Annotated in this window: 70 protein-coding genes and 2 other RNA genes (1 of these 72 running past the window's edge); 30 read left to right on the top strand and 42 right to left on the bottom strand. The window is 68.8% G+C overall.

Going from position 1 to position 52,385, the window contains the following annotated elements:
- Window positions 1–228: 228 nt before the first annotated feature.
- Together rpmE and C2847_RS08575 are read right to left on the bottom strand one after the other, a co-directional pair.
- Complete coding sequence (gene rpmE, locus C2847_RS08570) at window positions 229–444, bottom strand: 50S ribosomal protein L31 (protein WP_015717326.1); 216 nt, start codon at window positions 442–444, stop codon at window positions 229–231.
- Between the two features lie 80 nt (window positions 445–524).
- Window positions 525–707 carry a hypothetical protein gene (locus tag C2847_RS08575; protein ID WP_028492983.1) on the bottom strand — a complete coding sequence of 61 codons (183 nt, stop codon included), beginning with the start codon at window positions 705–707 and terminating at the stop codon, window positions 525–527.
- A 45-nt stretch (window positions 708–752) separates the two neighbouring features.
- On the opposite strand from C2847_RS08575, the gene rnpB (C2847_RS08580) reads away from it, so the two are divergent.
- Window positions 753–1,111: RNase P RNA component class A (rnpB, locus tag C2847_RS08580), an RNA gene on the top strand.
- Between the two features lie 12 nt (window positions 1,112–1,123).
- Here the strand turns inward: rnpB (C2847_RS08580) and C2847_RS08585 are convergent.
- The 40 genes from C2847_RS08585 to C2847_RS13050 form a co-directional block, all read right to left on the bottom strand.
- Window positions 1,124–2,230, bottom strand: coding sequence for a hypothetical protein (locus C2847_RS08585; RefSeq protein ID WP_105318001.1), 1,107 nt, complete (start codon window positions 2,228–2,230; stop codon window positions 1,124–1,126).
- A complete protein-coding gene (locus tag C2847_RS08590) occupies window positions 2,220–2,603 on the bottom strand; it encodes a hypothetical protein (RefSeq protein WP_071677796.1) in 384 nt (127 codons plus the stop codon). The genes C2847_RS08585 and C2847_RS08590 overlap by 11 nt, the downstream gene beginning before the upstream one ends.
- Window positions 2,604–2,606: 3 nt before the next feature.
- Window positions 2,607–3,470 (bottom strand): hypothetical protein, encoded by an 864-nt coding sequence (locus C2847_RS08595; protein ID WP_105318002.1) that lies wholly within the window; start codon window positions 3,468–3,470, stop codon window positions 2,607–2,609.
- Window positions 3,471–3,481: 11 nt separating this feature from the next.
- Window positions 3,482–3,820, bottom strand: coding sequence for a hypothetical protein (locus tag C2847_RS08600; protein ID WP_084720325.1), 339 nt, complete (start codon window positions 3,818–3,820; stop codon window positions 3,482–3,484).
- Window positions 3,821–3,982 carry a hypothetical protein gene (locus tag C2847_RS12295; protein ID WP_164835683.1) on the bottom strand — a complete coding sequence of 54 codons (162 nt, stop codon included), beginning with the start codon at window positions 3,980–3,982 and terminating at the stop codon, window positions 3,821–3,823.
- 89 nt (window positions 3,983–4,071) lie between these two features.
- Window positions 4,072–4,830: a phage tail protein gene (locus tag C2847_RS08605; protein ID WP_071677793.1), complete on the bottom strand. Its 759-nt coding sequence runs from the start codon at window positions 4,828–4,830 to the stop codon at window positions 4,072–4,074.
- On the bottom strand, window positions 4,823–5,857 hold the full coding sequence (locus C2847_RS08610; protein ID WP_071677792.1) for a baseplate J/gp47 family protein: 1,035 nt from the start codon (window positions 5,855–5,857) through the stop codon (window positions 4,823–4,825). Before C2847_RS08610 ends, C2847_RS08605 begins: the two co-directional genes overlap by 8 nt.
- Window positions 5,850–6,212 (bottom strand): hypothetical protein, encoded by a 363-nt coding sequence (locus C2847_RS12300; protein WP_071677791.1) that lies wholly within the window; start codon window positions 6,210–6,212, stop codon window positions 5,850–5,852. The genes C2847_RS08610 and C2847_RS12300 overlap by 8 nt, the downstream gene beginning before the upstream one ends.
- A 3-nt stretch (window positions 6,213–6,215) precedes the next feature.
- The gene (locus C2847_RS12305; RefSeq protein WP_071677790.1) at window positions 6,216–6,863 is read right to left on the bottom strand and encodes a hypothetical protein; all 648 of its coding nucleotides are present in this window, start codon (window positions 6,861–6,863) and stop codon (window positions 6,216–6,218) included.
- Window positions 6,853–7,590: a hypothetical protein gene (locus C2847_RS08625; RefSeq protein ID WP_071677789.1), complete on the bottom strand. Its 738-nt coding sequence runs from the start codon at window positions 7,588–7,590 to the stop codon at window positions 6,853–6,855. Before C2847_RS08625 ends, C2847_RS12305 begins: the two co-directional genes overlap by 11 nt.
- The gene (locus tag C2847_RS08630) at window positions 7,587–8,180 is read right to left on the bottom strand and encodes a hypothetical protein (RefSeq protein WP_071677788.1); all 594 of its coding nucleotides are present in this window, start codon (window positions 8,178–8,180) and stop codon (window positions 7,587–7,589) included. Before C2847_RS08630 ends, C2847_RS08625 begins: the two co-directional genes overlap by 4 nt.
- Entirely contained in the window at window positions 8,180–10,996 is a 2,817-nt protein-coding gene (locus C2847_RS08635) for a phage tail tape measure protein (protein WP_071677787.1), read from the bottom strand. Before C2847_RS08635 ends, C2847_RS08630 begins: the two co-directional genes overlap by 1 nt.
- A complete protein-coding gene (locus C2847_RS08640; protein WP_084720324.1) occupies window positions 10,993–11,625 on the bottom strand; it encodes a M23 family metallopeptidase in 633 nt (210 codons plus the stop codon). Before C2847_RS08640 ends, C2847_RS08635 begins: the two co-directional genes overlap by 4 nt.
- Before the next feature lie 99 nt (window positions 11,626–11,724).
- Window positions 11,725–13,413, bottom strand: a complete 1,689-nt coding sequence (locus C2847_RS08645) for a DNA methyltransferase (protein WP_071677785.1) — start codon at window positions 13,411–13,413, stop codon at window positions 11,725–11,727.
- Between the two features lie 20 nt (window positions 13,414–13,433).
- Window positions 13,434–13,805: RNase P RNA component class A (rnpB, locus tag C2847_RS08650), an RNA gene on the bottom strand.
- Window positions 13,806–14,098: 293 nt separating this feature from the next.
- Window positions 14,099–14,395: a hypothetical protein gene (locus tag C2847_RS08655; protein ID WP_039456918.1), complete on the bottom strand. Its 297-nt coding sequence runs from the start codon at window positions 14,393–14,395 to the stop codon at window positions 14,099–14,101.
- Complete coding sequence (locus tag C2847_RS08660; RefSeq protein WP_071677784.1) at window positions 14,353–15,543, bottom strand: phage head morphogenesis protein; 1,191 nt, start codon at window positions 15,541–15,543, stop codon at window positions 14,353–14,355. The genes C2847_RS08655 and C2847_RS08660 overlap by 43 nt, the downstream gene beginning before the upstream one ends.
- Window positions 15,527–17,038, bottom strand: a complete 1,512-nt coding sequence (locus C2847_RS08665; RefSeq protein ID WP_071677783.1) for a DUF935 domain-containing protein — start codon at window positions 17,036–17,038, stop codon at window positions 15,527–15,529. The genes C2847_RS08660 and C2847_RS08665 overlap by 17 nt, the downstream gene beginning before the upstream one ends.
- The gene (locus C2847_RS08670; RefSeq protein ID WP_105318003.1) at window positions 17,038–18,321 is read right to left on the bottom strand and encodes a terminase large subunit domain-containing protein; all 1,284 of its coding nucleotides are present in this window, start codon (window positions 18,319–18,321) and stop codon (window positions 17,038–17,040) included. The genes C2847_RS08665 and C2847_RS08670 overlap by 1 nt, the downstream gene beginning before the upstream one ends.
- Window positions 18,311–18,844, bottom strand: coding sequence for a phage protein Gp27 family protein (locus C2847_RS08675; protein ID WP_052155158.1), 534 nt, complete (start codon window positions 18,842–18,844; stop codon window positions 18,311–18,313). Before C2847_RS08675 ends, C2847_RS08670 begins: the two co-directional genes overlap by 11 nt.
- Window positions 18,841–19,023, bottom strand: a complete 183-nt coding sequence (locus tag C2847_RS08680) for a hypothetical protein (RefSeq protein ID WP_071677781.1) — start codon at window positions 19,021–19,023, stop codon at window positions 18,841–18,843. The genes C2847_RS08675 and C2847_RS08680 overlap by 4 nt, the downstream gene beginning before the upstream one ends.
- 2 nt (window positions 19,024–19,025) lie before the next feature.
- Window positions 19,026–19,355: a hypothetical protein gene (locus C2847_RS08685; protein ID WP_071677780.1), complete on the bottom strand. Its 330-nt coding sequence runs from the start codon at window positions 19,353–19,355 to the stop codon at window positions 19,026–19,028.
- A 10-nt stretch (window positions 19,356–19,365) separates the two neighbouring features.
- A complete protein-coding gene (locus C2847_RS08690; protein ID WP_071677779.1) occupies window positions 19,366–19,614 on the bottom strand; it encodes a hypothetical protein in 249 nt (82 codons plus the stop codon).
- Between the two features lie 60 nt (window positions 19,615–19,674).
- Window positions 19,675–20,121, bottom strand: coding sequence for a hypothetical protein (locus tag C2847_RS08695; RefSeq protein ID WP_039456905.1), 447 nt, complete (start codon window positions 20,119–20,121; stop codon window positions 19,675–19,677).
- The gene (locus tag C2847_RS08700; protein WP_105318004.1) at window positions 20,114–20,935 is read right to left on the bottom strand and encodes a helix-turn-helix domain-containing protein; all 822 of its coding nucleotides are present in this window, start codon (window positions 20,933–20,935) and stop codon (window positions 20,114–20,116) included. The genes C2847_RS08695 and C2847_RS08700 overlap by 8 nt, the downstream gene beginning before the upstream one ends.
- Entirely contained in the window at window positions 20,932–21,195 is a 264-nt protein-coding gene (locus C2847_RS12310) for a hypothetical protein (protein WP_164835684.1), read from the bottom strand. Before C2847_RS12310 ends, C2847_RS08700 begins: the two co-directional genes overlap by 4 nt.
- A complete protein-coding gene (locus C2847_RS08710; protein WP_164835685.1) occupies window positions 21,195–21,434 on the bottom strand; it encodes a hypothetical protein in 240 nt (79 codons plus the stop codon). The genes C2847_RS12310 and C2847_RS08710 overlap by 1 nt, the downstream gene beginning before the upstream one ends.
- Window positions 21,431–21,622: a hypothetical protein gene (locus C2847_RS12315; RefSeq protein ID WP_054391876.1), complete on the bottom strand. Its 192-nt coding sequence runs from the start codon at window positions 21,620–21,622 to the stop codon at window positions 21,431–21,433. Before C2847_RS12315 ends, C2847_RS08710 begins: the two co-directional genes overlap by 4 nt.
- Window positions 21,595–21,810 (bottom strand): hypothetical protein, encoded by a 216-nt coding sequence (locus C2847_RS08720; RefSeq protein ID WP_105318007.1) that lies wholly within the window; start codon window positions 21,808–21,810, stop codon window positions 21,595–21,597. The genes C2847_RS12315 and C2847_RS08720 overlap by 28 nt, the downstream gene beginning before the upstream one ends.
- The gene (locus C2847_RS08725; protein ID WP_039456885.1) at window positions 21,794–22,177 is read right to left on the bottom strand and encodes a hypothetical protein; all 384 of its coding nucleotides are present in this window, start codon (window positions 22,175–22,177) and stop codon (window positions 21,794–21,796) included. The genes C2847_RS08720 and C2847_RS08725 overlap by 17 nt, the downstream gene beginning before the upstream one ends.
- Window positions 22,174–22,554 (bottom strand): helix-turn-helix domain-containing protein, encoded by a 381-nt coding sequence (locus C2847_RS08730; protein WP_054391874.1) that lies wholly within the window; start codon window positions 22,552–22,554, stop codon window positions 22,174–22,176. Before C2847_RS08730 ends, C2847_RS08725 begins: the two co-directional genes overlap by 4 nt.
- Before the next feature lie 197 nt (window positions 22,555–22,751).
- On the bottom strand, window positions 22,752–22,907 hold the full coding sequence (locus C2847_RS12320; RefSeq protein WP_164835686.1) for a hypothetical protein: 156 nt from the start codon (window positions 22,905–22,907) through the stop codon (window positions 22,752–22,754).
- A 551-nt stretch (window positions 22,908–23,458) separates the two neighbouring features.
- Window positions 23,459–23,737 (bottom strand): hypothetical protein, encoded by a 279-nt coding sequence (locus C2847_RS08745; RefSeq protein WP_105318009.1) that lies wholly within the window; start codon window positions 23,735–23,737, stop codon window positions 23,459–23,461.
- Entirely contained in the window at window positions 23,734–24,015 is a 282-nt protein-coding gene (locus tag C2847_RS08750; protein WP_039456873.1) for a hypothetical protein, read from the bottom strand. The genes C2847_RS08745 and C2847_RS08750 overlap by 4 nt, the downstream gene beginning before the upstream one ends.
- Complete coding sequence (locus tag C2847_RS08755) at window positions 24,005–24,190, bottom strand: hypothetical protein (protein WP_039456870.1); 186 nt, start codon at window positions 24,188–24,190, stop codon at window positions 24,005–24,007. The genes C2847_RS08750 and C2847_RS08755 overlap by 11 nt, the downstream gene beginning before the upstream one ends.
- Window positions 24,190–24,615 carry a hypothetical protein gene (locus C2847_RS08760; protein WP_105318010.1) on the bottom strand — a complete coding sequence of 142 codons (426 nt, stop codon included), beginning with the start codon at window positions 24,613–24,615 and terminating at the stop codon, window positions 24,190–24,192. The genes C2847_RS08755 and C2847_RS08760 overlap by 1 nt, the downstream gene beginning before the upstream one ends.
- Complete coding sequence (locus C2847_RS08765) at window positions 24,602–24,946, bottom strand: hypothetical protein (protein WP_105318011.1); 345 nt, start codon at window positions 24,944–24,946, stop codon at window positions 24,602–24,604. The genes C2847_RS08760 and C2847_RS08765 overlap by 14 nt, the downstream gene beginning before the upstream one ends.
- On the bottom strand, window positions 24,943–25,737 hold the full coding sequence (locus C2847_RS08770) for an AAA family ATPase (protein WP_071677771.1): 795 nt from the start codon (window positions 25,735–25,737) through the stop codon (window positions 24,943–24,945). Before C2847_RS08770 ends, C2847_RS08765 begins: the two co-directional genes overlap by 4 nt.
- A 10-nt stretch (window positions 25,738–25,747) precedes the next feature.
- Window positions 25,748–27,679 (bottom strand): helix-turn-helix domain-containing protein, encoded by a 1,932-nt coding sequence (locus C2847_RS12850; protein ID WP_105318012.1) that lies wholly within the window; start codon window positions 27,677–27,679, stop codon window positions 25,748–25,750.
- On the bottom strand, window positions 27,657–28,091 hold the full coding sequence (locus tag C2847_RS13050; protein WP_105318013.1) for a helix-turn-helix domain-containing protein: 435 nt from the start codon (window positions 28,089–28,091) through the stop codon (window positions 27,657–27,659). The genes C2847_RS12850 and C2847_RS13050 overlap by 23 nt, the downstream gene beginning before the upstream one ends.
- Before the next feature lie 7 nt (window positions 28,092–28,098).
- On the opposite strand from C2847_RS13050, the gene C2847_RS08785 reads away from it, so the two are divergent.
- The 29 genes from C2847_RS08785 to C2847_RS08930 all read left to right on the top strand — a co-directional run.
- Window positions 28,099–28,689 carry a S24 family peptidase gene (locus C2847_RS08785; RefSeq protein ID WP_164835688.1) on the top strand — a complete coding sequence of 197 codons (591 nt, stop codon included), beginning with the start codon at window positions 28,099–28,101 and terminating at the stop codon, window positions 28,687–28,689.
- A gap of 93 nt (window positions 28,690–28,782) precedes the next feature.
- Window positions 28,783–29,052 carry a hypothetical protein gene (locus C2847_RS08790; protein ID WP_105318015.1) on the top strand — a complete coding sequence of 90 codons (270 nt, stop codon included), beginning with the start codon at window positions 28,783–28,785 and terminating at the stop codon, window positions 29,050–29,052.
- 71 nt (window positions 29,053–29,123) lie between these two features.
- Window positions 29,124–30,137 (top strand): phage protease, encoded by a 1,014-nt coding sequence (locus tag C2847_RS08795; RefSeq protein WP_105318016.1) that lies wholly within the window; start codon window positions 29,124–29,126, stop codon window positions 30,135–30,137.
- Window positions 30,137–30,520, top strand: a complete 384-nt coding sequence (locus tag C2847_RS08800; RefSeq protein ID WP_071677766.1) for a capsid cement protein — start codon at window positions 30,137–30,139, stop codon at window positions 30,518–30,520. The genes C2847_RS08795 and C2847_RS08800 overlap by 1 nt, the downstream gene beginning before the upstream one ends.
- Window positions 30,520–31,428, top strand: a complete 909-nt coding sequence (locus C2847_RS08805; RefSeq protein ID WP_105318017.1) for a Mu-like prophage major head subunit gpT family protein — start codon at window positions 30,520–30,522, stop codon at window positions 31,426–31,428. The genes C2847_RS08800 and C2847_RS08805 overlap by 1 nt, the downstream gene beginning before the upstream one ends.
- The gene (locus C2847_RS08810; protein ID WP_039456851.1) at window positions 31,425–31,862 is read left to right on the top strand and encodes a gp436 family protein; all 438 of its coding nucleotides are present in this window, start codon (window positions 31,425–31,427) and stop codon (window positions 31,860–31,862) included. Before C2847_RS08805 ends, C2847_RS08810 begins: the two co-directional genes overlap by 4 nt.
- Window positions 31,862–32,359, top strand: coding sequence for a phage virion morphogenesis protein (locus C2847_RS08815; RefSeq protein ID WP_071677764.1), 498 nt, complete (start codon window positions 31,862–31,864; stop codon window positions 32,357–32,359). The genes C2847_RS08810 and C2847_RS08815 overlap by 1 nt, the downstream gene beginning before the upstream one ends.
- A complete protein-coding gene (locus tag C2847_RS08820; protein ID WP_071677763.1) occupies window positions 32,356–32,847 on the top strand; it encodes a hypothetical protein in 492 nt (163 codons plus the stop codon). The genes C2847_RS08815 and C2847_RS08820 overlap by 4 nt, the downstream gene beginning before the upstream one ends.
- A 1-nt stretch (window position 32,848) precedes the next feature.
- On the top strand, window positions 32,849–33,046 hold the full coding sequence (locus tag C2847_RS08825) for a hypothetical protein (RefSeq protein WP_071677762.1): 198 nt from the start codon (window positions 32,849–32,851) through the stop codon (window positions 33,044–33,046).
- 14 nt (window positions 33,047–33,060) lie between these two features.
- Window positions 33,061–34,473, top strand: coding sequence for a DUF2586 family protein (locus tag C2847_RS08830; protein ID WP_105318018.1), 1,413 nt, complete (start codon window positions 33,061–33,063; stop codon window positions 34,471–34,473).
- An 11-nt stretch (window positions 34,474–34,484) separates the two neighbouring features.
- On the top strand, window positions 34,485–34,901 hold the full coding sequence (locus tag C2847_RS08835; RefSeq protein WP_039456840.1) for a hypothetical protein: 417 nt from the start codon (window positions 34,485–34,487) through the stop codon (window positions 34,899–34,901).
- Window positions 34,902–34,909: 8 nt separating this feature from the next.
- Entirely contained in the window at window positions 34,910–35,161 is a 252-nt protein-coding gene (locus C2847_RS08840) for a DUF6848 family protein (RefSeq protein WP_039456838.1), read from the top strand.
- Window positions 35,162–36,363: 1,202 nt separating this feature from the next.
- On the top strand, window positions 36,364–36,798 hold the full coding sequence (mraZ, locus tag C2847_RS08845) for a division/cell wall cluster transcriptional repressor MraZ (RefSeq protein WP_038028266.1): 435 nt from the start codon (window positions 36,364–36,366) through the stop codon (window positions 36,796–36,798).
- A 7-nt stretch (window positions 36,799–36,805) separates the two neighbouring features.
- Window positions 36,806–37,666 (top strand): 16S rRNA (cytosine(1402)-N(4))-methyltransferase RsmH, encoded by an 861-nt coding sequence (rsmH, locus tag C2847_RS08850; RefSeq protein WP_105318019.1) that lies wholly within the window; start codon window positions 36,806–36,808, stop codon window positions 37,664–37,666.
- Entirely contained in the window at window positions 37,666–37,929 is a 264-nt protein-coding gene (locus tag C2847_RS08855) for a hypothetical protein (RefSeq protein ID WP_105318020.1), read from the top strand. The genes rsmH and C2847_RS08855 overlap by 1 nt, the downstream gene beginning before the upstream one ends.
- The gene (locus tag C2847_RS08860) at window positions 37,926–39,245 is read left to right on the top strand and encodes a peptidoglycan D,D-transpeptidase FtsI family protein (RefSeq protein WP_105318036.1); all 1,320 of its coding nucleotides are present in this window, start codon (window positions 37,926–37,928) and stop codon (window positions 39,243–39,245) included. The genes C2847_RS08855 and C2847_RS08860 overlap by 4 nt, the downstream gene beginning before the upstream one ends.
- On the top strand, window positions 39,229–40,539 hold the full coding sequence (locus C2847_RS08865) for a UDP-N-acetylmuramoyl-tripeptide--D-alanyl-D-alanine ligase (protein ID WP_208619948.1): 1,311 nt from the start codon (window positions 39,229–39,231) through the stop codon (window positions 40,537–40,539). Before C2847_RS08860 ends, C2847_RS08865 begins: the two co-directional genes overlap by 17 nt.
- A complete protein-coding gene (locus tag C2847_RS08870) occupies window positions 40,527–41,234 on the top strand; it encodes a hypothetical protein (protein ID WP_105318022.1) in 708 nt (235 codons plus the stop codon). The genes C2847_RS08865 and C2847_RS08870 overlap by 13 nt, the downstream gene beginning before the upstream one ends.
- Complete coding sequence (locus C2847_RS08875; RefSeq protein WP_105318023.1) at window positions 41,225–42,082, top strand: phospho-N-acetylmuramoyl-pentapeptide-transferase; 858 nt, start codon at window positions 41,225–41,227, stop codon at window positions 42,080–42,082. The genes C2847_RS08870 and C2847_RS08875 overlap by 10 nt, the downstream gene beginning before the upstream one ends.
- Window positions 42,079–43,332, top strand: a complete 1,254-nt coding sequence (locus C2847_RS08880; protein WP_105318024.1) for a Mur ligase family protein — start codon at window positions 42,079–42,081, stop codon at window positions 43,330–43,332. Before C2847_RS08875 ends, C2847_RS08880 begins: the two co-directional genes overlap by 4 nt.
- Complete coding sequence (locus C2847_RS08885; protein ID WP_105318025.1) at window positions 43,311–44,369, top strand: FtsW/RodA/SpoVE family cell cycle protein; 1,059 nt, start codon at window positions 43,311–43,313, stop codon at window positions 44,367–44,369. Before C2847_RS08880 ends, C2847_RS08885 begins: the two co-directional genes overlap by 22 nt.
- Window positions 44,357–45,376 (top strand): UDP-N-acetylglucosamine--N-acetylmuramyl-(pentapeptide) pyrophosphoryl-undecaprenol N-acetylglucosamine transferase, encoded by a 1,020-nt coding sequence (locus C2847_RS08890; protein WP_105318026.1) that lies wholly within the window; start codon window positions 44,357–44,359, stop codon window positions 45,374–45,376. The genes C2847_RS08885 and C2847_RS08890 overlap by 13 nt, the downstream gene beginning before the upstream one ends.
- A complete protein-coding gene (murC, locus tag C2847_RS08895) occupies window positions 45,373–46,713 on the top strand; it encodes a UDP-N-acetylmuramate--L-alanine ligase (protein ID WP_105318027.1) in 1,341 nt (446 codons plus the stop codon). The genes C2847_RS08890 and murC overlap by 4 nt, the downstream gene beginning before the upstream one ends.
- On the top strand, window positions 46,703–47,500 hold the full coding sequence (locus C2847_RS08900; RefSeq protein WP_105318028.1) for a UDP-N-acetylmuramate dehydrogenase: 798 nt from the start codon (window positions 46,703–46,705) through the stop codon (window positions 47,498–47,500). The genes murC and C2847_RS08900 overlap by 11 nt, the downstream gene beginning before the upstream one ends.
- 34 nt (window positions 47,501–47,534) lie before the next feature.
- Complete coding sequence (locus C2847_RS08905; protein ID WP_105318029.1) at window positions 47,535–48,119, top strand: cell division protein FtsQ/DivIB; 585 nt, start codon at window positions 47,535–47,537, stop codon at window positions 48,117–48,119.
- On the top strand, window positions 48,116–49,360 hold the full coding sequence (gene ftsA, locus C2847_RS08910; RefSeq protein ID WP_105318030.1) for a cell division protein FtsA: 1,245 nt from the start codon (window positions 48,116–48,118) through the stop codon (window positions 49,358–49,360). Before C2847_RS08905 ends, ftsA begins: the two co-directional genes overlap by 4 nt.
- A 32-nt stretch (window positions 49,361–49,392) precedes the next feature.
- On the top strand, window positions 49,393–50,448 hold the full coding sequence (gene ftsZ / locus C2847_RS08915; protein ID WP_105318031.1) for a cell division protein FtsZ: 1,056 nt from the start codon (window positions 49,393–49,395) through the stop codon (window positions 50,446–50,448).
- Between the two features lie 12 nt (window positions 50,449–50,460).
- On the top strand, window positions 50,461–50,961 hold the full coding sequence (gene ruvC, locus C2847_RS08920) for a crossover junction endodeoxyribonuclease RuvC (protein WP_105318032.1): 501 nt from the start codon (window positions 50,461–50,463) through the stop codon (window positions 50,959–50,961).
- 767 nt (window positions 50,962–51,728) lie between these two features.
- Window positions 51,729–52,385 carry the 5' portion of a DUF4397 domain-containing protein gene (locus C2847_RS08930; RefSeq protein ID WP_105318034.1) on the top strand. Its footprint extends 9 nt past the window's final position, so 657 of the gene's 666 nt are visible here — the first part of the coding sequence; it begins with the start codon at window positions 51,729–51,731; its stop codon lies beyond the right edge, outside the window.

The following is a 52,385-nucleotide window of genomic DNA, read 5'->3' on the forward strand; positions in this document are numbered from 1 at the left end:
GGATAAGTGCAAGTTTTGAGCAACCCAAAGCGGATTCGGAGCAACCTGGAGACAGGTTCCCACCGGGCAAGGAACGCCTGCGCCTCCTGGTAGAGTGGGAAGGGCCAGGGAACCACCGAGTCCGTTCCCCTGGGACTTACCTGAGGAAGGCTAGGCCTGGAACCCTTTCCCTCGCTACCAAAGGAAGGGGGCGAAGCCCTGAATGGCCCCGCCCCTCTTGCTAAACCCCTATCGCCCCTTGCGGTAGGAATCCCCGTAACGGCGCTGGAAGCGCTCCACGCGGCCTTCCGTGTCCACAAAGCGCTGCTGCCCCGTGTAGAAGGGGTGGCAGTTGCTGCACACCTCCACGTGGATCTCCGGGCGGGTGGAGTAAGTGTGGATGACGTTGCCGCAACCGCAGATGATGCGGGCGGGAACCAGCTTGGGGTGGATGCCTTCCTTCACGTTTCGCCTCCTTTCGCACGGTCTTGGCCGTGCGCAAAACCATCTCCTACTCTACCAGGACCCCGGGGCATCCCGCAACCTTAAGGCGGGGGCAGGCGGCGCCACCTGGGGCCGAAGAGGCGGCGGCGTAGCCGCTCCCAGGCCACCCAGAACACCCCTACCCCCAAGCCCAAAACCGCCAGGAGCCAGAGAATCCCCAAAACCCCAAGCCCCACCAGGGCGAAAAAGAGGAGGAGAAGGGGCAGGTACCAGGGAAGCCTCACGCCTTCACTTTACTTCCTGGCTGGACTAAAATAAAGGATGCCCCAGGACGGGGGGACGGTCGCGCCCGGGAGCCGAACCTCCCGGGTGAGGAAAGTCCGGGCACCATAGGGCAGGGTGCCAGCTAACGGCTGGGCGGGGTAACCCGACGGAAAGTGCCACAGAGAAAAGACCGCCAGCGGCCAGGCCAAGGCCTGGTGCGGGCAAGGGTGAAACGGTGGGGTAAGAGCCCACCGCGCCTCCTGGATGTCACGCGTCACGCTTCGAGGTCAATTTCAGTCATCTTTTTAGTGCAGTTTGACTGAGTTCGGTCATTTTGAGGTTCGTAAGGTGAGCGTTTATGCGCACGGAACATGAGCGTTATCATGTAAAGTAGCAGGGCCGGGGCTCCATGCCCCGACCCTAGCTAGCCCCGCCGTCACAACGCCCAGACTACGAAGGCGTTAGAGGGACTATGAGAAAAGCCTAACCCGAAAACTACATTGCTCGACCAATCTGGCCGGGCCCGGTTTTGGGCTGGGTTCTTGCCGGCCAACCGGACATAATCGAGGAACGCCCCCTTCGTCACCTCGGGGATGGGCACGAGGCCCAACGCGTAGGCGATGGTGGGGGGGGTGAGCCCCGACTCGTAAGCGAGGCTCATGCTCGAGTTGGTCACGTAATCCTGTGTAGTCGTGTTTTCGTCCCACCCGCTGGGGAATGTGTCTGGGCTCGTGCCCAGGATGGCGGGGCCGACGTTTTGACTCACGCCGTCGTCCGTGAAGCTCTTCGTGGGGTCCTTTTTGTAATACAGGACCCCGGTCTGCCCCGACTGGGGCGTGACGGGCGCCCCGTCCGACGCCCGGATGGCCATCCAGTTGGGGGAAGCTAGGGATAGATCCAGGCTCGCATCGGGGATGATCTCTATGCGCCCGTAGTTGACGCGGAGCCCCCCAAACCAGAGAAAACGGCTGCCAAAAATGTCGGCCACGCCGAATGGCGTGCCGTCATGCCGCCATGCTAGAGGCCCAGACCCAGCAAGGGTAGCGTTGTCTCCCGTCGTCGTGCCCGGAGCCTGCCCATCCACCCGCACCCCCCACTCGTAGGGCGCTTCGTGCGAGCGCCCCCACTGCGTGTTGCCCCGGATGGGGGGGTCAGTCTTGCCCGCCTTGAGCCACTCGGGGAGGACCACGGCCATGAACTCCGCCCGGGTCATGAGGTGGAAGCCGGGGCCGTTGGCCGCGGCGTAGGCCACGGCCTGATCGTAGGTGAGCAATGACGCATTCTGGCCGGGGACGCTCACGAGCTCGCCATTGGAGAGCACGGCGCGGTACATGGAGACCCAAATCTCGCTTTTGGTCTCCCCGTTCACCACAAACGCCGGGTGGGGGCCGGAGCCGAACTGGGGCCCGAGCTGCTCCAGGTTGAAGCGGGGGATGCGCCGCATGAAGAGCGGCTGCCCCTTTTTGGTGTACATCACCGTGCACAGACCTCCTGACGCCGCCTCTACCGCTTGCCGCAGACTATCCTTCACGCTAAAGATCATGCCTCACCTCCAAAGCGTCCAAAATGGGCAGGGCGAAGAGCCGCACCCGCACCAAATCCGCCCGCAGCGGGGTGGGGCGCCACTCGTACACGGGCTCCCGGCGCTCCACCACTTCGCCGCCGTCCTCCAGCTGGTAGACCATCTCCCCCACCTCCACCTGCTCCAACGGCCGAGCCGGCAGAAGGACCTCCGCCCCCAGCCAGTCGGTGGGGTCCAGGGTGGGACCGCCCTGGGGGGTGGCGTAGACGTAGACCCGCTGGGGCTCTGGGCCGGAGAGGGCCTCGAGGTCCAGCGCCACCCCGTCCACATAGAGGACGCCCCCTTCCAGCCGCGCCTCCCAGTGCCGCCCGTCTCCAACGCGCTCCACCGTCACACCTCACCTCCAGTTTTGGTGCACCGCCATCCACCAGACCACGAGGTCATCCGCGGTGCCGCGGTTTTCTATCGTGAAGGCGTTGCGGGCCTTGTTCGCCACCGCAAGCGCCACCCTCCCCAGGTCCGAGGCGCCTTCCACGCGCAGGTAGACGTTGTAGTTGGTGTTTGGCATAGGGTAGGCCAGGGACACCGTATAGGCGGGGAGCACGGGGGGGAACCACGTGGACGGGGAGGCCACCACCCGCGCGTCCGTGATGGTGCCGGCGAAGGTGGGGCCCGTGTCCCCAGCGGGGACGCTCACCTGGGCTAACGGCATTCCCTCCTCGGGCGCCTGGGCGCCCTCCACCAAATAAGGGGCGCCGTCGTTGGTGAGGTAGAGGGTGTAGGTCTTGGCCGCGCTACCCGGGTTGGTGGGCACGGCAATGGCGTTGGGCCGCGCGGGGTAGCTGCGCCGCATCCCCCCTTGGACCGCCACCCCCGCGGCGATGGAGAGGGAGCGCCCCGTTCCCGCGCTCACCTGGAGCCCGGAAACCACATACTTGCGGGGAATGTACACCCGCCCCGTCTGGATGGCCCGGTAGCGGAGGTCCTGGAGCCCGTCCCAAGCCCCCTTGGCCAGACTGAGGGCGGCGGAGCCCAGCACCGCCGCCGCCCGCATGGCCGCCCGGTCCCGCATGGCGTACTGGGCCATAATCCGGGCGAAGGGGCCAACCTCCAGGATGTCGTTGGTGGCGCTCCGGACCAACCCCTTGGATGAAGTTTTGGGGATTGTCCCCCCGCCCGACTCGATGGTCTCCGCGGGCTGCCAGTCGTCGGCAAGCCCTTGACTAGCCAGAAACTCTAGGATGTCCTCTACTGTGGGCACGCTTCACCTCCCTACACGCTCTCCAGGCTGACCTCCAGCCGGTCGATGAGGGTCAGCCCCACCTCCAGGTCCACCGGGTCCCGGGTGCGGCGGTAGAGCATGACCCGGTTGCCGTTGGCGTCCCGGCCAAAGAGGGCGATCTCCCGCAGGGTGCGCACCCCTAGGCCCTCCCAGGCCAGGGCGTACTCGAAGATGGCCCGCCCCCCCTCCAGACGCTTGGAGATGAGGGTGGTGTAGACCGGGTTGGTGAGGGCGCTGGCGTTGGCCGCCCCCGAGGTGCCCCAGCCCGCTTCCACCACCATCTCCATGAGCCTGCGTAGCAACTGCTCTCTGGCGTACGTTGTGAACATTCAGAAGCTCACCTCCCCGAACGGCGGCGCGTAGTCCCGCCACCGCTCACCTCCCTCGCTCAGCAGGGCCAGGCGGGGATACGCCACGTCTCGCTCCCCAGCTTCAAACGGCCAACCGTCCAGGGGCAGGGCGTAGACCCTGCGGTGGGTCAGACCCCCCACCAGCCCTGCCCGCCCCTCTCCCCTACCCTCGCCCCGCCACCTGGGGCGGGAGGGGATGGGTCCCCACGTGCGCCTAGCCACCGGTGCCGTCAAAATCCCACCTCCCCAAAACGCCAGCTTCCGTCAAACACTTGGGCTTGGGCCATCCTGCCCTCGGCCCAGGCGGCGAGGCTCATCCCGCCCGCCAGCGCTACCCGCCGGGTGTCGCCAAAGAGGAAGTCCCCGAAAGCTCCAAGGTCCAGGAGGACCACCGCCGCCTGCGGCCGCAGGCGGAAGACGCGGCGGTCCTGGGCGTAGAGCTCCACCCCCCGCAGGACCGCGTGGGCGGGCTTGAGCTCCCGGACCGCGTGGCGCAGGTAGGCCCGCTCCCGCGCGGTCCAGGGCCCCGCTGGACTGACCTCCAAAATGAACTCCGCCCAGGCAGGGCCCGTGAAAGCGCCCTCGTAGTCCCCAAAGTGCCACGTGCCGTCAAAGGCGTTCTCGAAGGGCCCTTCCACCACCTTGGCCACAAAACCAAGGCGGGCGAGCTCGGCCTCCATGCCGGGCTTCGTCCCCGCCCGGAGCCACCAGTCCCAGGCGTGGCGGACGCGCTCCCGGTAGGAGGCGTCCGGCTCGTCGGGGGGGAAGCGGCGGAGGGCGCGGCCTTCGCCCAGCCGGGAGAGGGCCTCCCCTTCCGCGTACTGGGGGAAGGCCTGGGGGAAGGCCTCCAGGGCCTCCCGGATGAGGTCGGCCTCCTCCTGGGCCAGGGCCCGCACCATCCCGTCCGCCGCCCTTCCCGCCCGGGGGTAGCGGCCCGGGGGGAGGAGGGAGAGGAGGTGGCGGTAGAGGGCCTCGGCGAGCTCACTCATAGACCGTCACCTCCCCGGGGACGATGAGCTCGTCCCGGGCCACGGCCACAGGTCCCGCGGGGGCCAGGACCTCCACCGCCTCGAGGCCTCCCCGGTCGTGCAGGTGGTCCATGAGGCGGGAGGGCCAGAAGGTCTCCCCGATGTTTAGCCCGTTCAGGAAATCCAGGGCGAAGCCCCGCCAGGCCTCGAGGGAGGGGCTTCCCGGGAGGCGGTGCAGGCGCAGGGCGAGGTCCAGGGGCCGGGGGCTGGGGGAGCGCACCAGGGCGTTCACGGTGAGGGGCCGCCGCTCGTCCACCACCCTCTGGACCCGGGCGAGGAGCTCGGGGGAAGGGAGGCCCCGGGCGGGGGCTATGACCACGTCCACGGTGCCCTGGCCCCGGGGGTGGTCGTCTATGACCTGGACCTTCCGCACCTCGGGGTCCTCCAGGGCCCAGCTCATGTAGGCGTGGTAGGTGCTCCCCCGGCCCAGGGCGGGCCAGGCGAGAATGAGGCGGGCCCGGAGCTCCTCGTCCGTCTCCCGGTCCAAGCCGGGCTCCAGGACCTCCTCCACCTCCAGGGCCTCGAGGCCCCCCACCACGGTAACGGGGAGGAGGCGGGTCCCCGGGGGGAGGTTGTAGCGGCTCCCCACGCCCTCGCTCCAGACCTCCACGAGGGCGTCCGGGGCGAAGGGACCCTCGGCCCGGTAGCGGAGTTCCCCCACCCCCAGGAGGGCCCCGGGGGGGAAGGTGCCGGGAGCGGAGGCGAGGACGCGGCAGCGGAGCCTGGCCCCCCGGGCCTCCTTGCGGGCGAGGCCCAGGCCCTTGGCGTGCTCATCCAGCCAGGCGCCGGTGGCGGTGATCACAAAGAGCTGGGGGACGAGCTCCCGGGTGAAGGCGCGGGCCTCGAGGGCCGCTTGGGCCGCGAGGCGCAGGTAGGTGCCGAAGGCGCTGAAACTGTCGGGGTTCCGCACGGGGAAGCCCTCGGGGAGGAAGCCGAGGAGCCTCTGGGTCTCCTCCTCCAGGGTGGGGAGAGGGGGAAGCTCAGGCACCCTTCACCTCCAAGGGCCAGGGGAGGAGGAGCCTAAGGGCCTCCCCCGAGAGGCGCAAGGCGAGGCGGAGGCCTCCTTCCGTCCACTCCCCCCGGGCCTCCTCCACCCGGGCGTCCTCGAGGCAGGTCCGCTCCGCTTCCTGCAGGACCTCCACTCGGGTGAGCTCGTCCAGGGCCGCCTGCACGTAGTCGGGGAGGGCGCTTCCCTCATGGGGGAAGGCCCAGTGGCTCCCCCGGGGGGAGACGAGGCGGGCGAGGAGGTCCTGACGCACCACCTGGAGGCCCTCCACCAGGGCCGCATCCCCCCTGGGGGTGAAGCGGAAGTCACCGTCCTCAAAAAGCCAGTCCCGGTACACGGCTCACCCCGAAAAGACTTTGGAACTGCCGCCGATGATTACCCCGATGGCCGCCCCCACCTGCACCGGGTCCCCCACCCGGGCCACAGGGGGGCCACCGCCCGCGAGCTCCACCCGGGGGGCGTCCACCCGCACCACCGCGGTGCCCAAGAGCTCCACGGTCCCGTCCGGCTTCAGGCGGAGGACCACCCCGGGGGCGGCCTGGACTTCAATCTCCCCGTCGGGCTTGAGGCGCACCCAGGTGTCGGCGTCCTTCTGCACCAGGTACTCCCCGGGCTCCACCGGGACCACGGCCTTCCCCTCGGAGAGGACCCCGTCCACGTAGGGATAGGCGGGGTTCCCCTCGTAGTAGGCCACCCGCACGATGGCCCCCACCTCGGGAAGGGCGTAGACCCCGCGGCCCCCGCCGATCCAGGGCACGTCCAGGGGGACGTCCCGGAGGAGGGGGCGGCTCGGGTCGGGCTGGCCGTCCACGGTGAGGGGCTCCAGGTCCACGCTGTAGCGCGGGCTCCCGGGAGGCCCCGCCACCCCGGGCTCGGACCTCACCGCCACCACCCGGGCCTTGTGGGGGAGGTGGGTGCGGTGGGCGAGCTCGGGCCAGAGGGCCTCCACGAGCCTGCGGAGGGCGGTCTTCAGGGCATCACTCCTCACGGCCGATCACCTCGTGGTAGGCCTCCTTGGGAGAGAGGACCAGGCGGTGCTCCTCCACCCTGAGCCCCCCCCGGTAGGCAGGGTGGTCCACCCGCAGCAGGTGGAGGACCCTAAGGGCGGGGAGAGGGGCCATGCGAAGCCCGTAGCGGCCCGGGGACAAGGGGCGCACCCAGGCCACCTCCTCCCCCACCCGGTGGACCACCCCGTAGTGGGGGCTCTTCCCCTCGGGCCCGGCGTAGAGGACTCCCCCGTCCAGCTCGTGCATCACCGCCTCCACCCCCCAGGCCTTGAGGACCATGAGGACCCCCTCCCAGGCCCGCACGCGGGGGAGGGCGTAGTGGCGCTTGGGCTCGGTCTGGAAGCCCCAGAGGGCCTTCCCCCCCACCTGGCCTTTGACCCACTCGGCCACCTCCTCGGCCTTCGCGTCCTGGAAGCCCTGGGGGCCCACCTCCCGCCGCCACTCGGGGAGGCCCCAGGCCACCCCCTCCGTGGCCGAGAGGAGGCCCTGAAGGGCGCCCCGGAAGAGGGGGCCCTCGAGGGTGAGCCGCACCGCCTCCCCAGGCTGGAAGGGTTTAGTGGTCTCGTCGGAGGGGCGGGCCGTGCCCTCGAGGTAGACCTGCCCCTGGAGGTGCAGGGTGCGCCAGGGGACGTGCAGGCTCTCGTGGAAGACGAGGCCCGCGGGGGTGCCCTTCTGGGTCTCGGGTTTGGGAACGTGGACGAGGTTCATCTGGACCCTCCCACGAGGCTATGGGCGCTCTGCCGCCCGTCCAGGAAGCCCTGTAGCATCGCCGGGGGCTTGGGCGGGGCCTGCCCCCCCTTCCCCTCGTTCCGCCTCTGCTGGGCGCTCCCCGGCGGGGGGCCCGCCTGGGGGCCGGGGGCCGCGGCCAGGGCCTGGGCCTCCCGGGCGTTGGCCTCGGCCAGGGCCTCCCGGGGCTCCACCTGGGTGAGCTCCAGCACGGCCGTGAGCCCGTCCTCCCCGCCCTCTTCCCGGGTGGTGAGCCGGGCGAAGAGGGCCTTCTCTATCCCCCGGGCCGCCAGGTGGGGGTGGACCACCCGCAGGGGCTCGGTCTTGCTCTTGGCGAACTTGGCGTGAAGCCGCCTGGCCTCCGCCAGGGGGTCCTTCCCCGCCAGGCGAAGGGTGATGCGCACCCGGAAGTCCCGGTAGCCCCTGAGGACGTGCACGTCCCCGGTGCGGCCCTCCCGGGGAAGGCTCTCCACGGAGTTCTCCCCCTCCACCTCCACGGCCACCACCACCCCGGGCATCTCCTCCCCGTCCAGCCGCAGGCGGTCTCCGGTGGCGAAGCGCAGGTAGGGCATCAGACCTCCTCCAGATAGGGCAGCATGAGGCGCTTCAGGGCCCCGAGGAACTCGTCCGCATCCCGCACGGAGGGGAGTTCCAGGCGCTCGATGCGCACCACCTGGACCACCCTGCCCTCCGCTTTGCGGCCCTCTCCCCTGCCCTGAGCCTGGCCGGGCACGGGGGCCACAGGGGAAGGGGGCACCAGGGCCCCCAAAGGCGGCAGCTCCGGCATCTCCACCGCAGGGCGCAAGACGGGAAGCTCCAGCAACTGCGGTACCGGGGGCACCAGGGCCTGCACCGCCCGGGCCACCTCGGGGGCCGCCCCCTGCAGGCCCACGGCCATCCCCAGGGCGGTCATGGCACCGATCTCGGCGAAGACCCGGCTGGGGGAGCGCATCCCCAGAAGGTTCCGGAGCGTGGTAATTGCCTTCCCCCCCAGATCCCTGACGGCATTCACCGGGGCCGCCGCCAGGCTGAGGATGCCTTGGGTGAGCCCCTGGACGATGGCCTTGCCCGCCTCCAGGAAGGAGCCCACCAGCCCCCGCACGAAGGCCAGGGCCTGGCCCAAGGCCGCCTTTAGGGCGTCCCAGACCACGCCCCCCAGGCGCAGGGGCAAGGAGAGCAGGGCCTTGAGAGCCTGCCACCCCCTCTCGGCAAAGGCCAGGGCCAGGCGGAAATCCCCCTGGAGGAGGGCCCGCAGGGCCCCGATGCCGGAGAGGACCACGGTCTGGAGGAGCCGGAAGACCGCCTCGGCCCCCGTCACCAGGCCCCGCCAAGCGGCCCCCAACCCCTCTCCCAGCCGGGCCAGGGCGGGAAAGCGCTCGCTGGCCACCTGCCAGAGGCGGGCCAGGGCGTTGAGGGCGGTATCCACCAGAACGCCCCCCACCCGGATGGGCACGGAGAGGACAGCCCGGAGCCCCTCCCACACCCGCAAGGCCCCCTGGCGGGCCCGGTCCAGGTCCAGGGTGAAGAGGCCCACCACCAGGTCCACGAAGCCCCGCAGGATGCGGATGAGGCCCGCGAGGCCGTCGGCGAAGATGGGGGCGAGGCGGACGACGAGGGCTTCCAGGAGGCCGAAGAGGAAGCCGATGCCATACCCCAGGGCGTAGCCGAAGCGGTCCCAGGCGGCCTGGGCGGAGGCCAGGGAGGCCTGGATGGCCCCCCCGAGGGGGCGGAAGAGCCCGGCCAGAGCCTCCCCCAGGCCCCGGAACTCGGCGAGGACCGGGGCGAAGGCGCTCCGCACCGCCTGGAGGGTGCCGAGAACGCTCTTGCGGAAGCTCTCGCTCGCCCCCCAGGCCTGGCGGAAGAGGTAGACGAGCCCGGCGAGGGCGCCGAGGACCAGCCCCACCGGGTTGAGGAGGAGGGCCCGCCCCAGGAAGAGCACCGCCTGCCCGGCCCGGAAGGCCCCCTGGGCGAGGAGGCCGAAGGCCCCCCGGAGGAGCCCCACCGCCCCCAGCCGGGCCATCTCCCCCCGCAGGAGGGCGAGGCCCAGGGAGAGGAGGCGCGCCTGCCTGAGGGCGCCGGCGAGGCCGCTTTGGAGGGCGAGGAGGCCCAGCCGGGCCTGAGTGGCGGCGAAGCCCAGGGCGGCGAGCCCCGTGACCAGGAAGCCGCCCACTACCAGAAGCCCCCCGAGGGTGGCCGTGACGGCCACGAGGGCCCCCCGGAGGAGGGGGAAGCGGTCCAGGAGGTCGGAGACGCGGTTCAGGAGGTCGGCGAGGCGGGCCACCACCGGGGTCACCACGGGCAGGAGGGCGTTGCCGAGGGTGATCCAGATGCGCTCCAGGGCGTTCCGGAGCAGGATGAGCTGGTTCCTCAGGGTGGCGGAGCGGTTCTGGAACTCGGCGAGGACGCTCCCCGTGTAGGCGGCCGGACTTCGCACCAGGCTGAAGGCCTTCTCCAGGGTGCCCAAGGAGCCCACCAGCTTGGCGATGTCGTCGGCGTACTCCATACCGAAGAGGTCGGAAAGCACGGTGAGCTGGTCGGGCACCGCCCTGAGGCGGCGTAGGAAGTCCATGATGGCCCCGGCGGCGTCCCGCCTCAGGGCCTGCTGGAGGCCCGTGGCCGTGAGCCCCAGGCGGGCCAAGGCTTCCTGAAAAGCCTTGGGCTGGACGTGAGCGGTGGCCAGGCGCTGGAAGAGGGCGTTGAGGCCGGTGGCGGCCACCTCGGGGGCGGTGCCGAGGGCGAGGAGGCTCGCGGAGAAGGCCGCCACCTGCTGCCCGGTGAGGCCCAGGAGCTTCCCCGTCCCCCCTACCCGGCGGAGGACCTCCAGGATCTCCGGGGCGGTGGCCGCCATGTTGTTGGAGAGGTGGTTCACGGCGTCCGCCAAGCGCATGACCCCCTCCTGGCTGAGCTCCAGGACGTTGCGGAGCTTGGCCAGGGCGTCTCCCGCCTGGCCCGCGGAGATGCCGAAGGCCACCCCCACCCGGGCCGCGTCCTGGGTAAAGCGGACCAGCTCCTGCATGGGGATGCCCGCCTGGCCCGCGGCGGCGGCGATCTCCGTGAGCTCCCTGGCGGTCATGGGGATGACCCGGGTGAGGCCCAAAAGCTCCCGCTGGAGGGCCATGAGGGCGGGGGCGGGGGCGTCCACCACCTTGCGCACGTCGGCGAAGGCGTCCTCAAAGTCCATCGCCGCCCGGGTGGCGAGGACCAGGGGCGCGGCGAGGGCCGCCCCGGCCCCGGCCACGGAAAGGCCCGCCCCCAAGCGTTGCAGGGCGAGGTCCGCCCGGCGGGAAAGCTCCTCCACCCGGCGCAGCCCCTCCCCCACCCGGCCCAGGGGGTTGGAGACGCGGTCCGTCAAGTCCAACAGCAGTTGCAACCTGAACAGGGCGTTCACAGCTTCCTCACCGCCACCTGAACCCGGTCGGGTTCCTCCAGGTTCACGACCACGCCCTCCACCTCCTGCCGGGCCGGGGTCCAGAAGACCCCCCGCACCCGGTAGAAGCGGCGGGCGGGGGCGTAGTGAGCCTTTAGGAAGGCCTCGGGGTCCAGGTACTTCTCCCGGATGAGGTCCACGTTGCTCCCGGGCCAGAAGTCGGCCTCCAGGGGCGCCCGCCGCACCTCAAAGTGGAGGTGGGCGAGGTACGGCCTGGCCGGGTCCCCCTTGCCGATGGCCCCCACGGGCTCGCCCGCGAAGAGGTAGTCCCCCTCCCGGGCCACCCGGAAGAGGAGGTGGGCGTACTGGGTCCAGAAGCGCCCGAGGCCGGGGAGGTCGTGCTCCAGCAGGACCACGTTGCCCCAAACCCGGTGGAAGGCGCTGTGGACCACCCGCCCCTCAGCCACGGCCACCACGGGGTAGCCCAGGTCGGCGTCCCCGGAGGAGCCGGAGAGGTTAAGGTCCACCCCGGGGTGCTGGTGAGGGGCGAGGCCCTGGGCCTTCCGCCACTCGGGGTAGCGCGGGTCCAAAAAGCCCGCGTCCACGCGGTTCTTTTCGGGAGATGGGGGCAAAGGCCAGAGGACGCGCATGGAGGGGTAAAATCAGGCTGCCCCCGGGTTTCCCCGGGGGCAGTTATCCCACCTTAGCCCTATCTTACCCCGGAGGGTGGGGGGGTGGCAAGAAGGCGGCTAAAGCAAAGGCTCCATCCCCCCCTTTGGCCGTGCCGTCCGCACTTCCTTGCGCTCGTAGCTCACGTTGAGGCTTCCCGCGGGAAACTCAGGGCGCTTTCCGGCGAGGAGCTCTTCCACGGTAAGGATCTGGAGCCTGGGGTAGGACTGGCTCCCCCAGGAATAGACACCCGCCTTCGCGGCCTCCTCCCGCATGCCTTGCGTGGGGGCCTCCAGGACGATGAGAACCCCGAAGGCCGCCTTCTCCCGCTCCATCACGCCCCGCAGGTCCCTCACCACGCTGGGCCCCAGGCGCTTCCCCCCCTTGACCTGGACCACGACCTTCTCCAGCCTACCCCCGTCCGGGGTGCGGAAGTAGAGGAAGCCGTCTATGCCCGTGTCCTTGCCCTTCTTTCCCTTTTGCGGGTCCCCGTACGGCTGAGCCCCGATCAGGCCCAGAGCCCAGAGCTGAAATTGGTGGGGGTCTTTCTCAAAGAGAAAACGGGCGCTCTCCACGTCCTTGGGCGTCCCAAGAACCTCGTAGTCCCTCCCCGGCTCCAGGCCGAAGTCCCGCCTCAGCCGCGCCTGGATGAGGGTAATGGCCAGGTGGGTGATGTCTATGCCTATCCATCTGCGCCCCAGCTTCTCGGCGGCGGCGAGGGCTGTGCCGCACCCGCAGAAGGGATCCAAGACCACGTCCCCGGGGTTGGAACTGGCCTGGATGATACGCTCCAGGAGAACGAGGGGCTTCTGGGTGGGGTAGCCAAGACGTTCCTTGGAGTGGTGGCCCAAGGGGGGGATGTCGGTGACGACATCCCGAATGGGAACCCCCTTGGCGGTGTCCAGGTACTTCTTGAAGCGGGGCATGACCCCACGCGAAGGCCAGTAAATCAACCCCTCCCGGTCCAGGAAGTCTAACCGCTCCTGCACGGGAAGGTCGTCCCAGTCATCCGGGGGGGTAAGCCACGAAGGGAGCTTATCCTTGGAGGGCACAGCCCAGTGACGATTTTTTACCCCAGGATCTATCCCCCGCCAGGGCTTCCCCGAGTCGCCCTTGCTGGCTCCTGCCCCCGTCAAATCCTTAAGGGCATATCTACCCTTGGCGTCTTGATAGTCGTATTCGTCTTCCATGTACCGTTCTTCATAGTTTTCGTAGACGACATTCCAGGTGTACTCCTCTCCCTTGGTATAAAACAGGAGCGTATCGTGCACCGGCCCCCACCTCTTGGCAGAGCTATGGGCACTCGTGCGCTTCCAAACAACCTCGTTGCGAAAGTTCTTGGGCCCGAATATCTGGTCCAGGATGACCTTCAGGTAGTGGCTCGCAGTGGGGTCGCAGTGGAGGTAGAGGCTCCCCGTGGGCTTGAGCACCCGGTGAAGCTCCAAAAGGCGCACCGCCATCATCACCAGATAGGCGGAGAGGTCATTCTTCCCGAGGAAGCGCACCAGGAAGTCCAAGAACTCCCCAAGTCTCCCGTGCTTAGCCACCACCTCCTGGAGGGCCTGCTCGCTCTCCATCCCCCAGCTCCAGGTGTCCTCAAAGGCCTTGATCTGGGCCCCGGGGCCCTTGCCCGTATGCTCGCGGAAAATGACGTTGTAGTCCGCCTTGGAGTTGAAGGGAGGGTCCAAGTAGATGAGGTCCACACTTTCGTCGGGGATGTGCTTCCGCAGGACCTCGAGGTTGTCTCCGAAATAAAGCCGCTTCTCCATAGAACCTCCCCCCAAAGGGGACCCCGGGACGGGGCGTAAGCCGGGTTCTGTTTTCCGCGGTCATCTCTCTGGGACCACGGTCGCCCGTGGCCTCAAGCGGCCCATCCCGCAGGTTCTGGCGGGCCGGGCAAGCCCTTCCTGCCTACTGGGCCTTGCACCGGGTGGGGTTTGCCGTGCCCCAGCCTGTTGCCAGGCCAGGCGGTGGGCTCTTACCCCACCGTTTCACCCTTGCCCGCACCGGACCGTTAGGCCCGGCCGCTGGCGGTCTTTTCTCTGTGGCACTTTCCGTCGGGTTACCCCGCCCAGCCGTTAGCTGGCACCCTGCCCTATGGTGCCCGGACTTTCCTCACCCAAGGGGGTTGGCCCCCGGGCGCGACCGCGCCCCCGTCCCGGGGCACCCCTATTCTACCACAGGCGAAAGCATTGAGGAAATCGCTCACGCTCCAGGACAGAAACCCGCCTGAGCGCCCTCCCGGAGAGGGAAAGACGCTGTGCACAGGAGGGAGGAAACCCGGCCTGAAAGGCCCAAAAAGGCGGGGGGAGGCCGGGGCTAAGGGGGAAGGCCAGGCCACCCCCTTCCCGGGCCTTCCAGGGGGGTTACAGGGCCGTGTAAGCGCTTTCAAATCGGGGATGGCGGAAGAAGGGGGGCCGGGGAGGACCCCCGGCCCCCCTGGGCCTGCCGCCCTCAGGGCTCCAGTCCCACCCGGGCGAGGAAGGCCTCCCAGGTCTCGGGAAGGGGGAAGCCGTGGGCCCGAAGCCTGGGCCCTTCAGCGAAGACCTCCCGGGCCAGGGCGAGGGCGGCCTCCCGGTCCTCCCGCGCGGCGTCCCTCAGGTACCCCCGGAAGGGGGTCCACTCCTCCACAGCGTCCAGGAGCTCGTCCGGGTCGGCCTCCTCCCCCCGGTCCAGGAGCTCCCTCACCCAGGCCACGTAGGCCCGGGCTAGGGCGAGGGGGGCGTAAGCCAGGGAGGTCTTTTGAGCCATACCACCTTGTCCCAAGGGACGTCCAGCTCGCTCAGGTCCCGCACGCTGTAGCCGGTGGCCAGCGTCCCGCTGTGGAAGGAGTATACCACGAACCAGAGGGCCTTGAGCCTGGGCCCCCGGGCCTCCTCGGGGATGAAGGAGGCGGGGGCCAGGGCGGCCAGCACCGGGCCCTGGTCCCGGGCGTAGGCGAAGAGGGCGGCCTCGGGGTGGGCCGGGGCCTCGCGGCACAGGCCCTCGTAGACCTCGGGAGGGGTGCCCGGGGCCAGGTGCCCGTCCATGACCCGCTGGGCCACGTGGAGCTCCAGGCTGGTGGCCCGCTCCCGGCCGAGAAGGGGCCTCAGCTCCTCGGGAACGGAGCGCCCCCGGCGGTTGAAGGGGGCCCGCACCATCTCCCCGGCGGCGAAGAGCCAGTCCCGAGGGGCGGGCCTCCCCTGGCCCCGGCTCTCCGCCAGGCCCCTGAGGTGGGCCCGGGCCTCGGGGAGGGCGGCGAGGGCCCGCAGGAAGGCCCGCCAGAGCTCAGGGTGGTAGTCCCGGGGGTCGGGGCTCCACTCCTCCGCCGTGGGGGGGCGGCCGAAGCCCGCCTGGGGCTCGTGGGGAGGGGGCTCCTTCCAGGCCCGCCTCTCCCCTTCCTCCCGGGTGTAGGTGACCAGGGCGGTGCGGCAGTTGTGGTGGAGGGGCGGGACGTGGGTGCGCCAGAACGGGTGGTCGGCGGGGAGGACGATCCCCGCGAGGGGCCGGCAGATCTTTGAGGTGCGCCCGTCCAGGACCACGGAGAGGCCCCAGTAGGGCCTGAGCTCCCGGGCGGAGACCGCCTCCTTCCACCGCCCCGCCCCGTAGGCCAGCTGGAGGTTGGTGCGGAAGACGGTCTCCAGGCGGTGGCGGCTCCCCTCGCCCCAGGCGTTCTTGACCCGGTCGGAAAGCTCCCTTTGGAAGTCCTCAAAGGGCCTCCCCTCTTCCAGGGCCCGGGCGAGGGCGTCCATCGTCTCCTGCACCATGTCCAGCGCGGCGAGGCCCGCCACGAAGAAGGCCCGGCGCCTCGCCTCCTCCCCCAGGGCGCGGAACTCGGGATCGGGGAGGGGAAGGCGGGCCCGGAACCAGCGGAGGGCCTCCTCGGGCCGCAGGGGGTCGGGCTCAACCGTCCAGGCCACTGTCCTGCCGCTGGGCCCATCTCCCCGCGAGCTCGGAGAGGGTGAGGGCGGCCTCCAGGAGCTGGGCGAGCTCGGCGAAGGAGATCCCGGGGAAGAGAGCGAGGAGGCGCCGCCTCAGGTCCTCGTACCCCTCGGCCTCCCCGATGGCCTGGAGGAGGGCGGGAAGCCCGGGCATAGGGGCCTTTTCTAGGAGCCTATCCCCCAGGCCGTCCACGAAGGCCTGGCCCGCCACCAGGCCCCGCTCTTTTCTCTCCTGGGGGGCGAGGAGGGGGGTGAGGACGGGGCCCTGGGGGTCGGGGGCGGGGACGCCGAACTCCTCCCGGAGCCAGGCCTCGGGGATGGAGAGGCCCATGCCCAGGAGGGTCTGGAGCACCCGGGCCCGGCTCTCCAGATCCTTCTCCTCCTCCACCTCGGGCACCACGAGGGGGGCGAGGTCCAGGAGCTCGGGGCCGAAGTTGAAGGCCACGAAGGGCTTGAGAAGCCCCTCCCGCAAGGTGCGGGCCAGGGCCCGGGCGTCCGCCTTTAGGAGGTCTATCCGCACCCGCTCGTGCACCTTGGCCAGGGCGTAGCTCCCCCCTTCCCCCTCCGAGGAGGTGAGGGTCTGTCCCAGCACCGCCTGGGTCATCTCCCGGTTGGCCAGGCGAATGAGGCGCTCGTAGACCTCGGGCCCCTGGCCCTTGGCGGCCTCGAGGATCTCTATCTCGGTGTCCTTGGAGATCACCCCGGCGGCGTCCGCCCCCAGGCTCCGCACCGCCTCCTCCAGCCGGCGGCGCTCCTCCTCGCCGGCGGCGGGATCGTACTTGCCGATGCGGTACGGCTGGCCGTAAACCTCGGCGAAGATCACCCAGTCCTTCAGGGCGTAGTGCTTAAAGACGTACAGCCAGGCCAGGCTCCGCATGAGCCCGGCGCGGGTGGGCAGGCCCGAACGGGCGCGGTAGCGGTGCTCTATAGCCCCGCCGTAGGGGAAGGCCTCCTCCCGACCGGGCCCCGCCGCCAGGTAAAAGCGGTCCTCTCCAGCGCGGTAGACCAAGAGGCCCGGGTGGACCCAGCGGAAGGCCTTGGGGCGCCACAAAAGGCCATCCCACTCCCAGGCCACCGCCACCACGCTCACCCCCTGCGGAATGGCGGAAAGGAGGTCGGTCATGAGGTCCTCCAGGGGGAGGTCCCAGAAGACCTCCTCCACCGCCCGCAGGACGCGCCGGGCGTCCCGGCCCTCCCCAGCGGGCTCCAAGCGCCAGTCCAGCCCCACCACCGCCAGCTTCCGGGTCTGGAGGAGGGAGAAGAGGAGGGCGTCTCGCTCCTCCATCTCCTCAAAGAGCTCCGCCTGGAGGGCGAGGTCCCCCTCATCCGCCTGGCGCAGAATGCGGGCCAGGCGCTCGGGGGTGAGGCCCCGGGCGGGGTAGACCCGGTAGGGGTCGTTCAGGGGGAGGAAGCCCCGGGCCTGCCCCGGGGGCTCCTTGGGGATGGGGTTCCCGTACTGGTCCAGGATGGGCATCAGAAGGCTCCTTTCCAGCCGGCGAAGAGCCGCCGGGCCACGCTGCGGTACTCCACGGGGCCCCTCCGGGTTTCGGCGGCGTGCAGGGCCAGGGCCAGGGCCCAGAAGCGGTCAGCGTGGCCCCGCTCGGAGCGCTCGGCGTCGTAGCGCACGTTCCCCGATGGGGTGACGATGCGCCGCACGCTGTGGAGGTCCTCCCGGAGGGCGCGGTCGGCGGGGATGCGCACCCTACGGTCCTCAAAGAAGAGGCGGAGGCGCTGGGCCAGATCCGCCTTCACCTCGGGGGTGAACTTCACCGGCTCCACCTTGTAGCCGAAGGCGCGGCGGGCGTTCTCCGCCAGCATCTCCCCCAGGCCGGTGGCGTCCAGGCAGGCCCGGCGCACCCGGGGCAGGAGGGCGTGGAGGCGGGCCTCCTGCTCGGCGAAGGGGGCCCGGTGGAGGGCCTCCACGAGGCGCGCCCAGTACACGTCCCCCACCCGCTCCAGCACCACCAGGACCGTGAGGTCCCGGTGCCGCCCCACGTCCATCCCCAGGTAGGCCCGCTCGGGGTCCCACTCCCCCCGGGGGTCCTCCTGGGCCTCGTTCTGCAGGATGAGGGTCCAGGGCAGGAAGGCCTCCTCCTCGGAGACGAACTCGCAGAGGTACTCCTGCTGCCAGATGAAGTCGTCGGCGAGGCCCGCCCGGAGCTCCTCGGGGTCTATGGGCAGGCCCTCGGCCACCGCGTCCAGGAGGGTGACCCGGTGCCGGCTCCAGACCTCTCCCCCCTTCTCCCAGAGCTCGTAGAACTTGCCCCGGGGGCCGTTGGGGGTGCTCATGATCCTGATCTTGAGATCGGGCCTCCGCGTGATGATGGGGAACATGGCGGCCCAGATGGCCTCGGAGTCCTGGTGGAAGGCGAACTCGTCCAGGAAGACGTTCCCGGTGTAGCCGCGGGCGGTGCGGGGGTTGGCGGGGAGGAAGATGAGCCTGGACGTGTTGGGCAAGCGGATCTCCAGCTGGGTCACCTCCTCCCCCGCCTCAAAGAAGCGGCTCTCCAGGGTCTCCGCCGCCTGCTTCAGGGCCGCGAGGTGGCGCTTGGCCTTCTCCGCAAGCTCCCGGCTCTGCCGCTCGCCGGCGGAGAGGAGGACCCAGAGGGTGCCGGGGCGCTCCACCGCGTCCAGGACCACCTCCAGCGTCCCGGCGAAGCTCTTCCCCGTCTGCCTCGCCCAGAGGCCGATCTTGAAGCGGGATTGGTCCCACACCCAGCGCCGCTGGTACGGGAGGAGGAGGCGCTCAGAGTCCATAGATGTCCCGCTTGATGGCCTCTATGACCTCGGGCTCAATCTGCCGGGCGCGGAGGCTCTCCTCCACCTTCTGGGCCGCCTCCTCCCTTAGGGAGCGGTCCAGCCGCTCCAGGCTCAGGGCCACCCGGGCGGCCTCGAGGCCGAGCCGCACCACCTTCTCCGGATCCACCTCCTCCCCGAGCTCCAGGTCCTGGAGGTAGCGGAGAGCTTTGTGCACCACGATGTTGGCGAGGGCGGCGGCGTAGGAGAGGCGCTTGCCCGTGGCCTCCTCCACCGCCTCCACCAGGCGCTCCATCTGCAGGACCTGATCCAAGGCAGGGGCCAGGTGGCGGGCGTGGCGGCGGACGCTGGAGGGACTCACCTCGTGCCCCTGGGCCCTGAGCCAGAGGGCGATCCCCTCCATGCTGTAGGGCCTGCCGTCCTCCTCCGTCTCCTCCCCCAGGAGCATGGCGTCCACCCGGTCGCGAAGGTCCTCCGGGAGGGTGCAGACCTTGCAGAGGCGGTGGCGCTTGTAGCCCTTCACGGCCGCACCCAGCCCACCAGGGCCGCCACCAGGGCCAGGGCCAGGAGTCCCCGCTCCCAGAACCGGGCCCGGCGCTCCCTCTCCAACTCCTCCCGGAGGAGGCGGAGCTCGGCGAGGATCTCCTCGTGGTGGCGGCGGAAGGCCACGGCGAGGGCGTGGATCTCCTCCCTGAGCTCCACGGCTACCTCCTGGGCAGGAGGACCCCGGGGTCCTTCAGGTTCCCCTCCACCAGGTCCATGCCCTGGGTGGTGAGGCGGACCAGGGTGAACTCCCCGTCCTCGTCCCAAACCGCCTCCACGTAGCCCTTCTGCTGCAGGTAGCGCACGGCGGCGTTCATCTCGGAGCGGGCGGGGAGGACGTGGGAGAGTTCCATGACCCGGGCCAGGACGCCTCTCGGCATGGCGTAGGGGTCGTGGATGTTGACGGGGGCGTCCACCCCGAAGGCGTTCAGGTACAGGGCCTGGAGGATCGTGCCTCGGATCAAGCGCTGGCGGTTTGGATCCCTGAACATGGCGCTCCTTTCACGGGAAGAGCTTGTGGACGGGAAGGCCCAGGAGGCTGGCCACGATGCCGAGGAGGAGGGCCAGGACCGTCCAGAAGAGGGGGCGGCTCCAGAGGGAAGGGGCCTGGGGCTTGGGCATCATGCGGTAGAGGCGGAGGGCCCAAAGGCGCTCCCTGAGAGGGCGAAGGTCCGCCTCTGAGGCCCCCAGGCGGGCGAGGAGGGCGAGGGCCTCCTGCCAGAGCTCCAGCTCCAGATCGCGTTCATCCACGGCACCCCCAAAAGCTTGGCCCCCGGAGCTTCCTCCGGGGGCAGGTTTCCCACCTTAGGTCTATTCTACCCCGGGGGGTGGGGGGGTGTCTACCTCGGCCCGGCGGGCGAGGCGCACGAAGAGGTCCAGGAGGTCCAGGGGGGCGTGGGTCTGAAGCCGACCGGCCGAGGGGTTGTAGCTCACCAGGGTACTGGGCTTCCCCTTGCCCAGGTAGGCTTCCATGAGCTGCCGTTCCCCGTATCCCAGCCCCCGGACGAAGGCCCGGGCGTCGTGCCGCCACAGGCGCAGGTTGTGGGCCTCTATGCCCAGGGGCGGGACCGGGGGGACGTAAATGGGCAGGAAGGCCGGGGCCTCGGGGGGGCGGGCGTGGAGGTCGGCGCGGCCCCCGAAGGCCCCGGGCCTGGGGTCCTGGGGGTGGACCGGGACCCAGCGGGCCTCCCCGTGTTCCACCCGCCAGAGGGCCAGGGCCACCCAGGCCGCCCGCCAGAGGTCCAGGGGTTCATGCATAGCGGCCCTCCTCCTTCAGGGTCCATCCTTCCCCAGTCCGGTGGACCAGCCCCTGGTCCTCCAAGCGGTCCAGCCAGCGGCGGACCGTGGTCTTGGGCCACCCCAGGTCCCGGACCAGGGCGGTGAGGGTCACGGGCTCCCGGTACCGGGAGAGGGCCCGCAGGACCTCGGCGGCCCGGCCCTCCCCTTCCACGCTAAGCTCCATCGCCCGGGACTCCTGGTACCGGATGGTGGTCCGCTCCCGGACGGGGGCGGTACCACCGGACGCCAGTACCGGCACCTCAGGTTCCACCCCGGCCCCTTCCGGTACCGCCTCGCGGGCCTCCTCGGTACCGGCGAAGGGGGGGCGTGGTACCACCGCGGTACCGCTCTTCCGGGCGGAGGTACCACCCGGTACCGCCTGCCCGGACCCCTCCCGGTCCAACGTGGCTCCCTTGGGGGACACCCGGACCATCTCCCCCACCACCTTCCCCACCACGTAGGTCCCCACGGGGACGAAGAGGCTCATGGCCAAGGTCTCCCACAGGGCCACCCCGGGGGCCGCCCGGTGCATGGAGAGGGCGTTGCCGAGCCACACCAGGGCCAGGGCGGCCACCGCCCCGCCCCCCGCCCAGGCCGAGCCCCGAAGGAGGGAGTTGGAGAGGAGGGAGAGGAGGAAAGCGGTGAACTCCAGGCTCGCCGCCAGGCCCCAGGCGAGCCAGGGGGGGAGCCCCCCCAAGGAGAGGGCGTACCACTGGGCCAAATGTCCGGTGCTCATGGAAAGGGTGCTCAGATAGGCCAGGATCAGCAGGGACACCAAAAACGCCTTCATCATGCTTTCCTCCCGCGCAAAAGGTCCGCCGCCTCCAAGAGGGCGAGGAGGGCCCGGCCCCGGGCCTCGTCCAGCTGGCGGAAGCGGGCCTCCAGCGCCCGGTGGCGGGCTTCCAGGGCCTCCAGGGCCCGGCGGCGCTCCTCCAGGAGCCTGAGGGCCTCGGCCAGGGTCTCCTGGGCCTGGTAGACCCGCAGGATCTCCCCGCCCGCCGCCCCCTCGAGGGCGGCTTGCGTGAGGATGGTCAGGGCATCCTTGGGCTCCATCACCCCTCCGGCTTCAAGGGCTGCCACATCCAGTAGGCCCGCCCCCTCTGCTCTCCCCACCACACCAGCCCCCCGGGCACCCGGAAGGAGGCGGAAAGCCGCCCCACCCCGGGGCAGTAGGGCCACCCCTGGGCGGTGATGCCGGAGAAGAGGGGCACCGCCTGGGTGCGGCAGGCCACCTCGCGCTCTAGGTCCGAAAGCCACGAGGAAAAGGGGCGGAAATGGTCTTCGCGCCTCATACCCACCTCCAGACCAGGGCCAGAACGACCCCCAGAAGACCGAAGAGGGAGGCCAGGAGCAGGAGGCCCACGGAGGCCCCCTCGGGGAGGGGGCCCCGCCGGGAAAGGGCCAGGTAGGCGAGGAGGAGGAGAAGCCCCACCTGGGCCGCCGCCACGTAGATCAGCGTGAGCTTGAGTAGCGCCGCCACAGGGCCTCCTCTACCGCCTCGAGGTCGTAGCCCCAGTCCAGCTCCAAAAGGTCCTCCCCCCGGAAGAGGGCCAGCGTCCAGCGCCCCTCCTCGTCCAGGAAGGCCCACACCAGAAGCCCCCCGCGCTCGCGCGGGTAGCTCGCCACCAGCCCCTCCAGGACGGCCAGGACCTCATCGCCCTCCTCCATCGGCCACCTCAAACAGGCCGGGCTGGGCCCAGCGGGGGGAGCGGTGGGCCTTCCAGTGCCGCCAGGCCAGGTCCAGACCCCGCACCGCCGCGTGCAGCTCCTCTATGCGGGAGAGGAGGCTCTGGCGGTAAGCGCGAAGCTCCTCCTCCGAGTCCGCCACCTTGTAGACCTCGTCCCCGGCGGGGGACTCGGCCACCACCACGGGGAGCACCCCGCGCTTGCGGAGCTCGGCGATGATGGCCCGGCCCCGGCGATCCCCGCCGAAGTGGCGCCCAAACTCCTCCCGCGGCACCCCCCACGCCCCCCGCATGAGCAGGAGGTCCACCGCGGCCCTAAGCTCCCCGTCCGTGATCTTGGGGACCTTCATGCCTCCTCCTCCTTCGCCAAGGCCTCGGCCAGGGCGAGGAGGGCCTCCTCGGGGGAGACCCCAAGGGCCTCCTTCCCCCCGGCCGAAGCGCGGAAGCCACCCTTTGGGTCCGTGAAAAGCTCCACCCGCAGGCCCGCCCGCTCCATGAGGCGGAGGGCGAGCCAGGCGGCCTGGGCCGCGGGCACACCCCCCTCCACCAGGCGCTCCAGGCTGGCGGCGGTGATGTAGACTTTGCGCCCCACGCGCACGGTGCGGACCCGCCCCTCCCTAATGAGGCGCTCCACGGTGGGCCGCCCCACTTCCAGCACCGCCGCCGCCTGGGCGGGGGTGAGGAGGGGGCGGTCCAGGCCCATCTCTCTAAGCCGCTCCCGGATCATACGTCCTCCCCCTTGCAGGCCCCACGACGGTCAAGTGCGGCGTGCGCCCGTACTCGGGCGGCCCCCCGTAGATCCACGTGAGCCGGAGCCGCACGGCCAGGCAGACGCAAAGCCCCACCGCCCCGTCAGGGGCCAGCGCTGGAACAGTGAGGGCCCTCTCGCACCCTTCCACCGGGCAGGGCACGAGCACCGGTCCCTTAGACCGCTCCCCCATCCTCCCCCTCCAGCCAGGCCTCCAGGATCCGCCAGGGCTCCATGACGCGAAGGGCCTCGGGCTCCGCCTTGGGCCCGTCCCAGAGGCGCAGGGGCCTCAGCCAGAACTTGAGGCCCCCGTCCTCCCACTTCACCCTCACCTCCCCCCGGCCCCCCCCCCCCCCCCCCCCCCCCCCCCCCCCCCCCCCCCCCCCCCCCCCCCCCCCCCCCCCCCCCCCCCCCCCCCCCCCCCCCCCCCCCCCCCCCCCCCCCCCCCCCCCCCCCCCCCCCCCCCCCCCCCCCCCCCCCCCCCCCCCCCCCCCCCCCCCCCCCCCCCCCCCCCCCCCCCCCCCCCCCCCCCCCCCCCCCCCCCCCCCCCCCCCCCCCCCCCCCCCCCCCCCCCCCCCCCCCCCCCCCCCCCCCCCCCCCCCCCCCCCCCCCCCCCCCCCCCCCCCCCCCCCCCCCCCCCCCCCCCCCCCCCCCCCCCCCCCCCCCCCCCCCCCCCCCCCCCCCCCCCCCCCCCCCCCCCCCCCCCCCCCCCCCCCCCCCCCCCCCCCCCCCCCCCCCCCCCCCCCCCCCCCCCCCCCCCCCCCCCCCCCCCCCCCCCCCCCCCCCCCCCCCCCCCCCCCCCCCCCCCCCCCCCCCCCGGGGGGGGGGGGGGGGGGGGGGGTCCCGGGGTTCGCCCGGGCCAGGCGGATCACGGCCTCAGGCCTCACGGCGCACCTCCACGAGGCGGCGCCCCAAAAGCTCGGGATCGCACCGCCAGCAGGGGATGTCGTCCAGCATCCCCCGCCCCCCCGCACAGGTCGCAGGCCTGGGAGCGGGAGGCCCGCAGGGCCGCCTCCTGGGCCTCGGCCTCGTCCAGGTAAAGCTGGGCCAGGAAGGCCTGCTTGTGGCTCAGGGCCAAACGGGCCCGCTGCCGCAGCTCCGCCGGGGTGAGGCCGTGGCCCCGGATGGTGTCCAGGACGCTACGGAACGGCCGGGGCCTCATGGACAGGCCACCCCCTTCATGCGGTGCGGGTGGGAGAGGAGCTCCCTCGCCTTGGCGTCGTTCTCCGCCTGGGCGGCGGCCACCACCGCCAGGGCCCTGCGGGCCAGGCGCTCCAGCTCCCCCTGGTCCACCGCCTCCGTGTCCCGGGCCTCGTTGGCGGCCCGCACCATGTCCCGGGCCAGGTCGTAGAGGGCGTAGGCCACCCGCATGTGCCGGGGAAGCCCCTCCTCCGCCAGCTCGTCCACCAACTCCTCCAGCTTGGTCCGCTTACCCTTCACGGCGCACCTCCTCGTGCCGGGCCAGCCACTCCCGCTCGGCCTCGGCAAGGACGGCTTGGATGCCCCTTCCCGCCTCCTCCAGGGGGCGGGGGCGCGCCCCCCGGAGGGCTTCCACAAGGGCGGCCCGGACCTCCGGGTCCTCCCTGAGGAGCCGAATGAGCTCTTCCCGCGTCATCAGTTCCCTCCCCGGGGCGCCGGGGGCTTCGCCCCGAAGAGCCCCGCCGCGAGGGCCGCCTCCAGGGCCTCCGCGTGCCGGGCCACCAGCGCCCCGTAGACCGCCTTTCGCTCGTGCTCCAGGACCTCAAGCTCCGCCTGGAGCTTGTCCAGCTGGGTTAAAATCTGCTGCAGCCTCTTTTCCGCCTTCTGCCACTCCAGGTCCTGGGCGAGGAGCACCCTGGTGCGGGCCTGGCGCTTCCGCTCCGTCTTGCCGGGGACCTCGAGGTAGGCCTGGGCCTCCCGGGCCTCCATCCACCGCTCCAGCTCCCGCCTCTCCGCCCGGAGCGCGGTCATCTGCCGCTTCACCTCCCCGATGAGCCCGGGGAGCTCCAGAATGCGCATGACCAGGCGGGCGGCCTCGAGGGTGTAATCAACCCTGTTCACGAAGGACCTCCTCAGCCAGCTCGTTGGTCCTCTCCATTGAGGGGACCTCAACCACCAAAACGCGCCGAATGATTTGGCTATACCTCCCCGTGGTGATGTGTATCTCCGGGCGTACTTCTATTACCCTCACGTGAGTAACTTCTCCCATTTGCGAATAAGGGCGTAGGTCGCGGATTTGAAGGAAGGTATCCTCTTCAATCCAGCTCAGGTCCTTGGGGATGATGGCGATGGGGTTGCGAGGCCAGGTACCGTCTTCCGTCAAGTAGACGTAGGTAGCCTCGTACCGGACAGGCGGTATACCCTCCTGGAGCTTCTGAAAAGGCTTCTTCACCGCGCACCCCCCGCGAGGTTCAGGCGGCTCGCCACCCGGCGCACGTGGGCCGGGGTGAAGGCGGCCTTGGTGAGGCCCCGCTCGCCGCTCCACTCCACCACCCGGTCCATCTGCCGCATGAGCCGCACGATGTCCCGGAGGATCCCCCCGGTGAGGGTGTGGACCTCGGCCAGGACCTCCGGGGAGTAGCCGGAGTCCTTGTAGATGGCCTGGGTCTCCTGGAGGGAGATGGGGCCTATCCGGGCCACGGTGCCGATGCGGCTCTCAATGTCCCGGTGGCGCCGGATCTGTCCCTCAAACTCCTCCGAGGTGATGAGGACGAAGGAGCTCCCGGTCTCGTCCGCCAGGTACTTCACCGTCTCCAGGGTTGGGCGGTCCAGGAGCTGGGCCTCGTCCACGAAGATCACCCTGGGGCTCATGAGGAGGGCGTCCCGCACCATGCTGAGGAGGACGCGGAAGGTCTTGGTGCGGGTGATGCGGAGCTCCACCGCCAGGTCCTCCAGGAGGGCCGCCGGGGAGTAGCTGGGCTGGGCCCGCACCCAGGGGGCCTCGTGCTCCCGGGCCCAGTAGCGGCAGGTGAGGGTCTTCCCCACCCCCGCCGGGCCCACCACCAGGGCCAGGGGGAAGCCCTCCTGGGCCACCAGGTGGAGGTGCCCCAAGAGGGCCTTCGCCCCCTCCGTGGGGATGAACCCGTCCCGGGGGTCCTTCCAGAGCTCCGCCTCCCCCATGACGATGCCCAGGGCCTCGTCAATGAGGGCCAAGGTCTGGTCGCCGTTCGCCTTCCTTCCCATGCGCTACCTCCTATTCCTCCTCGCCCCGGGGCAGCAGGCCGCGCTCCTTTAGCCACTGCTCCCCCAGGGCGATGGGGTCCAGAACCAGGTCGTCCTCCAGCTCGGCGGCGAGCTCCTCCACCCCGCGGGCGATCTCCTCCGGGGAAGGGGCGGGGAGCTCCTGGGCCCGGAGGGTGATGCGCTCCCGCCGGGGCAGGGGGGCGAGGCCGGAGAGGCGCTCCAGCATGTCTTCCAGCCGCATGGCGGGGGAAAGCTCCTCCACCAGGCGGCGCGCCTCCTCCTGCAGGGCGCGGATGGCCGCCTTGTCCGCCGCCCGCTTGGCGCGGGCCTCGAGGCTGTCCGCCCGCAGGGGCTCGGGAAGGAGCTCCCCGAGGACCCGCAGGGTGCCGTCCGGGTTTCGGAGGGCCACCCTGAGGGGCTGGCCCGGGAGGACCTGCACGTCCAGGACCACCACCTTCTGCCCCTGCCAGGGCAGGAGGCTCCCGTGGCGGGGGTCCAGGTACCAGGTGCGCCCCCGGTACTGCACGGTGCCGTTCCCCCGCACCACCCGCTCCACCTGGTAGGCCGCGGCCAGGTAGAGGTCTTCCAGGCGGTACTCCGCGAGGCGGTGCCGGGGGACGAAGGCCCGAAAGAGGTCCAGGCGGCTTAGCCCGTCCTCCAGGGGCTCCCGGTGCCAGGTGCCGAGGAGCCACTGCAGGGCGCGGGCCTTGTACTCCTCCTCCAGGAGCAGGCGATCCGGGTAGGGGTCCCGCTCGGGAGGCATCCCCTCCGCCACCCAGCGCCGGGTGTTCTGGAGGAGGCGGCGGAGCTCGGAGGAGTCCCGCTCCGTGGCGTCCGAGCCCGCGTAGCCGGGGAGCAGGGCCTCAAAAGTTTGGTGGAAGGCCCCGAAGAAGCGCTCCACCTTCCCCCGGGTGTGAGAGACGTGGGGCCGGGAGTAGACGAGCTCAATCCCCAGGGTTCGGGCCCAGTGCTCCGACTTGTCTGAACGGTAGACCTTGCCGTTGTCCCAGTAGATGCGCTCGGGCACGCCCCGCACGTCCCAGTCGGGCACGATGGCCGTCTTGTCCTGGGTCATGAGGATAAGGAGCTGGTCCGTGGGGACCTGGCTCTCCTCCCGGCTGAACACCAGGGAGGGCACCGCCCCCGAGTAGACGTCCAGGGCCACGTGGATGCGGAGGCGGACCATGCGGTCCTCCTCGGGGAGGTAGACGAAAACGTCGCACCTGGTCATGTCCACCATGACCATCTGCATGGGGTACTCGGCCAGGACGTGCCCCGCCCAGGTGCGGGCGAACTCCCGCCTCCCCTCCTCGGAGAGGAGGGCGTAGCGGAAGGCGGGATTGTCCTCCGCCTTCCGCAGGATGCGCCGCACCGTGGCCTCGGAGAGCCGGAACAGGGTTTCGGTGGAGTAGGGCCGGTAGAGGAGGAGGCCCGGGTCGTTGGCCTCCACGATGCGCAGGATCCTCCGGGCGCTCGCCCGGGGATGGGCGAGCTTGAGGCCCACCACGAGCTTCCTCAGCTCCGCGGGCACCCGGTGAGTTCCCCGGTCCCGCCGAGGGCGCCGTGCATACAGGAGTTGTCCCGCTTCATAGCGGCGGAGGAGCCGGGCCAGGTGGTTGGGCGTGACGCCGAGCCGCTGCGCCTCCTCCTTGATGAGGTCCCACTTGAGCCCCCGGGGGAGGTCCCGGGCCTCCGCGGCGATCCGGGGGAGGTGGGCCTCGAGGGCGGGCTGGGAGGCGGAGGAGGCCTCCACGGGCCGGGGTTCAGGGGGAGCCTCCCGCCCCAGGGCCAGAGCCAGGAGGTCGGCGTCCACCAGGGTGCGCCAGGTGCGGCCGTGCTTCTCCTTGCGGGTGGGAATGCCGTGGCGCTGAATGAGCCTCCACGCCGAAGCGCGCGAAACTCCTAATCTTTCCGCGGCCTCATCTACGGGAAGCCAGGACATCGCTTTCCTCCTCCATCAGATCCTCTACACCAACCCCCAGGGCCCTTGCGATTTTTAGCAACGTGGCCGCAGATGGCCTAGTTCTAGCCCCGGAAAGCAACATCGCTATATGGCCGCTTGACAGACCGGTCACTCGGGCTAGCTCCGCCTGCGTAAGGCCCCGGTCAGCCATCAGCTTTTGCATCATGCGAGGTGAAAAGCGGTGCTTTACTCTCATCTGAGAGAATGCTAGCATCCTTTTCGTGAGTAAGTCAAGGGCCACTCCCTTGACTTTGGGGTCATAAGGAGAGAAGCACATCAACCTTAGGGGCACTCTCCGCCCCTGGAAGGGCCTCGGGCTCAGGAGGGGAGAAGAAATGGGACGGACTAGAACAAAGGAAGCCCTAGAAGGGCCGTTCGCCAAAGAAATCATCAAGAAGATGAAGGAAATGGGATTTCGCAAACTTGAAGAGTTCGCCGACTACTACAATATCGGAAGGACCACCGTCTACAGCCTGGTCATCGGAAGAAAGATCGGGGACAAGTACATCAAGCCGAGCCTTGACACCCTTACCAAGCTTTCCCTTGCGCTAGAAATCCCGGTAGAACAGCTCATTGAACGGCTTTACCCGGAAGGCTCCTTCCTTACAAAGAAAGAGGTGGGAGTTCCTATTATCGGCTACGTAGGCGGCGGCCCTTCCCAGCTGGAGGAGATTGAGGAGCGCACCGTCCCCGTGCGGGTCAAGGGGGACGCCCGGCACCTCGCGGCCTTCAAGGTGCGGGGCAACTCCATGTGCGCCGGGAAGCGCCCCATCTGCCACGGGGACGTCATCATCGTCAACACCGAGGACAAGGGCCACCCAGGGGCCATCGTGGTGGCCCGGCTGGAGAACGGGGAGTACGTGGTGAAGCTCCTCAAGAACGGGGCCCTCTACTCCACCAACCCCGAGGAGAACGGGCCTCCCGTCATTCCCCTGGACCAGGTGGCGGAGATCGTGGGCCGGGTGGTGGAGGTGCGGAGCAGGCTCTAGATTGACACCCCCTCACCCCCTGGGTTAAACTGGGGCTAAGGTGGGGAACGTGCCCCCGGGGAAGCCCGGGGGCAAAACCTTTTGGAGGGAAGGATGCTCAAGGTCATCCGTATCGCCTACTTCGCCCTCGGGCTCGCGGTCCTGGTGGTGGAGGACCTCATGGACGGGGTCCCGGGCCTCCAGAAGAAGGAGGAGGCCATGAAGCGGGTCAAGGAGGTGGTGAACGCCATCCTCGGCTTCTGGCCCGCCTGGATCCCGGACCCCATCCTGGGGTGGGCCATTGACCAGATCGTGGCGCTCTTCAACCGGGACGGCACCTTTCGCAAGGGCGCGGGCGCTCAGCCTCAAGGGGCCGGGGCCTAGCTGGCCCCTCTCCCCGGAGACCGCGAGGGCAGAGAACCGCGCCTACTGGGGGGTGGTGCTGAGGCGGCCCTATGACGAGTTTGACCGGCTTCCCCAAGAATACCGATACCTCCACCCCGACCTTTTCCGGCACGCTGCGCGCCGCCTTGGCCGAGGCGCCTGAGCGCATCCCCCTGCACCCCTTCGGGGAGTTCGTGGGGAACGGCACCCTCTTCCTCTTCGACGAAGCCTCCCTGGCCCAGGCCCAGGCGGAGCTGGCCTCGAGGGGAGTGCCCTGGGTGCTGGACTTCCACCACCAGACGGTGCGGGTGGAGGAGGGGCAGGCGGGGGAAGCCCCGGCGGCAGGGTTCGTGACGGGCCTCGAGGTGGGGGAGGACGGCTTCGTCTACGGCCTGGTGGCGTGGTCGGAGACGGGCCGGGAGCGGGTGGCGAGAGGGGAGTACGCCTACGTCTCCCCGGTCTTCTACTACGACCCCACCCCGGACGAGATGGGCAGGCACCGGGTGCTGGGCTACCACTCCTTCGCCCTCACCAACAACCCCGGCATCCGGTTCCAAAAGCGCATAGAAGCGGAGGCGGACATGCTGGAAAAGCTCAGGCAGGCCCTAGGACTGGACCCGGAGGCCACCGAGGAGGCGGCCCTCCAGGCCCTGGAGGACCTCAAGCGAGAGGCCGCCGTGGGCCGGGTGGTCCTGGAGGTGGGGCTCGGGGCCGAGGACCCCACGGAGCTCAAGGCCAAGCTCCTGCGCCTCCTGGCCGCGCAGGACGCCCTGGAGGAGCTGGAGCGCACCCGGAAGGAGCTGGAAGCCATCAAGGTCCAGACCCGGGAGGAGAAGGCCCAGGCCCTGGTGCGTAAGGCCCTGGAGGAAGGGCGCATCCTCCCCCACCAGCGGGAGTTCTGGCTCGCCCAGGCCCGGGCCGACCTCGAGGCCGCCCGCAAGGCCCTGGAGGGGATGCCCCGGCTGGTGCCCGTGGAGCTGCCCAAGGCGGAGCGGAAGGCCTTGGAGGAGGACGAGCCTCTGCGCAGGCTCGCCCAGGTCTTCAGGGTTTCCGAGGAGGCCCTGAAGCGGTTTGGAGGTGAGTGATGTTTGACACCGAGCGCTGGGCGGACGAGTACCTCATCCCCCTCCCGGTGAAGGCGAACGCCGTCATCCGGCAGGGAGCCCTGGTGATGGTGAGCGGGGGCTACGCCGAGGAGGCGGCCCCGGGCACCGGGAAGATCGCCCTGGGCGTGGCCCAGGAGACGGTGGACAACACCGGGGGGACGGACGGCGCGAAGAAGGTCCTGGTGCGCCGGGGAGTGTTCCGCTTTGAGAACGACCCCGCCGACCCCGTGGGCCCCACGGAGCTGGGAAAGGACGTTTATGCCACCGGGCCCAACACCGTGGGCAAAACGGGCACGGGCCGCTCCAAGGCGGGCCGGGCCCTGAAGGTGGAACCGGACTACGTCTGGGTGGAGGTGTGGTAATGATCCTGAACCGCGAGAACCTGAGCGCCCTCAGCCGGACCCTCAGGAGCCTGGTCTTTGAGGCCAAGGAGGGGTACACCCCCCTCTGGCCGAAGCTGGCCCTGGAGGTCCAGTCCAACGGCCGGGCCAACTACTACGCCTGGATGGAGAACATGCCCACCATGCGCCTCTGGGAGGGGGAGCGGCAGGTCCAGAACCTCACCGCCGAGACCTTCGCCATCGCCAACGCCGACTGGGAGGCCACCTTCGCCGTGTCCCGCACGGACGCGGAGGACGACCAGATGGACCTCATCCGCATCACCGCCCTCCAGTACGCCCGGAGGTGGGCCGAGCACGACGACCTCCTCATCGCCGACCTCCTGCGCAAGGGGTTCCAGCAGAAGGGCTACGACGGCCGCCCCTTCTTCGGCTCCCACACGGTGGGGAAGCGGACCTTCCAGAACGCGAGCAATGCTCCCCTGACCCGGGAGGCCTTCCGTCAGGCCCTGAGCCAGATGAGGCAGCTCACCGACGCCCGAGGCTACCCCCTGGGCTTCTTCTTGCAAAAGCCCATCTACCTGGTGGTGGGCCCCGGGCTGGAGAGCACCGCCTACGAGATCGTGGGGGTGCCCACCCTGCCCTCGGGCGGGGCCAACCCCGACTACGGGAAGGCCGAGATCCTGGTCAGCCCCTGGCTGGTGGAGGAGTACGAGACCTACTGGTTCCTGGTGGATGGGAGCCAGGCCATCCGCCCCTTCGTCCTCCAGCGGCGGAGCCGCCCCGAGTGGGTGGCGAAGGACGACCCCGAGACCTCCGACGAGGTCTTCAAGCGCAACGTCTTCATCTACGGGGTCTACGAGCGTAAAGCGGCGGGCTACCTCTTCTGGCAGCTGGCCTACGGCTCCACCGGCACCGGCACCGGCGCATGATCACCCTCGAGGACCTCCGCCAAGCCCTCCCCCTAGACGTCCTCCTCTACCTGGTGGACGAGGAGGGGGCGGGGGTCCTCACGCCCGAGGGCCAGGCCCGGGCCGAAGCCGCCCTGAGGGAGGCCTGGGCCGAGGTGGAAAGCTACCTCGCCCAGCGCTACGCCCTCCCCCTCCCCTCCCTCCCCGAGGTGCTGAAGGCCAAGGCGGTGGACATCGCCGTCTACCGCCTCATGCTCCGCCGGGGCATCCGGCCCGGCACCGCCGACGAGGCCGCCCTCACCCGATACCGGGACGCCGTGGCCTTCCTTCGGGACGTGGCCGTGGGCAAGGCCTCCCTGCCCCTCCCCCCCACGGGGGAGCCCGCGAGGCCCAAGGGCGGGGCCGCCGTCCGGGGGAAGCGGGTCTTCTCCCGGGAGAGCCTGGAGGACTTCTGATGGGCGTGCGCCTCAAAGGGGACTGGCGGGAGCTAAACGAGGCCCTGAGAAAGCTCGGGCGGGGCGTCCCCCAGAAGGTCAAGGAGGCCATCGCCGAGGGGATCCTCGCCCGCACCCACCGCCGCTTTGAGGAGAGCCGGGCCCCGGACGGCTCCCCCTGGCCGCCCCTCTCCCCCGCCACCCTGGCGAAGGAGGTGCGGCCCAGGGACCGGCTCAAGCGGGGCGGGATCTCCGCCGCCGCCCAGAGGCGCGTGGCCCTGCGCAAGCCCCTGGTCGTCACGGCCCGCCTGAAGAACTCCATCTCCTGGAAGGTGGCGGGAAGCCGCATCTACGTGGGCACTAACCTGGAGTACGCCCGCATCCACCAGTTCGGGGGCTACGCCGGGAGGGGGCGGAAGGTCTACATCCCCGCCCGCCCCTTCCTGGGCCTCACCGAGGAAGACCGCGAGGAGGCCAAGGCCCTCCTCCTGGAGTGGATGAAGGAGGCGACGCGGTGATCGCCCCGGTGCTGGAGTACCTCAAGGCGGCCTGCGCCCACGCGGGCCTTCCCCCCACCCGGGTCCTGGTGGGCCGGAGCCGGGAGGAGGCCTACCGGATGGCCCCCGCCGCCCTGATCCAGCCCCTCACCGGCGCCCTCAAGCGGGACGGGAGCCGGGTAGTGGCCGGGCCCGTCAAGACCCGGCGCAGGCTCTATGGAGGCACCTTACGTATCCGCCTGGAGCTTTATGCCCGCTCCAGCGAGGAGCTGGACCAGCTCCTCGCCGGGGTTCTCCTCTATATGTGGGACACCCCCCTGCACGTGGGGGAGGACTATCACGCCAAGCTGAACGATATCGCCCTCTCCTATCTGGACGAGGAAGGCCTCCTGGTGGGGGAAAACGCCCTGGCCCTGGAAGTCCCCGTGGAGATTGCCCTCTACGAGGACACCGCCTGGGTGCCCATCGCCGTGGAGGTGGAGGAGGCGGTCCTCGAAGAGGAGGTCTAGGATGCCCAAGGAAGAGGAAAAGGTCCAAGCGCAAGAAGCCCTTCCCACGATTGAAGAGCACGCCCAGGCCCTGGGGGTGCCCCCGTGGGCCTTCGCGGGGCTCAAGGTCTACGCGGGCTGGGCCGAGGGGACCCGGGTCTCCCGCGCCCAGTTTGAGAAGGCCCTGAAGGAGTTCCTCCAGGGGCCCACCCACAGGTAGGAGGTAGATAGAAGATGGCAAGGCTACCCGGCGTCTACCCAGAGATCCAAGACGGGGGCCTGGGCATCGTGGCCCCGAGCGGCGAGGGCCAGCGGGTGGTGGTGGGCGTCTCCAGCCAGGGGCCGGTGGACCAGGTCCTGGCCTTCAGCGACCTCGCCGCCGTCCCCGGCGTCCTGGGCACCGGCCCCCTGGCCCGGGCCGTGGCCGACCAGCTGGCCTACGGGGGCGGCCAGGTCTACGCGGTGCGGGCGCAAGCCGACATCGCGGGGAGCGTGGCCGCGGACAGCGGCAACCCCTCTTCCCCCGCCGTCACCATCACGGGAAGCCCCCTGGACGCCTACGAGATCGTGGTAAGGATAGCCAAGGGAGGGGCCCTGGGCACGGCCACCTTCACCTACAGCCTGGACGGCGGGGACACCACCAGCCAGGAGATCGCCACCGCCGCCACCTACACCCTGCCGGGGACGGGGCTCACCCTGAACTTCGCCACCGGCACCTACGCCGCGGGGGCCACCTACCGCTTCCAGGCCACCGCCCCCCAGGCCAGCGTCTCTAGCGTCCAGGCCGCCGTCCGCGCCGCCCTCAACACCAACCTGCAGTACGAGTACATCCAGGTGGCCCAGCCCACCGGCCCCGCCATGTGGGCCGCCCTGGGCGCCCTGGCCGACGAGGCCGAGGCGAACTTCCGCTACATCTTCTTCCTCACCGAGACCCTGCCCCCGGGGAACGACCCCGACGCCTGGGTCAACGCCCGCTTGAGCGAGAAGGCGAGCTTCAGCCACAAACGGGTGATGATCGTGGCCGCCTGGGGGGAGGTGGTGGACACCCTCACGGGCAGGCTGGAAGTGCAGAGCCTCGCCTCCCGCGTGGGGGCCCGCATCTCCAGCCAGCGGGTCCACGTCTCCCCCGCCTGGGTCCAGCTCGGGCCCCTGAGCGGGGTGGTCCAGGTGGCCCCCTTCGTGGACACCCCCTTCGGCAAACAGAGCCTCTTCAACAACGCCCACGCCCTGGCCCTGGACCAGGCGGGCTTCACCACCGTCTACCGCCTCATCGGCCGGGACGGCTGGTTCCTCGTGGACGGCCGCACCGCCGCCGCCCCCACCAGCGATTACAAGGTGATTCAGAACCGCCGGGTCATGGACAAGGCCACCTACCAGGTGCGCCAGGCCCTCCTGGACTTCGTGCAGTGGCACGTGGACCCGACCGACCTCAAGGCCAGCCTGGCGAGCCTCCTGGCCCGGGCCAACACCCCCCTCCGCCTCATGCAGGCCGCCGGGGAGATCGCCCGGGGCCGCGTGGTGGCCCCTCCCGGCCAGGACATCCTGGCCTCCCAGACCCTTCGCCTCCAGATCCGCATCGTCCCTCTGGGCTACCTGCGGGAGATCGTCATGGACATCGGCTTTGAAAACCCCTTCCTGGTGGGGTGAGGAGGTGAAGCATGCCCATTAACGGCCGCTACTACGACTGGGAGCACATCAGCATCCAGGTGAAGGGCGTGCCCCTGGCGGACGTCCTCTCCATTGACTACGAGGACTCCGAGAAGGTCAACGCCATCTACGGCAAGGGCCGCACCCCCAGGGGCTACACCAAGGGCAACTGGGAGGCCTCGGGAAAGCTCACCCTCCTCCGGGAGGAGTACGACCGCCTCCGGGCCGCCGCCCCCGAGGGAAACGTCTACAAGCTTGACCCCTTTGACATCGTCATCTCCTACGACAAGGGCAACGGCACCGCCGTCACCGACACCCTGAAGGACTGCCTCTTCACCAAGCGCTCCTTCGGCGGGGTGGAGCAGGACACGGAGCGGATCACCGTGGAGCTGGAGTTCGTGGTGCTCGGGGAGATCCAGCACGGCTAGGAGGCTAGATGGAACGGGAAAAGCCCTTCTACACCTTCACCCACGGCGAGAGCACCTTCGCCTTCCGCAGGCCCGACATCGCCCAGGTGGACCGCTTCACCAGCCGCATGGCCCGGGCGCCCTTGAGCGCCGCCCTGGACTTCACCCGTGAGCTCGCCCTGGACCAGGAGGCCTGGGCCCGCGCCACCGCGGAGAAGCCCGGCCTCGCCCTCACCGCCGCCAACGGCATCCTGGAGGCCCTGGGTTTCCAGGCCGGTTAGCGGAGCTGGAGCGTGACCCTCCACCCCTCGCCCAGCTTTCCGCCCTCATCCGCCACTGGCTCCACCGCGAGCCTCCCGAGGACCCGGAAGACTTCCTAGAGCTGGCCCGCCAGGCCCTCTGGCTGGAAAGGCGCTACCTCCGGCAGACCCCCAGGTGAAGGCCTGGGGGTTGCGCTTTGGGGGCGGGGCTACCAGGAGGAGGGGGTAGGCGAAACATTATGGTACACCAGATGAGTTTTTCATTAGCATACACTAAGCTATCCTTTAGATTTTGGGCTGAGACAGCGTCACGGTGTCTCAGTTATGCAAAAGGTGCATAACACGATAACGAAGGGCTTCTCGCCACTTTCGGACGCTGTCTCACGCTGTCTCACGCTGTCTCAAGTACCCCCTTCACGCTGTCTCACGCTGTCTCAGCCTATACAAACGACTGCATAGCGGCATTTCCCGGCTCCTGTAGCCGCTTTACTCCTCTCATCAACTTTGCGCGGTTTGCTATAAAGTGGGCTTACATCAACGGGCGCTTTTGCCTTCCTCATCGCCCTCTTTTACTGTCCTAAAAGCGTGAGCGATTTGCCCCAAAAGCATGACTGACCTCGGTCAAAGATTGCCCCGGTCAGCGGCTCCAGGTCGGCAAAAATTAACCTGGCACAGCGTCCTTTTCCGATCAGCATCGTACTGACCCGCATTACTGTCCTGAAAGCGTGATCGGCCGCCCTCCGCCAAACCGCCGCCTTTTTTCGGGAGCCCGCCGCCTTTTTTCGCCTTCTTTATCGCCTTCGTTCGCCTTCCTTCGCCTTTAGTCGGGTCCAGCCCAACTATCCTAAAAGCACGCTCTATTACACTGGAAACAGGGGCGGCACGGCAAACCCCACCCGGTGCAAGGCCCAGTAGAGGGGAAGGGCTTGCCCGGCCCGCCACAACCCCTGGGATGGGCCGCTTGAGGCCGGCGGCGACGCCGGCCCCAGAGAGATGACCGCTGAAAACAGAACCCGGCTTACGCCCTGTCCTGGGGCTCCCCAAGCTTCGGCTTGGGGTTTTTCTTTGCATCCGGGGTGGGAATTAAGTGGGATACAAGTGGGAGGTAGTGGAAAACTGTGGGGAATCCGTGCTATACTCCTGGGCAAGAACTCCTCTGCGGGTAAGGCTCCAAACTGGACGCCCAAGCCCAGCCAGCCCCAGAGGGTGGGACCAGGTGGGAAATGCCCTTCGGCGAGTACCAGTACAGCCTGGACGACAAGGGGCGGGTGGTGATCCCCGGCCCCTTCCGGGATTTCCTCGAGGATGGCCTGGTGCTCACCCGCGGAATGGAGGGCTGCCTCTACGTCTTTCCCTCGGACCGCTGGCGCAAGATTGAGGAGCAGCTGGTCAACCTCCCCCTCACCGACGCCCAGGCCCGGGCCTTCGTGCGCTTCTTCTACTCCGGGGCCCACAAAACCCGCATGGACAACGCCTCCCGGGTCCTGATTCCCCCACCCCTCCGCCAGTTCGCAGGTCTTCAGGAAGGTGGGGAGGTGGTGATCGCCGGTGCCCCGGGACGGCTGGAGATCTGGAGCCAGGAACGCTGGTGGAAGACCATTGAGGAGATCATGCAAAACCCCCCGGCCCCCGAGGCCCTCAAGGGGCTCATTGGATAGGAGATTTATGGACGCCATTACCCAGCACATCCCCGTCCTTTACCAGGAGGTCCTCCACCTCCTCCAGGTCCGGCCAGGCCAGGTGTACGTGGACGCCACCTTGGGAGGAGCTGGGCACACCAAGGGAATCCTGGAACAAGGAGGCCTGGTCATCGGCCTGGACCAGGACCCCGAGGCCGTGGCCCGGGCAAGGGCCCTGGGGCTCCCTGGGCTCAGGGTTTTTCAGCGGAACTTCCGCCATCTAAAGGAGGTCCTCCAGGAGGCAGGGGTTAGCCAGGTGGCAGGCATCCTGGCGGATCTAGGGGTGAGCAGCTTCCACCTGGAGGACCCCAAGCGGGGCTTCAGCTACCAGAGGGAAGGCCCCCTGGACATGCGCATGGGAGAGGAGGGCCCCACCGCCTACGAGGTGGTGAACACCCTTCCCTTGGAAGACCTCCGGCGGATCCTGCGGGACCTGGGGGAGGAGAAGCAGGCCCATCGCATCGCCAAGGCCATCGTGGAAAAAAGGCAGAAAGCCCCCATCCGCACCACTTTGGAGCTGGCCGAGGTGGTGCGGCAGGCGGTGGGCTTCCGGAAGGCGGGACACCCCGCCCGCAAAACCTTCCAGGCCATCCGGATGTACGTGAACGACGAGCTAGGCGCCCTGGAGGAGTTCCTTAGGCAAGCCGAGGAGGTCTTAGCCCCTGGAGGAAGGCTTCTGGTCATCACCTTCCATTCCCTGGAAGACCGGGTGGTGAAGCGCTTCCTGAAGGAGAGCGGTCTAAAGGTGCTCACCAAGAAGCCCATCACCCCAAGCCCAGAGGAGGTAGCGAAGAACCCCAGGTCCCGCAGCGCCAAGCTCAGGGCGGCGGAGAAGGAGGTGGCCTGATGCACCGCCAGGGAAGCCTGAGCACAGCCCTTCGCTTCGGCCTCCTCTACCTCCTAGCCCTCCTTTTGGTCTTCGCCGTGGGCCACCGCAACCAAATGGAGAAGGCGCACCTGGCCAGGATGGAAGAGGAGCTCGCTAGGTTAAAAGCCCGGGAGGAAGCCTTGCTCAAGGAAAGGTGGCAGGCCACCGAGCCCCACCGGGTGCTCTCCTGGGCCAAGGAAAAGGGCTTCGTGCCCATGAGCCAAGGGAGGTGGGGGGAGTGACCGTAGGGGTAAGCCGGGTTTCCTGGGTTTTTCTGGGGTTCGCCCTCTGGGTGGCCCTCTTCGGCTTGGGCCTTTACAGCCTGATCGCCCGCCCTCCAAGGCTCTCCGCTCCCCCGCCTCCCGCCGCTCCCCCTCGAGGCACCCTATATGCCCAGGATGGCACCCCCTTGGCCCTGGACCTCAAGGAAGGGCGCTACTACCCCTTGGGAAAAAGCGCCAGCCAGCTCCTGGGCTTCGGGGAACGGGGCACGGGGAAGGGGCTTGAGGGGTTGGAACGGGATTTGAACGGGGCCCTGGAGGCGGGCCGCTCCTTCACCCTCACCCTGGACCCCTGGATCCAGGCCCTGGCGGAGAAGGCCCTCTGGGAGGGCCTGGCGCGAAGCCGGGGGGCCTTTGGCACCCTGCTGGTCATGGATCGGGAGGGAAACCTCAGGGCCGTGGCCAACGGGCCAGCCTTTGATCCCCTAGCCCCCAGGGGGGATCCCAACCGGGACATCTCCTGGCGGAACCACGCCTTTCTGGTACCCCTGGAGCCTGGCTCCACCATGAAGGCCCTTACCGCCGCCATGCTCCTGGAGGAAGGGGCGGCCAACCTCACCACCCGGGTGGAGGCCCCCATGCACCGGGTGGTGGACGGATGGACCATCCGGGACGTCATCCCCCACCCCCCGGTCCTCACCTTGGCCGAGGTGCTTCGCTACTCCTCCAACGTGGGCATCAGCCTGCTGGCCGAGGCCCTGCCCAAGCAGGTGTTTTACCATTATATGGAGCGTCTACACTTCACCGATCCCACCCCCCTGCCCGGGGTCAGGGTGGCTAGCCCAATCGTTACCCCGCCCCACACCTGGAGCCCCGCCGCCTACGCCAATCACACCTTTGGCCAAGGTTTCCTCGTCACCCCCCTTCACCTCACCGCTGCCTTCAACACCCTGGTGGACGGCCTCTACCGCCCACCCAGGCTCTTCGTCCGGCAAGAAGGCCAGCCGGAGCGGGTCTTCTCCCCCGCCACCGCCAGGGCCATCCGCCGAGCCCTGCAGGAAGGCCTTGCTCCCCGTGCCTCCCTGGCAGGGTACCCCTTGGCGGGCAAGACGGGAACCGCCCAGGTGGTGGTAAACGGAAGGTATTCCCAGGAAGTCTTCACCGCTTGGTTTGCTGGCTTCGTGCCCGGGGATAAACCCCTCTACACCGTGGTGGTAGCCATCCACCATCCCAAAGGGGAGATCCACGGCAGCCTGGTGGCCGCCCCCATCTTCCGGGAGGTGGCCGCCGGGCTCTTGGCGTACCGGGGTATACCCCCCTATGCTGAAGGGCGGTGAGTGGCTTGTGTATCTTCATCATGTTAGGGAAGTAACGCCGGAGTGGGTGGCCAGGGCCACCGGGGGAAGGCTTCACCCTGGGGGGAAACCCGTGCGCGACCTCCACTGGGATAGCCGCGAGACCACCCCTGGCAGCCTCTTCGTGGCCCTGCCCGGGAAGCGGGTCCATGGACGGGAGTATGTGGACGAAGCCCGGGCCAAAGGAGCCCACCTGGTCCTCTCCGACCGTCCAGGACCCGCCACGGTGGAGGTGGCGGACACCCACCAGGCCCTTCTCCGCTTGGGAAGGGCCTTGCGGGAGTTTTTCCCCGGCCAGGTGGTGGCGGTGGGGGGCAGCTCGGGAAAAACCACCACCAAGGAAGCCCTGGCCCAAGGCCTGGGGTTCCCCGCTCCTCCGGGCAACCAGAACACGGCCCCGCCTCTCGCCCGCTTTCTCCTGAGGCTGGATCCCCAGGCCCCAGGCTGCGTGGTGGAACTCGGGGTGGACCGGGTAGGGGAAATGGCCGAACTCATGGGCCTGGTCAGGCCGCACCTTGCGGTGCTTACCGCCTTGGGAGAGGAACACCTGGAAGCCTTCGGCAGCCTCCAGGGAGTGGTGGAGGAGGAAGCAGGCCTGCTATCCGCCCCCCAGGCCCTGGTGAGCCTGCAGGCGGCCGAGGTCTTAGGGCGCTTTGGCCAGGGCCGGAACCTCCCCACCTACGGCTTTGGCCAGGCCACCTTTCGGGGAGAGGACCTGAGGCTTCTTCTTCACGAAAGCCGCTTCCGCTACGGGGCCCTCGAGGTCCGCATCCCCTACCCCGGCATGGGCCCAGCCCTGGCCGCCTTGGCTGCCTTGGGGGTGGCGGAGATGTTGGGCCTAGATTCCAAGGAAGTGGCGGAGAGGCTAGCCCATCTGGTGCTTCCCCCGGGGCGGATGGAGCGGCGGGAAAAGGATGGGGTGGTGTTCTTGAACGACGCTTACAACGCCAACCCCCTTTCGGTGAAAGCGGGCCTGGCCTGGCTAGCCTTGCAACCCGGCAGGAAGTGGGTGGTCCTGGGGGAGATGCGGGAACTGGGGGAGGAAGCCCTAAGGCTACACCTGGAAGTGGCCAAGGAAGCAGCCCAGTTGGGCCTTAAGCCCCTGTACCTGGGCCCCTACGCCAAGGCCCAGGCCTCCTTAGGTGGGGAAGCAGCAGAAGGCCTCGAGGAAGCTGTAGCCTGGCTCAAGGAACGGGTTCAGCCCGGGGACCTGGTCTACCTGAAGGCCTCGAGGGGCGTGGGCCTGGAAAGGATTCTGGAGCTATGGGACGCCTGAACGCCCTGCCCCTTCTCGCCCTCCTCAGCGCCTGTGCTCCCCTCCAGGCCACCGCTCCCCTGCTTCCCTACCCAGGCGGCTTCGCCGAGGGAGGGTGGGTGACGGGCCGCTTCTCCGTGGCCCTGCCAGGACTTCCCCTCTTTCTGGATGCTGACCGGCAAAGCCTCTATGCCGCCTACCCGTACCAGCTTCTCATCTACCGGGATGGCTATTGGCAAAGCCTTCCCCTGCCGGGCATCCCACGATTTCTTAGGGCCTCTTCAGGGAAAGTGATGGTGGGGCTAGGAGAAGGCGTGTACACGGGGGAAGGATTTCTCCCCTACCCTGCCCGGGACGCCGCCTGGGGCCAAGAAGGGCTCTTCTGGGTAGGAGAAAAGGGGCTCTACCGGGAAACCACCCTTCTCCGCCCGGGGGCTTTCTCCCAGGTGGTGGCCTTGGACACTGGGGTGGTGGCCCTGGGCCAGGAAGCCTACTTCTACCCGGAAGGCCTCCTCCTCCCCCTGCCCCAGGTTGTCCGCAAAGCCCAGGCCGGGGCCTGCGGGGTGGCGGCCCTCATGGTGGGCTGGGTCTACTTGGTGCGGCCCGAGGGAGCCAAACCGGTGGCGGAAGCCCAGGACTTTGCCGCCTGGGGAGAAACCCTCTACCTCACCCCGGGCAGGCGGGTGATTTCCTGCAAGGAGGTGGTATGGCCCTAGCCCTTCTCCTCTCCTGGTTCCTCACCGCGGTCTGGATCGCGTTCATGAGAAGCCTGGGCCTGGGCAAGAAGGTGCGCACCGACGGACCTCAAAGCCACCTGGCCAAGCAGGGTACCCCCAGCATGGGGGGTGTGGCCTTCCTCCTGGCGGGCTTTCTGGCCTACAGCCTGATGGGGTGGGACGGGTTCGCCGGCCTTTGGCTCCTGGGCCTGGGCTTCGCCCTCCTGGGGCTTTTGGACGACCTGGGGGGAAACCTCGCCCGGCCCCTAAGGGCCCGCGAGAAACTCGCCCTGCAGACCCTCATGGCCCTGATCTTTGCCCTTTGGGCAGTGCGGCAGGTGGCCTACACTCCCTGGCCCCTCGCGGATGTGCTCCTTATCCTCCTGGCGGTGGTGGGTGCCGCCAATGCCTTCAACTTTACGGATGGCCTGGACGGGCTTTTAACCAGCATCGCCGCCGTACTCCTTCTTCCCTTCTACCCTTACCCCTTTGCCCAAACCCTCCTGGGCGCCCTCCTGGGATTCCTCTGGCACAATGCCCCCCAGGCCAAGGTCTTCATGGGGGACACGGGAAGCCAGGCCCTGGGGGCCATGCTGGCCGGGCTTTTCACCCTTACGGGAAAGCTTTGGCTTCTGCCCTTGGCGGGCATCATACCCGTACTGGAGGTGCTCTCCGTGGTGGTTCAGGTCCTCTATTTCCGGAGGACGGGGAAGCGCCTTCTGCGCATGAGCCCCCTGCACCACCACCTGGAGCTTTCCGGATGGGAGGAAAGCAAGATCGTCTTCCGCTTCACCGTCCTCACCGCCTTGGCCACGGCCTTGGCCTTCAGCCTGGGGGGAGGAGCATGATCCTGGTCTATGGGCTGGGACGAAGCGGACTTGGGGTTCTGCGCTTCTTGAGGAAGCGGGGACTTCCCGCCCGTTTCTACGATGATCGTCCCAAGGAAATAGAGGTGCGGGAGGCTTTGAGCCTGGGCTTCACCCCGGACTGGAACCTGGAGGGGGACTACCAGGAGGTGGTGGCCGCCCCTGGGGTATCCCTTTCCCATCCCCACCTCGAGGCCTTGAAGGCCCGCGGGGCCCTGATCCTTGGGGAAGCGGAGCTGGCCTACCGCCTCTCCCCCACCCCCATCGTCGGCATCACCGGCACCGCCGGCAAAACCTCCACCACCCTCTTCACCGTCCATCTCCTTAAGGGGCAGGGGCTTAAGGCCCTCGAGGGGGGCAATGTGGATCCCCCCTTGGTAAGCGTGGTGGACGAGGCTGAGGTGGCGGTGGCCGAACTTTCCAGCTTCCAGCTGGAAAGGATCCACGCCTTCCGCCCCCGGGTGGCGGTCCTCCTCAACCTTGGGGTGGACCACCTGGACCGGCACGGGAGCGTGGAAGCCTACCACCAGGCCAAGTTGAACCTTCTCAAAAACCTCACCCCCGAGGACGCCCTGGTCTACAACCAAGAAGACCCCCGGGTGCGGCGGGCCGCCCAGGCCTCTTTAGCCCGGCTCTACCCCTTCACCCCAGGGAACTCCCCTAGGGAGAGCAATCTAAGGGCGGCCCTCGAGGCGACCCGGGCCTACCTGGAACTCCTAGGCCGCCCCTTGAACACGGATCTTCTCGAAGAAAGCTTAAAAACCCTCCCCTCCCCCGCCCATCGCTTCCAGATCTTTGCCAGGAAGGGGGAGGTGGTTTTCATCGATGATTCCATCGCCACCCGCACTCCCTCGGTGGCCGCTGCCCTGGAGGCTGCCCCAGCCCCCATCGCCTGGATCCTGGGCGGGGAGGACAAGGGAGCCGATCTCGAGCCCCTACGCCCCCTCCTTTCCCGGGTGCGGGTGGTTTTGGCCATCGGCCGGGATGGCCCCAAGATGGCCGAGGCCCTGGGGGGTGGGGTGGAGGTGGTGGTCCTACCACACGAGGACGGCCGGGCTGCCTTGCGGGAAGCGGTGGCCGAGGCCTTAAAGCGCCTGGAACGGGGAAGCGTCCTCCTGGCTCCCCTGGCCGCCAGCTTCGATCAGTTCAGGGACTACCAGGACCGTGCCCAGGCTTTCCGGGAAGCAGTCTATGCTCTGGGAGGTGAGCCATGGACCCCATCCTCCTCCTGAGTAGCCTCCTCCTCATGGCCTTCGGCCTTATCGGCGTGGGGGTTGCCGAGCCTGGCCTTCTCCCAAACCATCTTCTGCGCATCGCCGTGGCCCTTGCGGCCCTGGTCCTGGGCCTTCTCCTACCCCCCGAAAGGCTTCTTCGCCACGCCCGCCTCCTCCTCCTGGTCATCCTGGGCCTTCTCCTCGTGGTACTTTTCATGGGCGACGGGCCGGGCGGGGTGCGGCGGTGGTTTTACCTGGGGCCCTTAGCCTTCCAACCCTCGGAACTCGCCAAGGTGGTGCTGGTCTACTACCTGGCCTCCTTTGTGGGGCGGAAGGGAAACGACTACCCCATCGCGGGGGCCGCAGCCCTGGTGGGCCTCACCGCGGGGTTGGTGCTGGTGGAACCCGATTTTGCCACCGCCCTCTTCCTGGTAACCCTGGCCGGCCTACTCTTCATCCTGGCGGGGGTACCCTGGCGGAGGCTCATCATGGTGAGCCTGGCAGGGGGTATAGCCCTAGCCCCCTTCTCCGGGATCTATCTGGCCCGCTTCCGCTACGTTTCGGAGCGTTTTGCCAGCTTTCTAGATTACCTTCAGGGAGAAGCCAACCCCGCCCAAACCGCCTACCAAGTCCTCCAGGCCCAGAAGGCCTTGATCCTGGCCGGCCTCTTTGGCCAGGGTCCTTCGGGCAACCTGCCCCACCTGCCCGAGGCCCACAACGACATGGTCTTTGCCAGCGTGGTCTTTGCCACCGGCTGGCTGGGGGGGTTCATGGTGCTCTTGCTCTATTTTCTGATCTTCGCCCGGGGGCTCTCCCTGGCCCTGAGGCTTTCTGGACCCTTGGGGTTGGTGGCCCTGGGCCTTACCCTTTACCTTACCCTGCAGGCTGCGCTGAACATCGGCGTGACCGTGGGATTCCTGCCGGTCACGGGGGTTCCCCTTCCCCTGGTGTCGTATGGGGGAAGCTCCCTTTTGGTTTCCGGCTTCGCCGTGGGCGTGATGATGCGCCTGGCCCGGGAAGCGTCCAGGAAGGAGGTGGGGCCATGGTCCTCCTGACTGGGGGCGGAACCGGAGGGCACCTTTTCCCCGCCTTGGCGGTGGCGGAGGAGCTTAGGAAGCGGGGCCTCGAGGTCTTCTACCTGGGAAGCCAAGGGGGCCTCGAAGCCCGCCTCCTCCCCGAGACCTCCATTCCCCACGCCCTGATCCCCGCAGGTAAGCTGGACCGTAGCGCCTTCCGGCCCCAGGAAGCCCAGAGGCTCCTGCAGGGCCTCAGGGCCGCCTGGAGGCTCCTGAGCAGGAAAAGGCCTAGGGCCATCCTCTCCACCGGAGGGTACGCCGGGTTTCCCGGGGCCATGGTGGGGGAACTTAAGGGGATTTCCGTCCTCCTCCACGAGCAAAACGCCAAGCTGGGTCTGGCCATAAGGCTCCTCGCCCCCATGGCCTGGGGTCTTGCCCTCTCCGTGCCGGTAACCCTTTCCCCCGGACTCGCCCGCAAGGCCCGGGTCACCGGTTACCCCGTGCGGGAGGTGCGCTACCCCAAGGCCGAGGCCAGGGCCCGGCTGGGCTTCCCCCCGGACAAACCCTTGCTCCTCATTCTCGGAGGAAGCCAGGGCAGCCTGGAACTCAACGAGAAGCTCCCTCCCCTGCTCAAACCCCTAGGCCTCCCTGTCCTTCACCAGGTGGGGGAGCGCTGGCTGGAGCGTTACCGGCATCTAGAGGAAGAGGGCTATCGGGTTGCGGGGTTCGTGGACACCCCCCTGGCCATGAGCGCCGCCGACCTCCTCCTCGCCCGGGCCGGGGCAGGCACCCTGGCGGAGGCCGCTTACCACCGGCTGCCCGCTTTGTTGTTTCCCCTTTCCCCCAGCCTGGACGGGGGCGCGCAGGCAGCCAACGCCCAAGCCTACCGGCAGGCGGGTGGGGCGGAGCTTGGGGATCTGGCGAGGCTTGCAAAGCAGGTGGAAGGGATCCTGGCCCACCCCGAGCCTTACCGGGAGGGTATGGCCGGGCTTTCCCCTGAGGGGGCCGCAGCCAGGCTTGCGGATTGGCTGGAGGAATTCCTATGACACGGGTACACATCATGGGCCTCGAGGGTGTGGGCATGAGCGCCTTGGCCCGCCTCTTACTGGGGGAAGGCATCGAGGTAACCGGATGCGACCTAGCCCCTGGCCGGCGGGCGGAAAGCCTAGGGGTCCCGGTCCATAGGGGCCACGATCCCGCCCATCTCCAGGAGGAGGACACCCTGGTGGTTCCCACTCCCATCCCCCTGGACCACCCCGAGGTGGAAGAAGCCAGGCGCAAGGGGATGCGGGTGCTGAGGAGGATGGAGCTTCTTGCCCATCTGCTAAGGCAAAGGCCCTCCTTGGGGGTTACCGGTACCCACGGCAAGACCACCACCACGGGGATGTTGGCGAGCATCTTCCTGGCCGCGGGGTTGGACCCCTGGGTGCTCCTCGGGGGCGAGCTTTCCCTCTTACCTGGCAACGCCCGCTTCGGCCTTGGCCCCCGCCTGGCGGAGGTGGACGAGTCCGATCCCCTCTTCCAGGAGGTGGAGGTGGAGGTGGCGGTGGCCACCAACCTCGAGGCGGACCACATCGCCCCTGCCGGGCAAAGGGCACCCAACTACCACACAAGCCTGGAGGAGTTGGAAAAAGCCATGCGGGGCTTTTTGAGCAGGGCCAAGACGGTGGTGGTGTCCACCTTTGACCCCAGGCTCCTAAGGCTTTCCCAGGGACTCCCCAGGAAGCTTTTCGGGGAGGAAGGGGACCTTTGGGCCGAGGAAACCGAGCTTGGACCCACGGGAAGCCGTTTCCAGCTGGTGTACCAAGGCCGGACCCTGGGGGAGGCCAGGCTCCAGGTCCCTGGCGCTCACAACGTGCGAAACGCCCTGGCTGCCGCCTTAGCCGCCCTAAGCTTCGGGGTGGAGCCTGAGGCCATCCTCGAGGGTCTGGCCCGCTTCCCAGGCGTGGGGCGCCGGTTCCAAAAGATCGGGGAGGTGCGGGGTGCTTGGGTGGTGGATGACTACGCCCACCACCCCACAGAGGTCAAGGCCACCCTGGCCACCGCCCACCTCCTGGGCCGCAGGGTAAGGGTGCTCTTCCAGCCTCACCGCCTCCTTCGCACCCAGGAGCTTTGGGAAGGCTTCGTCGAAGCCCTATCCTCCGCGCACGAGGTAGTGGTTCTGCCCGTCTACACCGCAGGGGAAAAGGCGGGGATTGCCCCTGAGGCCCTTTCCCGAAAGATCGCCGAGCGGCTGTTGGCGCTGGGGAAACCCGCCTGCCTCCTGGACAAGGAAGAGGCCCTGGCCTACGCCAGGGCCACCGCCACCCCAGAGGACCTCTGGCTCACCCTGGGAGCAGGGGACGTGACGGAGTTGGCTTGGAGGCTGGTCCATGAGGGTTGAGCAGGTGCTTCTCAAGGACTACACCACCTTAGGGGTGGGAGGCCCGGCGGAGCTTTGGACCGTGGAAACCCCCGAGGACCTCCAAAAGGCCACGGAGGCCCCCTACCGGGTCCTGGGAAATGGCTCCAACCTCTTGGTAATGGACGAGGGGGTGCCCGAAAGGGTGATCCGCCTTTCGGGTGAGTTCGCCACCTACGACCTAAGGGGCTGGGTGGGGGCAGGGGTCCTCCTTCCCCTCTTGGTGCAGGAAGCAGCCCGCCAAGGGCTTTCCGGCCTCGAGGGCCTCCTCGGCATCCCCGCCCAGGTGGGAGGCGCGGTCAAGATGAACGCGGGGACCCGGTTTGGGGAGATGGCGGATGCCCTCGAGGCGGTGGAGATCTTCCACGAGGGCCGCTTTCACATCTACCTCCCCCAGGAACTGGGCTTTGGCTACCGCCAAAGCCGCCTTCCCCCCGGGGGCATCGTGACCCGGGTCCGCCTGAAGCTGAAAGAGCGCCCCCTGGAGGAGATAAGGCGGCGCATGGCCGAGGTGGACGCCGCCAGGAAGGGCCAGCCCAAGCGGAAAAGCGCCGGCTGCGCCTTTAAAAACCCGCCGGGCCACTCCGCAGGCCGGCTCATCGACGAAAGGGGCCTCAAGGGCCTAAGGGTGGGCGACGCCATGGTGTCCCTAGAACATGGGAACTTTATCGTTAACCTCGGGCAAGCCACCGCCAGAGACGTGCTGGAACTCCTCAAGCGCATCCAGGAGGAACTGCCCCTGGAGCTGGAGTGGGAGGTATGGCCGTAACCTTTATCCGATTTTTCACACCGGGGGGGTTAGGATGGTAAGGATGAAGCTTGTGCTGGCCTCCCTTTTCGCCGCCACCCTCTACGTGGCCAGCCTGGTGCTCTTCCCGGTGGAAAGCGTGGTGGTGGAAGGCAACCGCCACCTGCAAAAACAGGAGATCCTGGCCCGCACCCAGCTCCATGCCGGCGAACCCTGGCTGTGGGTGGGAAATGGCCACCTAAAGGCCCTCCGCCAGGATCCCTGGGTGGCGGAAGCCCGGCTGGAAAAGCCCCGGATAGGAGAGGTCCGCCTGATCCTAAGGGAGCGGGAACCCTTCCTTCCCCTGGCGGACGGCAACGCCCTGGCCACCGACGGGACGGTGCTTCCCGGAGGGGCCCCCATGGCCAAGGGTCCCCAGGTGGAGGGCCAAGGCCCCCTACCTGTCCAGGACCTCCTGGCCCTGGCCCGCGCCTACCCCGAGGCCACCCGGCTGCGCTACACGCCCGCCGGGTTTTGGGTGGAAACGCCGCAGGGTGTGGCCTTTGCCCCGGAGGCCCGGCTTCTAGTAAAGTATGCCCAGGCGGGCGCACCAAAAGGGAAGGTTTACCTGTATTCTTGGGGGGTGAGCGTAAGCCCATGATTATCGCTGGATTGGACGTCGGTACCAGTAAGGTTACCACCGTGATCGGGGAACTGGCCCCCGATGGCGTTTTGGACATCATCGGCGAGGGCAGCGTGCCCTCCCAGGGATTGAAGCGGGGCGTGGTGGTTAACCTGGAGCGCACCACGGAGGCTATCCGCCAAAGCGTCCACCAGGCGGAAAGGGTGGCCGGGGTGAAGGTGGAGCGGGTCATCCTGGGGGTAGGAGGACCCCATCTCAAAAGCGTGACCAGCCATGGCCTGGCGGCCATCCGGCGTGGCCAGAGCATTACCGCCACCGATGTGGAGCGGGCCATCGAGCAGGCCAAGGCGTATCCCTTTGACGCCGATCTGGAGTTCCTTCACGCCCTTCCCTTGGAGTTCAAGGTGGATGGCCAGGAAGGTATCCGCGACCCCGTGGGCATGGCGGGGGTGCGCCTCGAGGTGGACGTGCACCTGGTGGCGGCCGGCCGCGGACCTTTGGCCAACCTGCGCCGGGCGGTGGAGGATGCGGGGCTGGAGATCGAGGCCCTGGTGGCCCAGCCCCTGGCCAGCGGCCTCGGTGTCCTCGCCCCCGAGGAGGAGCACATGACCGTCCTCCTCCTGGACGTGGGCGGGGGCACCACCGAGGTGGCGGTTTTCCGGGAAGGCCGTCTGGCCCACTCCTCCGTTCTGCCCCTGGGTGGAGATCACGTGACCCAGGACATCGCCCAGCTCCTCAAGATCCCCTTCGAGGAGGCGGAACGGGTGAAGCGCAAGTATGGGGCCGCCCTACCCGAGCTTGCGGATCCCGAGTTGGTCCTGGAGATCAATCAGGAAGGTGGGTCCCTGGGCGAGGTACCCGCTCCTGAACTGGCCCGCATCATCCGCCCCCGCTTGCGGGAGATTCTACACTTGGCCCGCCAGTCGGTGGACGAGGCCCTGGGGCCCTTGGAGATCAAGGTGAATCGGGTCATCCTCACCGGGGGTAGCGCCCTCCTTAAGGGCTTCGACCTCCTGGCAAGGCAGCAGTATGGCCTTCCCGTACGGGTGGGCAAGCCCCACGGGGTTTCCGGCCTCACCGACGTGGTGGCCACCCCTGGCCATGCCACCGCCGTGGGCCTGGTTCGTTACGCCGCCACCTTGCCCATCCCTGCACCCGAGCCCCGAAGGACCAGGGAAAGAAGGGACAGGCGTGAGGAGAAGGCAAAGGGTGAGGGCCTTTGGGCGCGGATCAAAGAAATTCTTAATAACCTATTCTGATTTCGATTTGGTTTGGGGAAGAGGAGGCAGAGATGGAAGGAGCGGTCATCAAGGTCATCGGTCTCGGGGGAGCGGGGAACAATGCGGTGAACCGCATGATTGAGGCGGGGCTTATGGGGGTGGAGTTCATCGCCGCCAACACCGACGCCCAAGTTCTGGCAAAGAGCTTGGCGGATGTGCGCATCCAGCTGGGGGAGAAGCTCACCCGGGGCCTTGGGGCTGGAGCCAACCCCGAGATCGGGGAGAAGGCAGCCCTCGAGGCCGAGGACCTCATCGCCGAAGCCTTGGACGGGGCCGACCTGGTCTTTATCACCGCCGGCATGGGGGGCGGTACGGGAACGGGAAGCGCCCCGGTGGTGGCGGATATCGCCAAGCGGCTTGGAACCCTCACCGTGGCCGTGGTGACCCGCCCCTTCAGCTTCGAAGGCCCGAAACGCCTCAAGGCGGCGGAAGAGGGTATCAAGCGCCTTAAGGAGCGGGTGGACGCCATGGTGGTGGTGCAAAACGACCGCCTCCTCTCCGCCGTGGACAAGAAGGTGAGCCTCAAGGATGCCTTCCTCATCGCCGACCGGGTGCTCTACCACGGGGTCAAGGGCATCACCGACGTCATCAATCTCCCGGGCCTCATCAACGTGGACTTCGCCGACGTGAAAACCCTTTTGGAGGGAGCAGGCCAGGTGCTCATGGGCATCGGGGCGGGACGGGGCGAAAACCGGGTGGAGGAAGCCGCCAAGACCGCCACCCATAGCCCCCTCCTGGAACGCTCCATTGAGGGAGCCAAGCGGCTTCTCCTTAACGTGGTGGGCTCCGAGGACCTCTCCCTTATGGAGGCGGCGGATGTGGTGGAGCGGGTGCGGGAGGCCACGGGCAACGAGGATGTGGACATCCTCTACGGGGTCACCTATGACGACCGGGCCCAGGACGAGCTCAGGGTGATCCTCATCGCCGCAGGTTTCGGGGAAAGCACCGTGGTGCCCAAGCCGCTTAGGCCCGTGGACTTCCCGACCCACGCCGATCCCTACAACTTCGACATCCCCGCCTTTATCCGCTACGGGGATGCGGACTACCCCCCTAGAAAGGGCAACTAGGAACCTCGAGGCATGGTGGTTTTGGGCATAGACCCCGGCATCACCCACCTGGGCCTGGGGGTGGTGGAGGCGGAGCCCAAGGGTACTCTAAAAGCCCGCCTCCTCCACGGGGAGGTGGTGAGGACCTACCACAAGGAACCCGCCCAGGAACGGGTGGGGCGGATCCACGCCCGGGTAAAGGAGGCCCTTGCCCGCTTCCACCCCGAGGCCCTGGCGGTGGAGGAGCAGTACTTCTACCGGCAGAACGAGCTGGCCTACAAGGTGGGCTGGGCCCTGGGGGCGGTGCTGGTGGCGGCCTTTGAGACGGGGGTTCCCGTTTACGCCTACGGCCCCATGCAGGTGAAGCAGGCCCTGGCCGGGCACGGGCACGCCGGTAAGGAAGAGGTGGCCTTTATGGTCCGGGGCATCCTGGGTTTAAAGGAGGCTCCCAAGCCCAGCCACCTAGCCGATGCCCTGGCCATCGCCTTGACCCACGCCTTTTACGCCCGGCTCCAAGCGGCCAAGCCCCTCTAGGCTATCCCGCGGCAAGGGGGCCTGGAGCCCAAGGGGTGGGCCTTCTTCCGCCTGGAGGTGCCGGAGGGCTTCCCCTTTAGGACCTCCCTCTTCGTGGGAGCGGGCTGTCCCGAGGACCTCCACCCCACCCTCTGGCTTCTGGGACCGGGGCTTGGGGGAGAGGCGGGAGGCGGCAGCCTGGACCCCCTACCAGGGCCATGGCCTGAATGCCCGGAAGGCCCCCCGCTTGGAGGCCTGCTTGAGTACGGAGGCCGGGGAGGAGAAGGGCTACTAACCCTTCTCCCTGGACGAGGGGGAAGCACCCGATGAGCGCCCTGGCCCAAGGCCCCCTCCTCTAAAGTCTCCTCTCCTTAGGGACGGCCCTCTTCGGCTTTTGGTGGGTAAAGCCCCTTCTGGCAGGGCTTCTTCTTCGCGAATGGGACCTAGGGGCTGGTGGACGGAGCCTTGGGTCGCTGCGCCCTGAGACAAGAGGCTCCGGGGAACCTGCGGGAGGTCCTCCTCGTCAAGGCGGGGCTGGACCTCCCCTACCTTATTGGCCGGGGTTCTCCTCTTCCTCCGAGGCCGCACAGCCTCCCACCGGGGCTTCGGTCTGGCCACCCTGGTCCAGGGGGGTTCCTCCTGGCCTTCCACCCGGGGCACGCCCTGGGCCTGGCCCCGTAAGGGCTCCGGGAGAGCCTGCTTGAGAAGAGGGTTCGCGAAAACTTCGTATTCTGGACAAAACTTTTGCAAGGAAATCCCCCCTAAGCTTCCCCTTAGGAGGTGAAAGGATGAAGAGGTTAATCGGCCTTTTGTTGGCGTTAGCGGTAGGCAGCCTGGCCCTGGCCCAAGGGGCCATGGTGCGGGTGGCGCACCTTTCCCCTGACGCCCCGGCGGTGGACGTGCTGGTGAACGGCCAGCGGGCCATCACGGGCCTGGCCTTCAAGGAGGTGACCCCCTACCTGGCCCTCCCCGCAGCAAAGGTACGGGTCCAGGTGGTGCCCGCGGGGCAGGACAGCCCCGTGGTCATCGACACCGAACTGGACCTGCGAGAGGGGGTCTACTACACCGTGGCCGCCACCGGTTTCCTGGCCCAGATCCGGCCTCAGGTGTATGTAGACGCCTTGGCGGGGCTCTTCCCGAGGGCGGGCTACGCGCGGGTGCGGGTGGTGCACACCTCCCCCGACGCCCCGGCGGTGGACGTGGCGGTGAAGGGGGGCCCGGTGCTCTTCGGCAACCTCCCCTTCCCCCGGGCGGGCCAGTACCTGGTGGTGCCCGCAGGGCGGTATGACCTCGAGGTCCGGGTGGCGGGAACGAGCACCGTGGCCTTGGAGCTTCCCGGGTTGGTTCTGGAAAGCGGCAAGACCTACACCGTCTTCGCGGTGGGAAGCGCTAAAGCGGGGACCCTCACCGTGGTGCCGGTGGTGGACGCAGCCGCCCTCGGCGGG

Source organism: Thermus tenuipuniceus (genome assembly GCF_002964845.1).
Taxonomy (GTDB): domain Bacteria; phylum Deinococcota; class Deinococci; order Deinococcales; family Thermaceae; genus Thermus; species Thermus tenuipuniceus.

Excerpts from the sequence above, each read along its gene's own strand:
- C2847_RS08585 (WP_105318001.1), bottom strand. The coding sequence starts at position 2,230 with ATGATCTTTAGCGTGAAGGATAGTCTGCGGCAAGCGGTAGAGGCGGCG.
- C2847_RS08600 (WP_084720325.1), bottom strand. The coding sequence starts at position 3,820 with ATGTTCACAACGTACGCCAGAGAGCAGTTGCTACGCAGGCTCATGGAG.
- C2847_RS08605 (WP_071677793.1), bottom strand. The coding sequence starts at position 4,830 with ATGAGTGAGCTCGCCGAGGCCCTCTACCGCCACCTCCTCTCCCTCCTC.
- C2847_RS08625 (WP_071677789.1), bottom strand. The coding sequence starts at position 7,590 with ATGAACCTCGTCCACGTTCCCAAACCCGAGACCCAGAAGGGCACCCCC.
- C2847_RS08630 (WP_071677788.1), bottom strand. The coding sequence starts at position 8,180 with ATGCCCTACCTGCGCTTCGCCACCGGAGACCGCCTGCGGCTGGACGGG.
- C2847_RS08640 (WP_084720324.1), bottom strand. The coding sequence starts at position 11,625 with ATGCGCGTCCTCTGGCCTTTGCCCCCATCTCCCGAAAAGAACCGCGTG.
- C2847_RS08645 (WP_071677785.1), bottom strand. The coding sequence starts at position 13,413 with ATGGAGAAGCGGCTTTATTTCGGAGACAACCTCGAGGTCCTGCGGAAG.
- C2847_RS08655 (WP_039456918.1), bottom strand. The coding sequence starts at position 14,395 with ATGGCTCAAAAGACCTCCCTGGCTTACGCCCCCCTCGCCCTAGCCCGG.
- C2847_RS08665 (WP_071677783.1), bottom strand. The coding sequence starts at position 17,038 with ATGCCCATCCTGGACCAGTACGGGAACCCCATCCCCAAGGAGCCCCCG.
- C2847_RS08670 (WP_105318003.1), bottom strand. The coding sequence starts at position 18,321 with ATGGACTCTGAGCGCCTCCTCCTCCCGTACCAGCGGCGCTGGGTGTGG.
- C2847_RS08685 (WP_071677780.1), bottom strand. The coding sequence starts at position 19,355 with ATGTTCAGGGATCCAAACCGCCAGCGCTTGATCCGAGGCACGATCCTC.
- C2847_RS08695 (WP_039456905.1), bottom strand. The coding sequence starts at position 20,121 with ATGCATGAACCCCTGGACCTCTGGCGGGCGGCCTGGGTGGCCCTGGCC.
- C2847_RS08700 (WP_105318004.1), bottom strand. The coding sequence starts at position 20,935 with ATGATGAAGGCGTTTTTGGTGTCCCTGCTGATCCTGGCCTATCTGAGC.
- C2847_RS12310 (WP_164835684.1), bottom strand. The coding sequence starts at position 21,195 with ATGGAGCCCAAGGATGCCCTGACCATCCTCACGCAAGCCGCCCTCGAG.
- C2847_RS08710 (WP_164835685.1), bottom strand. The coding sequence starts at position 21,434 with ATGAGGCGCGAAGACCATTTCCGCCCCTTTTCCTCGTGGCTTTCGGAC.
- C2847_RS08720 (WP_105318007.1), bottom strand. The coding sequence starts at position 21,810 with ATGGAGGAGGGCGATGAGGTCCTGGCCGTCCTGGAGGGGCTGGTGGCG.
- C2847_RS08725 (WP_039456885.1), bottom strand. The coding sequence starts at position 22,177 with ATGAAGGTCCCCAAGATCACGGACGGGGAGCTTAGGGCCGCGGTGGAC.
- C2847_RS08730 (WP_054391874.1), bottom strand. The coding sequence starts at position 22,554 with ATGATCCGGGAGCGGCTTAGAGAGATGGGCCTGGACCGCCCCCTCCTC.
- C2847_RS08745 (WP_105318009.1), bottom strand. The coding sequence starts at position 23,737 with ATGAGGCCCCGGCCGTTCCGTAGCGTCCTGGACACCATCCGGGGCCAC.
- C2847_RS08755 (WP_039456870.1), bottom strand. The coding sequence starts at position 24,190 with ATGACGCGGGAAGAGCTCATTCGGCTCCTCAGGGAGGACCCGGAGGTC.
- C2847_RS08770 (WP_071677771.1), bottom strand. The coding sequence starts at position 25,737 with ATGGGAAGGAAGGCGAACGGCGACCAGACCTTGGCCCTCATTGACGAG.
- C2847_RS12850 (WP_105318012.1), bottom strand. The coding sequence starts at position 27,679 with ATGTCCTGGCTTCCCGTAGATGAGGCCGCGGAAAGATTAGGAGTTTCG.
- C2847_RS13050 (WP_105318013.1), bottom strand. The coding sequence starts at position 28,091 with ATGATTTCTTTGGCGAACGGCCCTTCTAGGGCTTCCTTTGTTCTAGTC.
- C2847_RS08785 (WP_164835688.1), top strand. The coding sequence starts at position 28,099 with ATGAAGGAAATGGGATTTCGCAAACTTGAAGAGTTCGCCGACTACTAC.
- C2847_RS08790 (WP_105318015.1), top strand. The coding sequence starts at position 28,783 with ATGCTCAAGGTCATCCGTATCGCCTACTTCGCCCTCGGGCTCGCGGTC.
- C2847_RS08795 (WP_105318016.1), top strand. The coding sequence starts at position 29,124 with ATGACGAGTTTGACCGGCTTCCCCAAGAATACCGATACCTCCACCCCG.
- C2847_RS08800 (WP_071677766.1), top strand. The coding sequence starts at position 30,137 with ATGTTTGACACCGAGCGCTGGGCGGACGAGTACCTCATCCCCCTCCCG.
- C2847_RS08805 (WP_105318017.1), top strand. The coding sequence starts at position 30,520 with ATGATCCTGAACCGCGAGAACCTGAGCGCCCTCAGCCGGACCCTCAGG.
- C2847_RS08810 (WP_039456851.1), top strand. The coding sequence starts at position 31,425 with ATGATCACCCTCGAGGACCTCCGCCAAGCCCTCCCCCTAGACGTCCTC.
- C2847_RS08815 (WP_071677764.1), top strand. The coding sequence starts at position 31,862 with ATGGGCGTGCGCCTCAAAGGGGACTGGCGGGAGCTAAACGAGGCCCTG.
- C2847_RS08825 (WP_071677762.1), top strand. The coding sequence starts at position 32,849 with ATGCCCAAGGAAGAGGAAAAGGTCCAAGCGCAAGAAGCCCTTCCCACG.
- C2847_RS08830 (WP_105318018.1), top strand. The coding sequence starts at position 33,061 with ATGGCAAGGCTACCCGGCGTCTACCCAGAGATCCAAGACGGGGGCCTG.
- C2847_RS08835 (WP_039456840.1), top strand. The coding sequence starts at position 34,485 with ATGCCCATTAACGGCCGCTACTACGACTGGGAGCACATCAGCATCCAG.
- C2847_RS08840 (WP_039456838.1), top strand. The coding sequence starts at position 34,910 with ATGGAACGGGAAAAGCCCTTCTACACCTTCACCCACGGCGAGAGCACC.
- mraZ (WP_038028266.1), top strand. The coding sequence starts at position 36,364 with ATGCCCTTCGGCGAGTACCAGTACAGCCTGGACGACAAGGGGCGGGTG.
- rsmH (WP_105318019.1), top strand. The coding sequence starts at position 36,806 with ATGGACGCCATTACCCAGCACATCCCCGTCCTTTACCAGGAGGTCCTC.
- C2847_RS08855 (WP_105318020.1), top strand. The coding sequence starts at position 37,666 with ATGCACCGCCAGGGAAGCCTGAGCACAGCCCTTCGCTTCGGCCTCCTC.
- C2847_RS08865 (WP_208619948.1), top strand. The coding sequence starts at position 39,229 with ATGCTGAAGGGCGGTGAGTGGCTTGTGTATCTTCATCATGTTAGGGAA.
- C2847_RS08870 (WP_105318022.1), top strand. The coding sequence starts at position 40,527 with ATGGGACGCCTGAACGCCCTGCCCCTTCTCGCCCTCCTCAGCGCCTGT.
- C2847_RS08875 (WP_105318023.1), top strand. The coding sequence starts at position 41,225 with ATGGCCCTAGCCCTTCTCCTCTCCTGGTTCCTCACCGCGGTCTGGATC.
- C2847_RS08880 (WP_105318024.1), top strand. The coding sequence starts at position 42,079 with ATGATCCTGGTCTATGGGCTGGGACGAAGCGGACTTGGGGTTCTGCGC.
- C2847_RS08885 (WP_105318025.1), top strand. The coding sequence starts at position 43,311 with ATGGACCCCATCCTCCTCCTGAGTAGCCTCCTCCTCATGGCCTTCGGC.
- C2847_RS08890 (WP_105318026.1), top strand. The coding sequence starts at position 44,357 with ATGGTCCTCCTGACTGGGGGCGGAACCGGAGGGCACCTTTTCCCCGCC.
- murC (WP_105318027.1), top strand. The coding sequence starts at position 45,373 with ATGACACGGGTACACATCATGGGCCTCGAGGGTGTGGGCATGAGCGCC.
- C2847_RS08900 (WP_105318028.1), top strand. The coding sequence starts at position 46,703 with ATGAGGGTTGAGCAGGTGCTTCTCAAGGACTACACCACCTTAGGGGTG.
- C2847_RS08905 (WP_105318029.1), top strand. The coding sequence starts at position 47,535 with ATGGTAAGGATGAAGCTTGTGCTGGCCTCCCTTTTCGCCGCCACCCTC.
- ftsA (WP_105318030.1), top strand. The coding sequence starts at position 48,116 with ATGATTATCGCTGGATTGGACGTCGGTACCAGTAAGGTTACCACCGTG.
- ftsZ (WP_105318031.1), top strand. The coding sequence starts at position 49,393 with ATGGAAGGAGCGGTCATCAAGGTCATCGGTCTCGGGGGAGCGGGGAAC.
- ruvC (WP_105318032.1), top strand. The coding sequence starts at position 50,461 with ATGGTGGTTTTGGGCATAGACCCCGGCATCACCCACCTGGGCCTGGGG.